Here is a 57,671-nt window from a genome sequence, read left to right as displayed (position 1 = left end):
TTTTACAGGCCAGATTTCTCAGATCCCGCCCATGTTTTCCGCTGTCAAAATCAATGGTAAGCGATTATACGAGCTTGCCAGAGAAGGTAAGACCGTGGAGCGCAAGAGCCGGACCGTAACGATTCATGAAATCGAAATGACGGATTTTGATGCTGAAGGGGATTATACGGAAATTTCTTTTCGAGTATTGTGCTCCAAAGGTACATACATCCGCACGCTTTGCGTGGATATCGGGAGGAAGCTCGGCGTTCCGTCTGTCATGGTTAAGCTGGTACGCACAGTATCGGCGGGAATCACGGAGGAGCAGTGCTTAACCCTGGAGCAAATTGAGCAGTTCATGAAGGATGACACGCTGCACACCCGGCTTATTCCGGTGGATCAAGCGATTGATTATCTGCCGAAGCATACGGTTTCAGAAGAGAAAACGGATGCTGCCCTGCAGGGACAGCGCTTGTCCTCGAGAGCGGTAGAACCACCTGTTGACAGCTCGGAGCCTATTCGCTTGTATGATATAAAGGAAAACTTTCTGGGAATCTATCAGCGGCAAGAGGAGACAGGGGCTATCGTTCCTGTGAAAGTATTTTCCTAAGCATGACTGGATTTAGTGAGTGGAGGTGAGTAATCATGAGGATTGTTTCTTTATCTTATCCTGTATCTTCTGATATCGTACGAGAAGCTGCCGAGCCGAAGGTAGCTGCAATCGGCCAGTTCGACGGCCTTCACCTGGGACATGCCAGCGTGCTTTCGACCGCGGTCAATATTGCGCGGGAGAATGGGGTGCCGGCCGCCCTCATTACCTTTTATCCTCATCCGAAAGACGTGATTGGTAAAGGGAGTTATGAGGGATATCTGACACCTCAGCCTGACAAGCAGCAGCTGCTTGAGGAGATGGGCATCGATATTTTGTACGTTGTCGAGTTCAATAAGGATTTCTCCCAGGTGAGTCCGGAAACATTTGTTGAAGAGATGCTGTTTCCCTTGAATCTTCAAACAGCGGTGGTCGGATTTGATTTCCGTTTCGGCCATAAAGGAGCCGGTGATGCAGTCAAACTTCAGGAACTCGGTGAAGGCCGGATGTCGGTCGTTACGGTACCGCCGTTCCTGATCGACGGCGAGAAGGTAGGAAGTTCATCCATACGGATTGCCTTAAAAACGGGACAGCTGTCGGACGCAAACCGCTGGCTCGGACGGAATTACCACATCCGTGGCACGGTCGTTCATGGGGAGAAGCGGGGAAGAAAGATCGGTTTTCCTACCGCAAACCTGGAATTGACGGATCCCTTCGTGGCGCCTGCATTGGGCGTCTATGCCGTCCGGGCACGCACGGATAAACATCACGACTGGATTCCGGGCGTGATGAACATCGGCGTGAAGCCAACGTTCCATGAAGGGATCACAGAGCCTATATTTGAGGTGCATCTGTTTGATTTTGAAGGGGATCTGTATGATCAGACCATGACGGTCGATATCGTTCAATATATCCGCAAGGAGCATAAATTCGAATCGGTTCAGGAGCTTGTGGAATGGATTCAGCGAGATGCCGTCGAGGCTCGCAAAATATTAGAAGTCAGTGAATAAACGTTTTGGGACAAATTGTTCGCAAACGGATTTTCTTTTTCAGGTAAAGTATGCTATACTCTTAGAGGTCGCCCGAAGATTGGGCGATTTTAACCTTGGCTTGGATGTTCGATCTCACCGTCGGTACCTGGGCCAATGGCGATTATAATGAGGGAGGTGAACAGGATGGCATTAACTCAAGAACGTAAACAACAACTGATTGACGAGCACAAAACTCATGAGTCCGATACTGGATCTCCAGAGGTGCAAATCGCTATCCTAACGGAAAACATTACGAACCTGACTGACCACTTGCGTACACACAAGAAGGATCATCATTCCCGTCGTGGATTGTTGAAAATGGTCGGCCAACGCCGTAAGTTGCTTGCATACTTGAAAAACAAGGATGTTAAACGTTACAGTGCTTTGATCGAGAAGCTTGGATTGCGTCGCTAATCATCCATAAGATGTGCCGAAAACAGCCTGGTTGTCCACTGTCCTTCTTGGAACGACAGCGGCACAGCCGGGCTCTTTTCTAAGTATTGTACAATTTACCGTTTTCGAGCTTCCCCACAAAGTACTGCGTACGCTTCATAGCCTAAACTCCACTTTGTGGGGTTATCTTAATATAGATTCTTTATAGATTGTAGGCGTGGTCTGTTCGCTAAATTTCGCTTAATGGTATAACCAGGGGCAATCTATACGGAGAATGTTCTATACGGTTCGGGTTGTTCCTGTACATAGGTTTGCGATTTCGACCGTTTGGATGGCTCTGGTTAGGAAATGTGGACAGCGTTTTGCAAAAGACATGCTGATGGTAGAAGAAGATTTCAAAAAAATTTATCCCCATGAGGAGGGATTACATGGAAACACGTGTTGAAATGCAGCTTGGCGGAAGACCCCTCGTGTTCGAAACAGGGCGCCTTGCGAAGCAGGCAAATGCGGCTGTGATGGTTCGTTACGGCGAAACGGCAGTCCTGTGTACAGTGACAGCTTCCAGTGAACCGAAGGATTTGGATTTCTTTCCATTGACGGTCAACTACGAGGAGCGTTTGTATGCAGTCGGTAAAATTCCGGGTGGATTCATCAAACGCGAAGGCAGACCAAGCGAGAAAGCGATTCTTGCAAGTCGTCTGACAGACCGTCCGATTCGTCCGTTGTTCCCTGAAGGATTCCGTAATGATGTACAGGTTCTGAATCTCGTGATGAGCGTAGATCAGGATTGCGAGCCGGAAATCGCGGCCATGATCGGTACTTCCGCTGCCTTGAGCATCTCGGATGTGCCTTTTAACGGTCCGATCGGCGGCGTAGCGGTGGGTCGCGTCGATGGCAAATTTGTGGTGAATCCGAATATTGCCGAGCAGGAAGCCAGTGACATCTATCTGGTTGTTGCGGGTACCAAAGATGCGATCATGATGGTTGAAGCCGAAGCGAACGAAGTTCCTGAGGAAGTCATGCTGGAAGCGATCATGTTCGGGCATGAGGAAATCAAGAAAATCGTAGCCAAGATCGAAGAACTCGTAGCCGCTTGCGGTAAAGAGAAAATGGCGGTTAAACTCCATGCGGTCAATGAGACGGTGAATCGTGAAGTGCGTGATTTCGCCGAAGCTCGTCTTGTTGAAGCTGTTCGCGTTGAGGAGAAACATGCTCGCCAGGATGCGATTGACGCTATCAACGATGAAGCATACACCGTATTTGAAGAGAAGTATATCGAGACACCTGAGCTGTTGAAGGATGTTAAAGAAGTCCTTCACGATATCGTGAAGGAAGAAGTTCGACGTTTGATCACGCATGACAAGGTTCGTCCGGACGGTCGTGGTCTGTCTGAGATCCGTCCTATCGATTGCGATACCAGCCTGCTGCCTAGAACGCATGGTTCCGGTCTGTTCACACGTGGACAAACCCAGGCTCTTAGCGTATGTACACTAGGTGCTCTAGGTGATGTACAGATCCTCGATGGAATCGATCTGGAAGAGACCAAGCGTTTCATGCACCATTACAACTTCCCGCCTTTCAGCGTAGGGGAAGCTCGCCCGCTTCGTGCTCCAGGCCGTCGTGAAATAGGTCACGGTGCACTCGGTGAACGTGCATTGTCGAAGGTTATTCCGAATGAAGTGGAATTCCCGTACACGATTCGCCTCGTCTCCGAAGTAATTGAATCGAATGGTTCAACCTCCCAAGCGAGTATTTGTGCAAGCACACTTGCTATGATGGATGCAGGGGTACCGATCAAAGCACCTGTAGCCGGCGTGGCGATGGGCTTGATTAAAGACGGAGATCATGTTTCCATCTTGACAGATATTCAAGGGATGGAAGATCATCTCGGCGACATGGACTTCAAAGTGGCAGGGACACCTGAAGGGGTTACCGCCATTCAAATGGATATCAAAATTGACGGTATCGACCGCGCGATTTTGCAGGAAGCATTGCAGCAGGCAAAAGAAGGACGCATGCATATCCTTGGAAAAATGGCAGAAGCCATTCAAAAGCCAAGAGAGACGTTGTCCCAGTATGCGCCTAAGATTATTACGATGCAGATCAACCCGGACAAAATTCGCGATGTGATCGGTGCCGGCGGCAAGATCATCAACAAAATCATCGAGGAAACCGGCGTGAAGATCGATATCGAGCAAGACGGCCGCGTGTTTATTGCATCTGCCAACGATGAGATGAACAAAAAAGCTCTTTCGATTATCGAAGGCATTGTGCGTGAGGTAGCTGTTGGCGAAATCTATACAGGTACTGTCAAACGGATTGAGAAATTCGGAGCATTTGTTGAAATTCTGCCTAACAAAGACGGGCTTGTTCATATCTCCCAACTCTCGACGGAGCGCGTAGCGAAGGTAGAGGACGTGGTTGCAATCGGTGACGTCATTACCGTGAAGGTTACTGAAATCGACCAGCAGGGACGCATTAACCTGTCTCGTAAAGCGGTTTTGACTGCGGAAACAAACAAGAGCGGATCTTAATCCGCGCTTTGTTTGTTTAACAGCATATAGATAAAAGGAAAAGAGGCAGAACCTATCATTCTGGCTCTTTTTTTAATCTTTTCGGCTCATGGGATTCGGCTTGTCTTGGACAAGCATCTAAAATCTAAAATAGGCTTCACGGCATAAGCCCCACTTTGAGGCACATATTTCCTCTTGAACCTACATAAAATGGGACAAAGCTTCTCAAGGGGAGGGTGGATATGCCCGTGAATGGAAAAAAGATGGCTGTGCTGCTTACCGGTGCCGCACTGGTATCGGCTGTTGCTGTGTTCAGCGGGGCTTGGGGATATGTCTCGGGACTGCAGAATAAACCGGAGGTGCAACTCGTTAGCGGTTCGGAGAAGGCAGTCGACCTGGATTTATTGAGTCAAATCGAAACCGCCGCGGCGAAGTCACGCATTGAGCCGGTGGATGCCAAGGTGGACTCCGTGTGGAAAGCGATTCCCGGTTATAATGGACTTGAAATCGATATCGAAGCTACATACAAAGCAGCATCGTCGAAAAAGCGAAAAGCCGGAGAGGCCATTCCTTACGTATACCGGCAAATTCCGGCCAAAGTAACGCTTAATGATCTTGGAGATCAACCGATCTATCGGGGCAACCCCAACAAGCCGATGGTATCTCTGATGATTAACGTGGCCTGGGGGAATGAATTTCTAGTGCCGATGCTGGACACGCTGGATGCGGAGAAAGTGAAGACGACCTTTTTCCTGGATGGGAGCTGGTTGAAGAAGAACCCGGAGCTTGCAGGCGAAATTCTGAAACGAGGTCATGAGGTGGAGAATCACGCCTATACGCATCCGAATATGAGCCGTCTCAGCAGGGATCGGGCGGAGCTGGAAATCGCGAAGACGCAGGAGCTGCTCAAAGAAAGCCTCGGTGTGGAGAACAAATGGTTTGCGCCGCCATCCGGCGATTTTAATCAGCAGACCGTATCCATCGCCCAGGCAAGGGGATTGAAGACGGTCCTGTGGACGCTCGATACGGTCGATTGGAAGCATCCTGCACCGGATGCTGTCGTTCAGAAAATCTCCACGAAGGTGCAGCCGGGTTTCTTGATTTTGATGCATCCCACCGATTCCTCGTCGCAGGCGTTAAAGGGAATGATTGACGGAATACGGGCCAAAGGGCTGGAAATCGGAACCGTGAGCCAGACGCTTTCTCCTGAGCGAATTATGCCGAAGGGAAGTTGAGCGGCATGGTAAAGTTTGATAGAATGAATGGATGGCATGAGGCTGGTAATCAGCTAAAGTGAGCCTGGATGGAACAGTTAGGGGGGCCCTCGTGAAAAAAATACAATTGTCTAACGGCCTAAGAGTGGTTATGGAGCAAATCCCGACAAGTCGTTCGGTTTCATTCGGTATTTGGGTGAAGACCGGATCCCGCAATGAATCGGAGGACATCAACGGGATAACGCATTTTATAGAGCACATGATGTTCAAAGGGACGGAGCGTTTTGACGCCCGTGCCATTGCTGAAGAATTTGATGCTATCGGCGGCAACGTCAACGCTTTTACGTCCAAGGAATATACGTGTTATTACGCCAAGGTGCTGGATGAGCATTTTCCGATTGCGGTTGATGTGCTGTCCGACATGTTCTTCAACTCAAAGCTGGATGCGGGCGAGTTAGCCAAGGAGAAGAATGTCATTCTGGAAGAGATCGCAATGTATGAGGATACACCGGATGATCTGGTCCATGATCTGATGTCGTTATCGGCGTACGGCGACCATCCGCTGGCATATCCGATTCTCGGCACAAAGGAACGGCTGGAATCGATGGATTCGCAAGCGCTGAGAGCTTACATGGATAAACATTACACCATTGAGAACACCGTAATCGCTCTGGCAGGTAACATCAATGATGATGTGATTGAATTATTGGAGCGTCATTTTGGCGGCTTTGCCAATCACGGCAGCTCCGAGCTTCTGGCCGTGCCCGCCTTTTTGGATGGCGTTCAGTTCCGTAAGAAGAAAACAGAGCAGAATCATATCTGCATGTCGTTTCCCGGCTGCTCCATCGGAGACGAGCTTCAGTATGCAATGGTACTCTTGAATAACGCCATTGGTGGCGGCATGAGTTCACGCTTGTTTCAGGAAATCCGGGAGAAGCGCGGACTGGCTTATTCGGTATACTCATATCATAGTTCGCACGCAGATAACGGAATGTTCACCATTTATGCGGGCACAGCGCCCAAGCAGACAAAGGAAGTCCTTCAACTGACCACGGAAATGCTGCAGGATCTGGCACAGAACGGGATGACGGAGGAAGAGCTGCGCAAAGGGAAAGAACAACTGAAGGGCAGTCTCATTCTGAGTCTGGAGAGCACGAGCAGCCGTATGAATCGCTTGGGTAAGAACGAGTTAATGCTGGGTCGTCATTTCAGTTTGGATGAAATTATTAAGCGGATTGAACAGGTGGACATGAAGGATGTCGACGCGGTTCTTGACCGCATGTTCGGGACTCCATATGCACTAGCGATGGTAGGAACTTCAGATAAAGCACTGAATGTACTTAGGAGGAATGAATTTGTTGCACTACGTTCAAATCAATAGATTGCCAGGTAATGAAGATGTGAAACTTCCCGTAAAAATGTCCGAACTAGCCGCAGGTTTTGATCTGCACGCGGCAGTTGCGGAGCCGGTCGTATTGAACCCGTGCGAACGTAAATTAATTCCGACCGGTTTTGCGATTGCCATGCCGGCCGAACTTGAAGCTCAAATCCGTCCGCGCAGCGGACTGGCCTACAAACATGGTATTACCTGCTTGAATTCTCCAGGTACGATTGATGCTGATTATCGCGGGGAAGTGAAGGTGCTGCTGGTGAATTTGGGACAAGAGCCATTTGCAATTGAGCGTAATGAACGCATTGCCCAGATGGTGTTCAAAACCGTCCCGGCGGTCGAATTCATGGAAGTTGACGAGTTGTCCGATACCGTACGGGGTGCAGGTGGATTCGGTCATACCGGCAAGTAAACTATTATAGATAATTCATGGGTATCATCATCATGGTTTTACCAAGCACACCGCTCCGGCCTAGCCGGGCGGTGTTTTTTGCATTAGCGTCTATGTAAAACGGCTTCGGATCCGACCTTGTCATCTATAGTGTTATTTATTGCGTTAAGGCGGTAGTTTAATTGAAATGCGCTCACCACCCTATAGGCGACGGCATAAGATGGTTTATACATTGGTTAGAAGAAAGGAGCGAGGCCTTCCATGCTGACTGGAGTCCGGACCGTCTTTGTAGGTGGAGACGCAAGGCAAATTGAAGTCATACGAAAATGCGCTGAGATGGATGCCTCCGTCATGATCGCCGGGTTTGAGAAACTGCAGGATTCTTTTCAGGGAGTGACTCGCGAGCCGCTCACGCCAGAGCTGTTATCGAATGCCGATGCTCTGATCCTGCCTGTCGTGGGATGTGATGATGAGGGACGTGTCAGCGCGCTATTCTCAGAGGGGCCATTGCGACTGCAGGAGGAGCATATCGCAGCGATGCCCGGACATGGAGTGATCTATACAGGTATGGCGAAGCCCTATTTGCGCTCGCTATGTGACAAATATAAGATCAAGCTGGTAGAGATTTTGGAGAGGGACGATGTAGCCATCTATAATTCCATTCCGACAGCGGAAGGTGCACTGATGATGGCGATCCAAAACACGGATTTTACGATTCACGGATCAACCAGCATGGTGCTTGGCATGGGACGGACAGGGTTCACCATGGCGCGCAGCCTGCAAGGCCTGGGTGCCAAAATACGGATGGGCGTACGCAAATCGGAGCACTATGCCAGAGCGGAGGAAATGGGCTGGAAGCCCTTCCTGGTAAGGGATCTGAGTTCTTATGTGTCGGATATCGACTTGCTTTTTAACACGATTCCAACTATGATAGTCACAGCACAAATCATCTCAAAAATGCCTCGGGAGGCTGTCATCATCGACCTTGCCTCCGCACCTGGCGGATGCGATTTTCGCTATGCTGAAAAACGGGGTATCAAAGCCATGCTCGCACCCGGACTACCCGGAATCGTGGCTCCTAAAACAGCCGGCATCATTATGGCCAATACGCTGGTGGAGCTGATTTCTGAAGAAATCAAGATTCGGGGGGATGCGTAGATGAATTGGAATGGAATAACAGTGGGTTATGCCCTGACAGGATCGCACTGCACGCTTGAAGAAGTGATGCCGCAGATCCAGCGGTTCAAAGATGGTGGAGCGAATGTGGTGCCGATTGTGTCCAGCACGATCATGACAACCGATACCCGATTCGGCAGATCGGAGAATTGGCAGAAACAGTTGAAAGATATAACCGGGAATGATATTATTTCTACAATTGTGGAGGCGGAACCGCTAGGCCCATCCAAGCTTCTTGATGTTCTGGTTATCGCCCCATGTACGGGAAACACAACCAGCAAGCTGGCCAATGCGATGACTGACAGCCCTGTGTTAATGGCAGCCAAGGCGCAGATGAGAAATTGCAGACCGCTGGTTCTGGCGATTTCAACGAATGATGGCCTTGGGCTGAATGCGGCGAATATCGCGAAGCTGCTTGTAGCGAAAAATATTTATTTTGTTCCTTACGGACAGGATAATCCGCAGCAGAAGCCTAACTCGCTTGTCGCCAAAATGGATTTGATTCCGGAAGCGTGTTATGCGGCACTGGAAGGGAAGCAGCTGCAGCCGATGATCGTTGAATATTCGCATTAACCACGATAAAGCCTTTTGATCAGTAAGGGACATCAGCGCGGACTTAACATGTGGATCGTTTCAGATCATCTTCTGAAGGGTGCAGTATGGAATGCCGTGCTAATCGCAGAAATCATCGTCAACAAACGGAACGGCCAGGCTTTGTAGCCGGCCGTTTCAATCGGTCAGCCCGAAATTTACGTCTCCTGGGCATATATAAACGGAGGAATATTTTATGCGCATCTTAGTTCAAAAATTCGGCGGAACCTCGTTATCTACACCGCAAGCAAGAACCCATGTTATTGGGCACATCCAGCGCGAACTGGCTAATCACTATCAATTGGTCGTGGTCGTCTCGGCTATGGGACGCCGCGGGGAGCCTTACGCTACAGATACCCTTCTGGACTGGATCGATCATAACGGAAACGCGCTTCCAGACAGAGAGCGGGATTTGCTGCTCTGCTGCGGTGAGATTATCTCAGCCACAACGCTATGCAGTCTGCTTCAGCATGAAGGGATAACTGCGACGGTGCTGACGGGTGCCCAAGCCGGATTTCTTACAGACGATCACTTCGGAAATGCACGCATTAAGGACGTAAAACCTGAACGGGTTTTGAAAGAGTTGGAGTCTCACCAAGTTGTTATCGTCACTGGGTTCCAAGGGCAGACCGATTCCGGTGACTTCACGACGCTGGGCAGGGGCGGAAGCGATACTTCGGCCACCGCGCTTGGAGCCTCCCTTCGCGCCGAAATGGTTGATATCTACACGGATGTCAACGGCATTCTTACGGCAGATCCCCGCATCGTCGAGGATGCGAAGGCGCTCAGTTATGTAAGTTATACGGAGATTTGCAATATGGCTCATCAAGGTGCCAAGGTCATTCATCCTAGAGCAGTTGAGATTGCTATGCAATCCCAAATTCCGGTCAGAGTGCGGTCGACCTTCTCGGATAATGAGGGGACACTGGTTACCCAGCCGGAAGGCTTCAGAGATATACAATCCGGAATTGTGGACCGCTTTGTGACGGGAGTTGCTTATGTAAGCAATATTACGCAAATCTCAGTGGAATGCGATCGCACGGAAGGTCTTCAACTGAAGGTTTTCAAATCGATGGCGGAGCATTCCATTAGTGTGGACTTTATTAATGTTACCCCTACAGGGGTCCTTTATACAGTGTTTGACAGCGACTCGGAGAAGGCGATTGAAGTGCTGCAGAGCCTGGATTTGAAACCAAAAAGCTTGTCCGGCTGTGCGAAGGTATCCGTCATAGGCGGCGGCATCAACGGGGTTCCGGGCATCATGGCGAAAATCGTAGAATCCTTAAGCGAGCACGATATTCCGATTCTGCAATCGGCAGATTCGAACACAACGATCTGGGTGCTTGTGAAGAAGGAAGACATGGCTCAAGCGCTGCGCGCATTGCATCACAAATTTGAACTTCACCGATAATACCTTAGAGTCTGTTCGTTAATCGTTTGATAGGAAATACTATATATAAGATTACTTACGAAGGAAGCTTGCCTGTTTGGGAGAGCTTTAAGGAGGAATCATTGTGGATTTCGGAAGATTGATTACGGCTATGGTAACCCCATTTGATCAGAATAACCATATCAATTGGGACGAGACTGCGAGATTGATTGAGTACCTGATTGTCGAACAGAAGTCGGACTCTCTGGTCATTGCAGGAACGACGGGCGAATCCCCAACGCTTAGCGAAGACGAGAAGCTTGAATTGTTTAAGTTCGCAGTGAAGCAGGCAGGTGGGCGAAGCAAGATTATCGCAGGTACTGGCAGCAACGATACGGCACATTCTGCAGAATTGACGAAAAAAGCGGAAAGCTGCGGCGTCGATGGCATTTTGCTTGTCGCTCCGTACTACAATAAGCCGAACCAGGAAGGGCTTTACCAGCATTTTAAGGCGATCGCTGAGGCAACTTCTCTGCCTATCATGCTGTACAATGTGCCTGGACGTACGGGCATCAGCCTAAGCACGGCTACCACCTTGCGTTTGGCTCAATTACCGAACATCGTTGCGACGAAGGAATGTGCTTCGATTGATCAGGTCACCGCCATTGCCGCAGGTGCTCCGGACGGTTTCATCGTTTATTCTGGCGACGATTCCTCAGCACTGCCTGCTCTGGCCGTAGGTGCTTACGGAATCGTAAGCGTGGCCAGCCATATTGCTGGCGCCCGCATGAAGGATATGATCCACGCCTATGTGGAAGGAAACGTGAAAGAAGCCGCCAAGCTGCATCAATCCTTGTTCACCTTGTTCAAAGGCCTGTTTGAATGTCCTGACCCGCTTCCAAACCCGGCGGCGGTTAAATTCGCTCTGCATGAGCGGGGCTATCAGGTCGGCGGTGTTCGTCTGCCGCTCGTTTCTCCTAGTGAGAATGAGGCTGCATTTATCCGCAATATGCTGTCTTCCTTGTAAGCTGCGCACCTACCATACCTAAGCCATTGCCTTCGATGAAGGCAGTGGCTTTCTTCGTTTTAAACCCTTCTGTTTCTGGGTATCCTATGGCTCACGAAGGTGGTTGACTTGTGTTTTCACTTTTTCATCATGTATAATGAATTCAAGTGACTGGGTGCGGTATTTTTTTGAAATTTAATATAACAATGGTACGACGTCCAAAACTATAGGAGGGTTAGATACATTTGTCTAAGAAAATAAGCAACGATAAACTATCGATTTTTGCCTTGGGCGGCGTCGGTGAGATCGGGAAGAACATGTATGTCATTCAATATGCCAATGACATCGTTGTCGTGGATGCGGGATTGAAGTTCCCAGAAGAAGATATGCTTGGGATTGATATTGTTATTCCTGATATTAGCTATTTAACGGAGAATCGCGACAAAGTGAGAGCGATTTTGCTGACTCACGGTCACGAGGACCATATCGGCGGGCTCCCTTACGTATTGAAACACTTGAATGTTCCTGTATACGGAACGAAATTGACGCTCGGATTGGTGGAAAACAAGCTCAGAGAAGCGAATTTGCTGGGTGAGACGAAACGGATTCTGATCCATGCGGATTCGGAAGTACAACTCGGAAACACACTGAAAGCGACCTTCTTCAAGACCAATCACAGTATTCCGGATTCTGTAGGGATCTGTATCGAAACACCGGAAGGCAATGTGGTGCATACGGGTGACTTTAAGTTCGACCATACTCCGGTAAATGACCAATATGCGGATCTGCAGCGTATGGCTGAGATCGGAAGCAAGGGAGTATTGGCTCTTCTGTCAGATAGTACGAACGCAGAGAGACCAGGCTTCACGCCTTCCGAGAAAAATGTGGGCATCGTGCTGGAAGATATTTTCCGCAAAGCCGAGCAGCGGGTTGTTGTTGCAACGTTTGCATCGAATGTTCACCGCATTCAACAGGTTGTCAACGCAGCCGAATCCACGGGCCGCAAAATAACGGTTATCGGAAGAAGCATGGTCAACGTGGTGTCCATTGCCGCTGAGCTTGGATACTTGCACATACCAGAAGGCATGCTGATCGAACCTGAAGAGGTTAACAAAATGGCAGCCGACCGCGTTGTAGTATTGTGTACAGGCAGTCAGGGAGAGCCGATGTCAGCGCTCACACGCATGGCACGTTCCACTCACCGCAAGGTGGACATTCTGCCAGGGGATACGGTCATCATTGCAGCGACACCGGTTCCAGGTAATGAAAAATATGTAGGACGTACGATTGATGAGTTGTTCCGTCTTGGAGCAGACGTGATTTATAGCGGATCCAATTCGGGTGTCCACGTATCGGGTCACGGCAGCCAAGAAGAACTCAAGCTGATGCTGAATCTGATGAAACCGCAATTTTTCATCCCTGTCCATGGCGAATACCGGATGCAGCGCCGTCACGCTCTGCTTGCAGAGTCCGTTGGCGTTGATCCAGATAACATTTTTATTACCGATATCGGTGAAATTGTGGAAATTCAAGGCGGCTCGGCCCGCAAAGCTGGCAAAGTAACCGCTGGCAATGTTCTGATTGACGGGCTTGGCGTTGGTGACGTAGGAAACATCGTATTGCGCGACCGCAAGCTTCTGTCCCAGGATGGAATTCTGGTCGTTGTCGTTACCTTGAGCAAGCAAAATGGTTCCATCGTATCCGGTCCTGATATTATTTCGCGTGGATTCGTATACGTGCGGGAATCCGAAGGGCTTCTGGATGAAGCCAACCGTATCGTTTCCAGCACGCTTCAGAAGCTGATGAGTGAAAACGTGAATGAGTGGGCGTCACTGAAAACCAGCGTAAAAGACGCTTTGGGACGCTTCTTGTATGAACAAACACGTCGCAGACCGATGATCTTGCCGATCATTATGGAAGTCTGATACAAGATAATAAAATAAATCAGGCACACAGTCGCCCCTTTTTCGCAGGTAATAATTGGACGGTTCCCGCGAAAGAGGGGCTTTTTATAGGTTGATCCTTAAACTTCTCCCGAATGATTTCGGCAGAAGTTTTTTTGGTTGCTGCCATTCCGACCTCAAGCTGAATGTATCATATAAGCATAAAATGGTCCCGTCATTTGCCATACTAAGGGTTAGCTATGTGTTGATTGCAGCAGCTAGACATTAAGATAAAGGCAGGGATGCGCGATGGAGAAAGATCAATGGACTACCGGCAACAGAAAAGCAGGATGGACTGGCGAGACGGAAGCGCCTGCGGTCGTCCCCACCGAGGAGGGCAAGAAAGCGGCCGTAACGGAAACGATACAGCAGCTGGGACAGACGGGACTGCCCAACGGCGGGGAATCCAACGTTTTTTGCATGACCATCATTGGACAAATCGAGGGACATATCGTGCTTCCACCGCAAAATAAAACCACGAAGTATGAGCATATGATTCCACAGCTTGTGGCAGCTGAGCAAAATCCGCGGATCGAAGGACTCTTGATCATTCTCAATACCGTTGGCGGCGACGTGGAAGCCGGACTTGCCATTGCCGAGATGATTGCATCGCTCAGCAAACCGACCGTAACGGTAGTCATTGGAGGGGGGCACAGTATCGGCGTCCCGATCGCTGTAGCAGCAGACCACTCGATCATCGCGGAGAGCGCGACGATGACCATTCACCCGATACGCATGAGCGGGTTAGTCATTGGCGTGCCGCAAACCTTTGAATACATGGAGAAAATGCAGGAACGTGTCGTACGCTTTGTGACGAGCCATTCGAGGATAACGGAGGAACTGTTTAAGGATCTGATGTTCAAAACCGGTGAATTGAACAGGGATATCGGTACCGCGGTTTCGGGTACAGACGCCGTTAAATATGGCCTCATGAACGAAGTAGGGGGCATCGGGCAGGCATTAAGCCGGTTGAACAGCATGATTGGAGAACGTAAAACGATAAGTCCTGGAGGGATTACGCAATGATATGGTACAGCGTCATGCCATTGGATCCGACCGGGATGCTGCAAGGGGAACAGGCAGCCGTCACATCCAGGGAAGTTCGGGTTGAAGGAATACTAATGGAAGTTGAACCTACGGCAGAGGATCAGGCGAAAATTGTCCGTTTATTGGATTGCGGGCTTCAAGATTACTTGAATCCACGCTACGCTCCGGGGGCAATGATTCGCTATATTCCGACGGTAGAAAATGAGGCTAAAGGCTGAAAACAGAACATAGGTACGCCACCGAATATTATGCTATAATATGGATTCGGGGGTGACACTTTTGGCAAAGCGGAAAAGAAAGAAGAAGGCAGCCTTTGCAGCCGTATTGAAGTATGAAATTTATGGGATTGTATTGATGACACTATCGGTCATCGCATTATCCGGAGAAGCACCGGTGGGGCGTTCCCTGTCCAAGATGTCGGGATATCTGCTGGGCAAGTATTATTTTATCATCCCCCTAATCGGCATCTATTACGGGTTAATGGTGATGATTCACCGGAAATGGCCCAAACGTTGGAACAGCAGACGCACCGGTGTCCTTCTCTTGGTATTATCGCTTACTTTAATGAGCAGCATTGCAGGTTTGGAGTCGAAGCTGGCCCCGATTGGACAATTGAATGCATCAAATGCGATGAGCCAGATACATAGTGATTTGCAAGGCGAGCTCCTTCATACCGGGGCAGATGATGGACATCATCCCGTCATGGGCAGAGACATCAGCGGCGGTTACGTTGGAGCGTTGCAGTTTGCCTTTCTGTTAATGCTGTTCGGCAGCATCGGGGCAAAGTTGATTGTGATTGTCATGCTAGTGATCAGCTTCATGCTGATTACCAATCTGTCCTATGTTGATTTAATGCGGATGTTCCGCGTGAGGGTTGTTAAGGCCGGAGAACGGATTCAGAAAAAAGTGAACAGCCAGCAGACCAAATCAAGAGCTGCGGCAAAATCAAGCGCGAAGGAACAACGCATGCAGCTGCCGGAAGATCTGGATGAAGATGATGATCTGGATGATATGGAGAGCATAAGGCTGCCGCGCCGCAAAGCGCCGCAATTCTTCCAGCTGTTCGGTAAAGGCAACAAACGGAACGAAGCAGTGGAAGAGGCTGCGGATGAGGCGGCTCCGGTATTTACCGTTGGCAACGGGCATGGTGCTAAGGAGAAAGGGGAGGTCGTCCTGTTCAACAGTCCGGTTCAACCGGAGGAGGGAGCGGATGTGATGACTCCTGCAGCAGAATCCGTGCCTTCATCGCCGATTATTCGTGATTTCTTCGAGCAAGTGAAACAAGAAGGGCGCCTGGATGACGAGTACGACGATCACGAAGCAGTGATACCTTCGGCACAAGAAGACCCTTCGGGGAACACGGCAGCAAGTCCTGAGCCCATGGGCGGCCCTGAGGCGTCGAATGGCGAGTTGAATGGAGCTGCTGCTGCAGGTAATGAGGGGCAGGAGGAAACGGCACCGGCAGTACCTCCGGCTCCGCCGCCTAAGCCGTACAAGCTGCCTCCATTCCGGCTGCTATCCAAACCGAATAACGGCGGTAAGGGTGGAGACCAGAACGATTATATGCAGACAGCGCGCAAGCTGGAGGCGACCCTGGAAAGTTTCGGCGTTCGGGCCAAGGTGCTGGAGGTTGTCCGGGGGCCGTCGGTAACCCGCTATGAAATTCAGCCGGACATCGGGGTTAAGGTCAGCCGGATCGTCAATCTGACCGATGATATTGCACTCGCGCTTGCGGCCAAGGATATTCGGATGGAAGCGCCGATTCCTGGCAAATCAGCCATCGGGATCGAAGTGCCGAACAACGAAGTATCACTGGTTACGATGAGAGAGGTTATGGAGACGCCGACGTTCCAGGAAGCGGAATCGAAGCTGTCGATTGCATTTGGCCGTGATATTTCAGGTCAAACGATTGTCGGTAATTTGGCACGCATGCCCCATCTCCTTGTTGCAGGTGCAACGGGTTCGGGTAAATCCGTATGTATCAACGGCATCATTACCAGCATTTTGTATAAAGCGAAGCCGGATGAGGTTAAGTTCCTGATGGTCGATCCGAAGATGGTCGAGCTCAATGTCTACAACGGAATTCCGCATTTGATGGCACCGGTGGTAACGGATCCGAAGCGGGCATCCTTGGCACTTAAGAAAATCGTCGTAGAGATGGAGAAACGGTATGAGCTGTTCTCCAAATCCGGGACGCGAAATATTGAAGGTTACAACAATCTGATGAAGGATAATCTGCCGGCAGTATTGCCTTATATCGTCGTGATCGTGGACGAGCTGGCCGATTTGATGATGGTTGCAGCCAACGATGTGGAAGACGCGATCACGCGTCTGGCCCAAATGGCCCGTGCCGCCGGGATTCACTTGATCATCGCAACGCAGCGTCCGTCGGTCGACGTTATTACGGGGGTCATTAAAGCGAACATTCCGTCCCGTATTGCCTTTGGCGTATCTTCGCAGGTCGATTCCCGAACGATTCTGGATATGGCGGGAGCAGAGAAACTGCTCGGCCGCGGGGATATGCTGTTTATGCCGATGGGCTCCTCCAAGCCGATCCGGGTGCAGGGAGCCTTCATGAGTGATCATGAAGTCGAGAACATTGTGGATTTTGTCCGGGATCAAGGGCAGGCGGAATATGATGAGTCGTTAGTGCCTGAGATAGAGGAATCATCGAATTCGGATGAAGAAGAATTGGATGAGCTGTATGAGCAGGCGGTGACCATCGTACTGGAAGCGAAGCAAGCGTCCGTATCGCTGCTGCAGCGGAGAATGCGCGTAGGTTATACCCGTGCAGCGCGTCTTATTGATTCCATGGAGGCACGCGGGATTATCGGACCTTACGAGGGAAGCAAACCGCGGGAAGTGCTGATGTCTATGGAGCAATACCAACAACAGCAGAATCGAATCAGTTAAGGGAGTCAATCCCTCAATTTCAGAAAAAGGAAGCGAACAAACCAAAATTTTGGGTTGATCGCTTCCTTTTTTGTTGGTTCACGGGATACTGTGCCTTTTGCGGTATTTGCTTGCCGTCATTTTCATAATTTTCTTAAAGGTTCGATCAAAATGCGTCAGGCTTTCAAAGCCGATCGATTCGGCGATGTCCACGATTTTCAGGTCCGTATCCGTCAGAAGGCGCTGCGCCTCGCGAATGCGGGTGAGGTTCAGATAATTAATAATCGTAAAACCCGTAATTTCTTTGAATATCCGGGACAGGTAGAACGGGCTGATGTAGAAGGTTTCAGATAATTGCTGCAGCGTGATTTTGTCTGCGTAATGAGCGTGAATAAATTTAACAACGTCCGTTATTTTCTGATGGAGCGGGTTCATGGAGGTGTGAGCAGGCAGCGAGGCGGAATGGGTTAACCGAGAGGTTTTGATTAATAACTCCGTAAGCAGTACCTGCAGCATGTATTCGTACGAAGCGGAGCCTTCGCTGATTTCATCGGCCATTTTATTCAAAATTTGCATGATGATTGCTTGCTCTGGAACGGTTAAACGCAGCAGCGGCGTATCCTGATTAAACATGCTGAGCAATCCGGATGCCAGCAAGGGGTGGCCTTTCCCCAGAAAAGAATCGCTAAAATTAATGACGATACGTTCATGCTCCGGATCGCCTTGACCCGAGGTTTTATGAACGTCGAATTTATTGATGAGAATGAGGTCTCCGGCTCGAATGGTGTACAATTTTTCTTTGATAAAATAATTGCGCTCGCCTGAAACCAGATAGTAGATTTCATAGGTTCCATGATAATGGTTATTTCGTTCAAAGGGCTTTGTGCGATGAATGCGATGGTAGTAAAATTCCCCTTCTTCTTCTCCGTAAGTTACGGTATGGGTATCGCTGGATATCATAATCGCCCCCGCTTCGTTTCAATTCCTTTATGATCAGGTCTATTCCAGTTTCCAGTTCTTTAGTTATATTGTAGCAACTTCTATTGACCAAAACAAAGCAAGATATGTTGAATAATCCTTCAATTTCGCAATAAACGTGAAGAATTCCAACTGATGATGCCGTAACATAGTAGGTAAATCTACAGAAACGGGTGGTGTTATCATGAGACCTTTTATGGATGAACATTTTTTGCTCAACAACGAGACTGCGCGTACCTTATACCACGATTATGCAAAAAACATGCCAATCATCGACTACCACTGTCATCTGAGTCCGAAAATGATCTATGACAATCACCGGTTTGAGAACTTGACCGAAGCGTGGATTAACGGCGACCACTATAAATGGCGGGCAATGCGAGCCGCTGGAGTGAAAGAGGCATACATCACGGGCGGCCCGGGTGTGAGCGATTATGACCGCTTCTTGGCTTGGACGCGCACCGTTCCGATGACGATCGGCAATCCGTTATTCCATTGGTCTCATCTGGAGCTGCAAAGACTGTTTGGCATTAAGGATATCATTAATGAACAGAATGCTCCGCAGATATGGGAGGCGGCAAACAAGCGGCTGCAGGAACATGATTTGACAACCAGGGGATTGATCGTTTCAAGCCGTGTGAAAGTGGTCTGTACGACAGATGATCCGACGGATAACCTGGAATATCATATCAAGCTGGCGGAAGAAGGCGATGCCGGATTTCAGATGCTCCCCTCATTCCGTCCGGATAAGGGACTGGAGATTAACCGGAAGACGTTCCTTCCTTGGGTGAAATTGTTGGCGGACCGAAGCCGGATGGAGATTACGGATTATTCGGTATTCCTGAAGGTTCTTGAGCAGCGGGCTGAGTTTTTCCATTCGGTTGGCGGCCGGGTATCCGATCATGCGCTGGATTACGTGCCTTATCAAGAGGTTACGGAGGCGGAAGCAGCTGACATATTCCTGAAAGCGCTTAAAGGGGAGCGGATTTCCCGTCAGGAGGAGGAACAATTCAAAACGTATACGCTGCTTTATCTGGGCCAGGTCTACGCAAAACTCGGCTGGGTCATGCAATTTCATATGAATGCCCAGCGCAACAATAACACCCGGATGTTCCGAGAATTAGGCCCGGATACCGGTTATGATTCGATTCACGATAGTCCAATCGCGGTACCGCTCGTGAAGCTGATGGATCGGCTTGATCAAGAGCAGGCACTTCCGAGAACGATTCTTTATTCGCTTAACCCAAGCGATAATGATATTCTCGCAGCACTGATCGGCAGTTTTCAAGGTGACGGCATTCCAGGTAAAATCCAGTTCGGATCCGCGTGGTGGTTCAACGATACCAAGGACGGTATGGTCGACCAGATGAGCAAACTCGGCAATATGGGGCTGTTAAGCCGATTTGTCGGCATGCTGACCGACTCCAGAAGTTTCTTATCTTATACCCGTCATGAGTATTTCCGGCGGATTTTGTGCAATCTCCTCGGAGAGTGGGTTACACGGGGAGAAGCGCCGGAAGATCTCCCATGGCTCGGGGGAATCGTACAGGATATTTGTTACAACAACGCCGAGAGTTACTTCCGATTTGGCCGGATGGAAGGGAGATAGATCATGGAAGCAAAGACAGACCGTGACCGAGCGCTGAAGTGGATAGGACGGGATTTTTTACAATTACAACAGCAGAACCACTTGGAAATGTTGAACTACCCCGTTAAGGTGCTTCAAATCGGCGAGGGCAACTTTCTTAGGGGGTTCTTCGATTGGATGATCTATGAATGTAACCGGCAGGGGCTGTTTCAAGGGAGCGTTGCCGTCAGTCAGCCAAGACCCGGAGGACGACGCAAGCTGGAGCAGCTTCGAGAGCAGGAAGGGATTTACGGTTTGCTGACCCGAGGTCTGCAGGATGGACGGAAGATTGAAGAAGAACGGTTTATCCCGGTGTTCTCAAAGATCATAGATCCTTATGCGGAGTGGGAGCATTTCTTGAGCGTAGCCGAGCTGGATTCCCTGGAGATCGTAGTCTCCAATACAACGGAAGCTGGTCTCGATTATCAGCGCAGTGACTGGAATCCATCGGAACCGCCGATGTCGTTCCCCGCAAAGCTGACTCTGCTTTTATATCGGCGTTATGAGCGTTATGAAGGCTCGCCGGATAAGGGCCTGTTGATCCTCCCCTGCGAGCTGCTGGAACGAAACGGGGACATCTTACGATCGATTGTGCTGCGGCATGCAGAGGATTGGGAGCTATCGTCGGCTTTTCGGAACTGGGTCAAGGAATGCAACCTGTTTCTGAACTCGCTTGTGGACCGAATCGTAACCGGTTATCCGGAAGAGGCTGAGCGCTATTTTGACAAATGGGGTTATGAAGACCGATTGTTGAACACGGCGGAGCCCTATTATTTCTGGGCTATTGAGGGCGACCCGTCATTGGAGTCCAGGCTGCCCCTGCAGTCAGCGGGTCTGCAGGTAAGGTGGGTACCCGATCTGACCCCGTACCAGGTGAGAAAAGTAAGAATCTTGAATGGAACGCATACCCTTATGGCTTCCATCGGCTTGCTTCACGGATTCACTGAAGTGAAAGAGATCGCAGAAAGCACGGAATGGGGGGAAGAGATTCGCAGCGCAATGCTGCAAGAGATCGTCCCCTTGGTGCCTCTCCCGCGGGAAGAGGTCACGGCATATGCCGAAACCGTATGGGAGCGATTCCGCAATCCCTTTCTTCGGCACAAGCTCCAGGATATTGCTATGAACAGTTTCTCCAAGTTCAAGGTGAGGCTGTTGCCAAGCTTAAAGGAATATGTCAGTTCGCACAACACGCTCCCAAGCCTTATGACTCGGGGATTGGCCTCCTTGATCCGTCTGTACCATGCCAAACCGATCGAGGGGCAGTGGTACGGAATGCGTCTTGATGGTGAAGAGGTGCTGTTAAGAGATGATCCGGACAGCCTGATGACCTTTTACCAAGCGTGGCAAAAGGTAGAAGACGGGGAATGGAGTATACGTCAGCTTGTGGCATCCATTTTTGGCAATCAGACTTTATGGGGCGAGGATTTGAACCGGATATCCAATCTTCATGAAGTTGTAAGCAGTTATATCGAAGAAATGGAGCTGATCGAGACATGAAGGACATCGTCATACTTCACAACAAGGATGATGTCGGTATCGCGCTTCGTCCTTTGTCGGCAGGAGAACATGCCCTCGGGTTTCTGAACGGGAAGGAGCATGCGATCGAGGTAACCGAGAACGTGCCAAAAGGTCACAAGGTGGCTCTTCGATTGATTGAGCCAGGCAGCCATGTTTTAAAATTCGGCTATTCGATCGGACTGGCGAAGGAAGTCATTTTGCCGGGGCGATGGATCCATACTCACAATTTGAAAACCGGACTTTCCAGTGAAGTGGAGTACCAGTATAAACCTAGTGCAAAAGCAGCACCTGAAGATTCGCCGACTGTTATGTTGGAATCTTCAACGTTCCAGGGGTATGTGAGACCGAACGGTGAGGTTGGGATCCGCAACGAAATCTGGATCATCAACACCGTTGGCTGCATTAATAAAACCTGCGAGCTGCTCGCGCGGTTGGCTGGTCAGCAGTTTCAAGGGAGAGGCATTGATGGGGTTTATCATTTCCCGCATCCCTACGGCTGCTCGCAGCTTGGAGATGATCTGGGCCATACCCAGCGCCTGCTCTCGTCCCTGGCCCAGCATGGCAATGCAGCAGGCGTGCTTATTGTCGGGCTCGGCTGCGAGAACAATCAGATCGATCAGATGCAGGCCATCATTGGGGAGCAGGACGGAAAACGGATCAAATATATGCGTGCCCAAGACATGGAGGATGAATTGGAGGAAGGGTTGTCCCTCATCTCGGAGCTCGTGCAATATGCCGAGACTTTCAAACGAACGGAAGTTCCTCTCTCCAAGCTGAAGGTCGGACTGAAATGCGGGGGCTCGGACGGTCTGTCGGGCATTACAGCCAATCCGCTAGCAGGCCGCATTGCGGATACCATTACCGCTTATGATGGCACAGCTCTGCTGACGGAGGTGCCGGAGATGTTCGGAGCGGAAACGATCCTGATGGACCGGGCAGCCGACGAACAGGTGTTTAAGGATATTACGGTGCTGATTAACAATTTTAAGCAATACTTCATCTCGCACGGACAGGAAATCTATGAAAATCCTTCCCCTGGAAATAAAGACGGCGGCATCACAACCCTGGAGGAGAAATCGCTGGGTTGCACTCAAAAAGGGGGAAATGCCACCGTTTCCGATGTACTCCGTTACGGCGTGAGATCAACGAAGCCGGGGTTAAACCTGATCGAAGCGCCAGGCAATGATCTCGTATCGGTTACGGCCTTGGCTGCAGCGGGCGCCCATCTCGTGCTGTTCACGACGGGCAGGGGGACGCCGTTTGGCGGTCCGGTCCCCACCGTCAAAATCTCGACCAATTCCGAACTGGCCGCTCGCAAAAAGCATTGGATTGATTTTAATGCAGGAGCTTTGCTGGAAGGGAAAAACATGGATGAGCTTCATCAGGAACTCATGGATCGTATAATCCAACTAGCTTCTGGCGTTGAACAGACGAGAAATGAACGCAATGGCTTCCGGGAAATATCCATTTTTAAGGATGGCGTCATTTTATAGCGTGAGTTGTTGGAACGATGTTTAGAAAAAGAGGAGGAGCACATATGTCCAATCCTATTCAGCAGCAAGGACCGTTAACCTTATCCCCCTTAGAACTCGGCACCAAGGCTTGCGAATCGATCATGGAAACGTATTCGCCGGAGCAGCTGCCGCCCGTAGGGAGGTGGCATTACCATCAGGGTGTATTTCTGGTTGGCATGTCTCAATTGTGGAAATTTAGCGGTGAGTCAAAGTTTTTGGATTATGTAAAGGGTTATGTCGATCAACTGGTGGACGCTAACGGCAATCTGCTGCTGGAGCGGGGGGAGCTGGATTCCGTTCAAGCGGGCCAACTTCTGATGGAACTGGATGCTGTATGTCCCGAACATCGGTACAGGGCTGCCGCGGATAAACTGCTCCGTCTGATATCTACGCTGAATCGGACCACGGAGGGAGGATACTGGCATAAGGATCGGTACCCTTACCAGATGTGGCTGGACGGCTTGTATATGGGCGGCGTGTTCACGATGAAATATGCGCAGCAGTATAATGAACCGCGTTTATTTGACGAGGTGCTGTTCCAGGAGAGGTTGATGCGCTCCCATACCAAGGATCAGACAACCGGGTTATTTTATCATGCGTGGGACGAGAGCAGAACAATGCCTTGGGCTAATCCGGTTAGCGGGCAATCCCCGGAATTTTGGGGACGCGCCTTAGGCTGGTATGCGCTGTCGCTCGTGGAGTTCCTTGATTTACTGCCTGAGGATCATCCGGCGAGGGAAGAACTGGCTGTCGAGCTCCGGGAATTAAGTGAGGCGCTGGTGCGTTATCAGGATCCGCTTACAGGGTTGTGGTATCAGGTAATAGATAAAGGGGGCCGGGAGGACAATTGGCTGGAAACCTCTTGCTCCAGTCTCTTCATTTATACTTTGGCCAAGGGGGTTCGACTCGGTTATCTGGATTCATCCTTGATCTCCCATGCAAGACATGGATATGACGGTTTGGCTCAATCCGTATATATAGATGGTCAGGGGCGCCTGGTTATGCCCAAAATCTGCATAGGTACAGGTGTCGGCGATTATAAGCACTATGTGGAAAGGCAGCAATGCGAGAATGATCTCCATGGGGTTGGAGCGTTGATCATGGCGTGCGTAGAGCTAGGCAGGACATAATGGATAGATCCGTGGATGATCGTTAAATCGATTCCGAACATCAAAGAGCTGTTCCTTTGAGGAACAGCTCTCTTTGTGCTGCGCTTATGTGCTGTCTTCGGTCTCTCGTCGAACAGGTGCATAGGAAACTGGCAGGCTTGTCATAATAACGGTAGCGAGGCTTGTTAAACCACAAGAGAAAGGTAGAGCGCAGCATGAAAAACTCAAGAATCTGGATTCCGATAAGCATTGCGATTCTGTTGTCTGCCGTTGTCTTCGCTCAGGGAGGCCTGAAAACAGATCATTCGAATCTTCAGGAAGCTTTGCCAACCTTTAGCCAGCAGACCATCCAATTTGGTTCTACTGGTGAAGATGTGTATGAGCTGCAAGGCCGTCTGAAATACCTGGGCTTTTATCATGGGAAAATCGACAGCGTATTTGGCTCCAAAACCCAAGGATCCGTTAAATGGTTCCAATCGGAATTTGGCATGAAGGTGGACGGTATCGTAGGTCCGAAGGTCAAGCTTAAACTGTATAATGCAACCAAGGATTTCCGTCCGACCGCTCCGAAGCTTCATGAAGGTGGGGGCGGAGCAGCGGCCGGTGCTGGCGGCGGTACATCCAACCAGGAAGGCGGCAATAACAACTTAGCCTCTTCGAATACAATGGGACTTTCAGACAACGATTTAAGGATCATGGCGAATGCCGTTTATGGCGAAGCGCGCGGAGAACCGTTCGAAGGCCAGGTTGCCGTAGCGGCGGTTATTCTCAATCGGGTGAAATCTCCAAGCTTCCCTAACTCGCCGCATGGGGTAATATTTGAGCCGAGAGCTTTTACCGCGGTAGCCGACGGTCAAATATGGCTTGAACCGAACGAGCAGGCGAAGAAAGCAGTACAGCAGGCGCTAAATGGCTGGGATCCGACAGGGGGATGTCTGTATTACTTTAATCCGAAAACAGCGACCTCGCCATGGATATGGACCCGCCCTCAAGTCAAAACCATCGGTCAACATATCTTCTGTATGTAAGTCGCAAAACAACAGCAACCGGGGCCTGTCTTCGGTTGCTTCTTCACTTTGCAATGGGTTAGAATGAAAGTTATCTATGAAGTAAATTATGGCAACGACAATCCATGATGTAAGGGGATATGGACCTTGACGAAAACGGAATTTGAACACGGTACGGTCGGAGGAATACGAATTCACGTGTTGCCGACCAACCGATTCAAGACATTTGCGATATCGCTTTACGCCGGAAGTCCGTTAGCAGAAGAAACCGTGACCTCGACCGCGCTTACGCCTTTTGTGCTGCGCAGAGGAACCGTTTCCTACCCTGAAACGCGAGCTTTCCGAGAACAGCTGGAGCGGATGTACGGCGCCGGATTTGGATTTGACGTGTATAAGCGCGGCGATTATCAGATCGTGCACTTTCGCATGGATACGATCAATGACTCTTTTGTTAAAAGTCCGGAGAGCCTGCTGCGCTCTTCATTTGCTTTTTTGGGCGAGGCTTTCACCCAGCCTGTGCTAGAGAATGGCGCATTCCGCAAATCTTATGTACAGACCGAGCGTGACACGGTCCGCAAGAAGCTGGAGTCCATTGTCAATGATAAGATTCGTTACGCCGCAGAGCGCTGCATCGAGGTCATGTGCAAGAACGAACCGTATCGATTACATCCGTTAGGAGAACGGAAGGATCTTGACGGTATTACGCCGGAAGGCTTGTATGAGTCTTATCAGAATTGGCTTAATGAATCTGTTCTGGATCTGTATGTGGTTGGCGATACGAGTTTGGATGAGGTGAAGAAGCTCGTAGAGGAGCATTTTAAACTGAACCGAACCAGAAGTAAGGATTATGTTCCTTCCTCCACACGAACGGTCGCGAGCGAGACGCAGACGGTTGTGGAGAAGCTGGACATTAATCAAGGCAAGCTTAACATGGGTCTGAGAAGCACGATTACTTACGGAGATGATGAGTATGCCGCCGCGCTCATGTATAACGGGATTTTGGGAAGTTACCCGCATTCAAAGCTGTTCGTTAACGTAAGGGAGAAGGAAAGTCTGGCGTATTACGCGTCGTCCCGATATGACGGCCATAAAGGGATTGCTACCATTCAGTCCGGCATCGAAGTTCAAAACTTTGAGAAAGCCGTCCAAATTATTCGCCAGCAGCTTGATGACATGGCCAAGGGTGCCATTACGGATATCGAAATGACCCAAACGAAAGCGATGATTCGCAACGTAGTTAAGGAAATGCAGGATTCGGCCTTTGAGATGATTGCCTATGACTTCAATCGAACGCTGTCGGGCCGGGAACGTACGCCGGATGAGCTGCTGCAGCAGGTGGAAGGCATTACAGTGGATGATGTGAAGCAGGCGGCTGCGGCATTTTCGCTGGATACGATCTATTTCCTGAAAGGTCAAAAGGAGGAATAGCCGGTGGAGAGCATTCATTATGACAACCTGCAGGAAACGCTGTATTACGAAGTGATGGACAACGGGCTGCACGTGTACGTGCTGCCTAAACCCGGCTTCCAGAAAACGTATGCGACCTTCGCAACCAAATACGGTTCGGTGGATAACCATTTCAAGGTCGAAGGCGAGTCCGAAACTCGCGTACCCGATGGCATTGCGCATTTTCTCGAGCATAAAATGTTTGAGGAGCCGGAAGGCGACATTTTTGCCAAGTTTGCCTCGAACGGTGCCTCGGCGAATGCCTTTACAAGCTTTGACCAGACCGTGTATCTCTTCTCTGCCACGGAGAACATCCATGAAAATTTGGAGACACTGATCAATTTCGTGCAAAACCCTTATTTTACGGATCAAAACGTGGAGAAGGAAAAAGGGATTATCGGGCAGGAAATCAACATGTACCAGGACAATCCGGATTGGCGCGTATACTTCGGTCTTATCGAAGCGATGTATAAGGTGCATCCGGTGCATATTGATATTGCCGGTACGGTTGAATCCATCGGGACGATTACGAAGGAAGATCTGTATACGTGCTACAACGCGTTTTATCACCCGAGCAACATGCTGCTGTTCGTGGTGGGTGGGGTAGATCCTGTAGAAACGATGAACCTGATCCGTTCGAATCAAGCCGCGAAATCGTATGAGAAGCAAGGCTCCATTGAGCGTTTATTCGATCCGGAGCCGCAGGGAGTTGAAGAGAAGCGGAGAGAGAGCCGCCTGGCTGTATCGTTGCCGAAATGCCTGTTCGGATTCAAGGAGAAGCAGGTCGGCTTAACGGCCGAGGAGCAGCTTCGACGCGATTTGACAACGAAGCTGATGATGGATCTCCTGTTCGGATCCAGTACTGAACTGTATCAGCAGCTATATGACGAAGATTTGATTTCCGACAGCTTCGGCCATGAGTATAACAGTTCACCCCAGTATGCGTTCTCTGCGGTTGGCGGGGATACGAAGGATCCGGATCAACTGCTGGAGCGCATACGCACTGAGGTGGATAAGCTAAAGGCAACCGGTTTTCAGGTCTCCGACTTTGAACGTGCCCGCAAAAAGAAAATGGGCGGATACTTGCGTATGCTCAATTCCCCGGAAAACATTGCTCATGAATTCACTCGCTATCAATTCCGCGGGGTGGATTTCTTCCAGGTTCTTTCGGTTTATGAATCCATTACCATTGATGATGTAAACCGCCGCCTGCAGGAACATGTCGATTGGGATCAATTGGCCGTATCGATCGTTGTGAGTCCGTAATGAAGCAAGACATGGGAAGAGAACTAAAACCGATCGGGGAAATGACGGTGCTGATCACCGGTGCGAGCAGAGGCATTGGTGCGGCTGTTGCCGAGCGCTTTGCCTCGGTACGCATGAATGTGGTTATTCACTACATGAATTCGCATGAAGCGGCCAATGAAGTTGCCCGTCGCTGTATGGCCTATGGAGCTAAGGTATTAACCGTATCTGCGGACCTTCGCGACAAAGAGCAGATATTGCGCATGAAAGAGAAGCTGCAAAGTCATGATATGGAGCCCGATATCCTGGTAAACAACGCCGGGGTATCCCATTATGGGCTTCTGTCCGACGTGACGGAAGAGGAGTGGGACACTTTGATGTCCATTAACCTGAGAGGGATGTTTCTGTGTTCCCAGGCGTTTATGGGGCGTATGATCTCCCAGCGGTTTGGCAGGATTATCAATGTGTCCTCGATCTGGGGTTTATCGGGTGCCTCCTGCGAGGTATTGTATTCAACAAGCAAGGGCGGCGTTAACGCCTTTACGAAGGCCCTTGCGAAGGAGCTTGCCCCATCAGGCGTGACGGTGAACGCCGTTGCACCCGGCGCGGTGGATACGTCCATGCTGGGGCATCTGGAATCGGATGAGATCCGCATGCTGGAGGATGAAATTCCGGTCGGCAGATTGGCGCAGCCGGATGAGATTTCATCACTGGTGTATTTTCTGGCGCTTCCCGAGTCGGGATACATTACCGGGCAAGTGATCAGCCCAAATGGCGGCTGGGTGACCTGATCGTCGTTCGTGGTGCAATTCACCACTCATAAGGTATTGGTTACGGGGACATATTACTATTGTTACTTTAAATCTGAATTGCCACCACGCAAAAGGAGGATTTAACTCATGTCATCCGTAATCAAAAACTTTGATTCCTGGAAGAAATTCCTGGGCGATCGAGTCGTTCAAGCCGAGAAAGCGGGTATGAGTGAAGACACCATTTCTCAGCTGGCTTATGAGATCGGAGATTTCCTCGATGAGAAGGTTGATCCGCAAAACTCATCCAACCGGGCTCTGAAAGAATTGTGGGATGTAGGTAACGAGGAAGAACGCCACGTTATCGCGCGTCTGATGGTGAAACTGGCCAAGAACAACGCATAACCCTCTTTCAAAAAGCCCCCCGCCAACGGGGGCTTTTTGTCAAGAAAAAAGAATGTAATTTTCATGTCATCGTTAATACTTGCCTTTCATTTTTATTTTATATATCATTAACGTGACCCATTTTTCATTTGACCTGTTTTCGCGTGCAATTTTCGCTGGAATTTGTCGAATATTGATGGAAAAGAAGTGCAAAGAGGTGTCTTTGTGGAATCGAATCAATGGTACATGGAATACAAGATACATAAGAACCGGCCTGGTTTGCTCGGTGATATTGCATCTGTGCTCGGTATGCTTGAAGTGAATATCCTGACAATTAACGGCGTTGAAGGCCAAACTCGCGGAATGCTGCTGGAAACGGATGATGAAGAAAAAATTATCCTGATGGGCAAAATGTTAAACAAAATGAAAAATATTACGGTAACAGCCTTGAGACCCCCGAAACTGGTGGATATTTTGGCTGTCCGACATGGACGATATATTGACCGGGACTCGGATGATCGTAAAACGTTTCGTTTTACGCGTGATGAGCTCGGTTTACTTGTTGATTTTTTGGGTGAATTGTTCAAAAGGGAAGGTAATCAGGTCATCGGTCTTCGCGGAATGCCCCGCGTCGGCAAAACCGAGTCCATTATCGCCGGCAGTGTCTGTGCGATGAAGCGCTGGACGTTTGTCTCCTCTACGCTGCTCCGCCAAACCATTCGCAGTCAACTCTCTGAGGACGAGATGAATTCGAACAACATTTTTATCATTGACGGAATTGTCAGCACGATCCGATCGAATGAGCGCCACTATCAGCTCCTGCAAGATATTATGGGGATGGAGAGCACGAAGGTGATCGAGCATCCGGATATTTTTGTTCGCGAATCCGAATATTCCTATGATGATTTCGACATTATAATCGAATTGCGAAACAATCCGGAAGAGGAAATCGTTTATGATACGTTCACGGGCTCTTATAGTGACGATTTATAATATTTTTATTGATTTTGACCACGAAATTCTAAAGTAGGAGGTGATGGCATGTCCGAACTGGGACAGCAATTGAGGGAGGCGCGTCTACAAAAAGGGATGAGCCTTGATGATGTGCAGGAAATGACAAAAATACGCAAGCGATACTTAGAAGCCATCGAGGCAGGGGATTACAAAGTACTTCCCGGCAGTTTTTACGTGCGGGCATTCATCAAAACCTATGCGGAAGCGGTGGGGATTGACCCGGACGAACTGCTTGAAGGCCATAAACAAGATGTACCTAAATCCGAACCGGAAGCGACCATGGAGCCGGTTATTCAAAAACGTGCCACCAGACCTTCAGCCGAACGGAACATGAAATGGCTGCCTACTCTGCTGATGTGGACATTCCCAATTCTGATCGTTGTTGTCATTTATTTGGTGGCAATTAATTCGAATGAGCCTAAGGATGAACCTCAGGTAAGCAATAATGACCAGACGCAGACGGATCAAGCGCAAAAGCCGGAAGATTCTGGCAATACGGATCCCGCCACGCCAGGTGACGGAGCGCAGGGCGGCGATAACACCACGGACGGGACAGGTAACGAAGGCACAGACGGTGAAGGAACAGACGCGACGGACGGAACAGATGGCACGGACATCGATGAACCAGGGAATACAACGCCTGGAGCAACTACGGTGACGCAGGACCGGACGGAAGGCAAGAACACCGTATTTAAGGTATCAGGCTCGTCTGTGAAGGTTGAAATTGTGGCAACGAGCGACGGAAAGAGCTGGGTAGAAGTGTATCGTGGTTACAATACCTCCGGGGAGAAGCTGGCTTTCCAAATGCTTGAGAATGGTGCTGCACTCAGCTTTGACCTGGATAGCCAGGGACTCTACGTGAAATCGGGGAATTCCGCTGCAACCACCATTACGGTTGGCGGCCAGCCCGTAACAGATGGAAAATCAACGTCGCGTATCCTGCTGGAGCCGGCGGATGGTTCCACAGGGACTACGGACACCAGTACTACTGACTCTACAGGCACCACGGATGTAGAATAATTGTCTCACCTCCAGGCCATCATAACAGCATGCAGCTGCATGCTGTTATTTCGCTTCATGGAAGAGGTGTTGCTTTCGTGACGGTCAACTGGATTATATTCGGATTAGGCGTCATCGTCAGCCTCTTGGGCTATTATTTGATTCCAAGTGACTGGGGATATGGCATATTAGGTTTTGGACTGGCACATATTTTGCTTGGTATATTGAGCATGTTCCGCCGTCCGGTGCGTGATGAGAAAGCTAGCAGTTGAAGGAGCAGACTTCGTTTTCGCCTGTTGTTGGCGATAAGCGGAGTCTTTTTCGTTCCTGATCCACCCGCTGATCCCTTATAGGATTAGACTTGTCTCTATGTTTTACCTATAATAGAAGCATTATCGTTAATGAAAGGAAGGATTCACCATGGCTTCAGAAAATTCATTTGATATCGTATCCAAAATGGATATGCAGGAACTTAGCAATGCGGTTAATCAGGCGGAGCGGGAGATTGAGAACCGTTTTGACTTCAAAGGCAGCAAGAGCAGCTTGAAGCTGGACAAGGACGCACTGGTCATTGCATCCGATGACGAGTATAAACTCAACGCCGTTATTGATATTTTGCAAACCAAGTTGGTGAAACGGGGCTTGTCGCTAAAAAATGTGGAGTACGGCAAGATCGAGCCCGCTTCCATGGGGACCGTTCGCCAGCGTTTGACCTTAAAGCAAGGAATCGATCAGGAAAATTCGAAAAAGATCAATATATTGATCCGTGATTCCAAGCTGAAGGTCAAGAGTCAGATTCAAGGTGACCAAATTCGGGTAACCGGCAAAAACAAGGATGATCTTCAACAGATCATGCAGCTGCTTCGTAAAGCGGATCTTTCTCTGGACCTGCAGTTCACCAATTTTAAATAAACGCCGCCACAGGCTCACGTAGGATTGGATGGACAGGTTGTTTCTTTTGACAGGGCGTGAGCGGAAATATTATACTAAAAAACGATATATAAGGATTAACGTATACATAGATCACTGGGGGATGAATATGACAGACAGCGCTTCACGCTTCAAACCCTTTAGGCTCTTGGGAAGAGCGACCCTATTGAACTACAGATGGATCACAGTCGCGGGGTCTGCGGAAATTTCAAGACAACCCGCTGCAAGGGAGGTTGCCCCATGAATTTACCCAATCGTATCACGTTGGCCCGCATTTGCTTGATCCCTGTCATGATGATTTTTCTGCTGGTGGATTTTGATTTTTATCCGGCTCCTATTGTATGGAATGATTTTGTCCTGCCCTATAACCAATTGATTGCGGCTTTGATATTCATAATTGCTGCAAGCACGGATGGGATTGACGGGTATTTGGCCCGGAAAAACAATATGGTGACAAACCTGGGTAAACTTATGGATCCGCTCGCGGACAAACTGCTGGTCGCAGCCATCCTCATATCGCTTGTGGAGATGGGGAAATGTGAATCATGGATCGCTGTTGTCATTATCAGCAGAGAATTCGCGGTTACTGGCTTGAGACAAATTGCGCTCCTGGAAGGTTCCGTCGTTGCAGCAGGTCAATCAGGAAAAATCAAGACGGTGATTCAGATTGTGGCGATTGTCGCGCTTCTGATCAATAATTTCCCGTTTGTATTCTTGGGAATTCCGTTTGATGTCATTGCAATCTGGGCTGCCGCGATCATTACGATCTATTCGGGAATCGAATATTTTGTCCAGAACAGGCATCTTCTCAAAGGTACCGGGGCATAACGGCAATAGGAGCTATCCTATTGCTTTTTTCTTCCGCAGGGTAATAATTTGTGACGGCGAGTATTGTGAAGAGATACAAGATACAGGAGGATCGACGAATCATGAAAGCAGAAATCATTGCAGTTGGAACCGAACTTCTCCTTGGACAGATTGTGAATACCAATGCACAGTATTTGTCCAGGCAGCTTGCCTCAATGGGAATCGATGTGTACTATCAAACCGTTGTCGGGGATAACATGGAGAGGCTCAAGGAGACGTTGCGGTTGTCCAGCAGCAGAGCCGATATCGTGCTTCTGTCCGGCGGCCTGGGCCCCACACAGGATGACCTGACGAAGGATGCGCTCGCATCCTTTCTGAATCGTTCATTGCATATTGATCGGATGGCTATGGACCGGATTGAACGTTTCTTCCAAGAACGGGGAGCCGTAATGACCGAGAACAATCGGCGCCAGGCCCTGGCTATTGAGGGAGGAACTCCGCTTCCGAACGAAACAGGCCTCGCCGTCGGGAACGCGGTATCCTATGAAGGCACTCATTATATTGTGTTGCCGGGACCGCCGAAAGAACTGATGCCGATGTTTGAGCAGGAGGCCAAGCCTTGGCTCCTGCAGCATGTGCTTACGGGAGAGCTTCCCATCTATTCGAAGATGCTCAAATTCGCAGGCATCGGGGAGTCCGCGCTTGATAAGCGCCTGGAAGACCTGATTACGGCCCAGACCGATCCGACGATTGCATTGTATGCCAAGGAAGGGGAGGTCACTGTCCGTATCTCCACGAAGGCCTCCAGCGAGTCTGAGGCCATGGTCCGGCTGAATGAACTGGAGGCCCGAATCCAGAAGAGAGGCCCTGAGTTTATGTATGCTAACGAGGATGTGCCCATTGAGAAGGTTATCGTGGATATGATGGCAGATCATAGCTGGACGCTGAGCGCCGCGGAGAGCTGCACGGGAGGCCTTGTAGCGGAGACGCTGACCTCCATCCCCGGCAGCGCATCGATGTTCCTTGGCGGGATCGTCTGTTACACCAACCAGATCAAGGAGAAGCTTGTGCATATCCCGCATGCGCTGCTTGAGGGGGATGATGCACCGGGAGCCGTCAGTGCGGAGGTTGCCGAAGCGCTTGCGGATCATGTCCGGATGGTAACCGACAGCGACTTTGGTTTATCGGTAACGGGCGTAGCAGGTCCAGGGTACGCTGAACGCAAGCCTATAGGTCTTGTTTACATCGGATTGTCTCAACGGGGAAAAGAAACAGAAGTGCATGAGCTGCACCTGCAGGGTAACCGTGAGACGATCCGGCTCCGTGCAACGAAGGCGCTGCTCTACCGGCTTTGGCAGCGTCTTGATGCCTCCAAACAGGATTGATTTTGCAGAATAGAGATATCCGCTTTTCAAAAAAAGTAAATAATTTACACCTTGCTTGGTGCCTCTTCTTGAATTAACGAACAGTTCCAAGTATAATGGGAAATACGGAAGAACCGTGGCATATCGAATGATGTTGCCACGGTTCTTGTTCTTTATACATAAGGTATAGAGCATATACCGGAAGGGGCGTTGAATAAAAAAAACGAATGTATGTTCGAAAAAAAGCTTGGCAAACGTGTCAAAACAAGGTATGATATGACTATCAACAGTGAAGGGTTGTGGAACAATTGTCAGATCGTCGTGCTGCGCTGGAAATGGCGCTTCGTCAGATAGAGAAACAGTTCGGAAAAGGTTCCATCATGAAACTGGGTGAATCCACCCACATGCAAGTAGAGATTGTGCCGAGCGGATCGTTGGCATTGGATATAGCTTTAGGAACCGGCGGCTTACCTAGAGGCCGGATTATTGAAGTGTATGGACCGGAATCCTCCGGTAAAACAACAGTAGCCCTCCATGCTATTGCGGAGGTTCAGCGGGCTGGTGGACAGGCTGCATTTATCGATGCCGAGCATGCTCTGGATCCATCTTATGCAAGCAAACTGGGCGTTAATATTGATGAATTGCTGCTCTCCCAACCGGACACGGGTGAGCAGGCGCTGGAAATTGCGGAAGCTCTGGTACGCAGTGGTGCAGTGGATGTCATCGTTATTGACTCGGTTGCTGCGCTTGTACCAAAAGCTGAAATTGAAGGCGACATGGGTGACTCCCACGTGGGTCTGCAAGCTCGTCTGATGTCCCAGGCTCTTCGTAAATTGTCGGGTGCTATTAATAAATCGAAAACGATTGCCATCTTTATCAACCAGCTTCGTGAGAAGGTTGGTGTTATGTTTGGTAACCCTGAGACGACTCCAGGCGGACGTGCTCTGAAGTTCTACTCGACGGTTCGTTTGGATGTGCGTCGAATTGAGAGCATCAAGATGGGGAACGATGTGGTGGGTAACCGCACACGGATTAAGGTTGTTAAGAACAAGGTAGCGCCGCCTTTCAAACAGGCTGAGCTTGATATTATGTACGGTGAAGGCATCTCTAGAGAGGGAAGCCTAATCGATATCGGAACGGACCTCGATATCGTGGATAAGAGTGGTGCATGGTATTCTTATGCAGGTGACCGTCTTGGCCAAGGACGTGAGAATGCGAAGCAATTCTTGAAGGAAAATCCGGAGATCGCTAGTGTTATCGAGAACAAAATCCGTGAAGCGAGCAATCTGACTACGGCTGTTCCTGAGCCTTCCGAGAAGGATAAGGAACAAGAGGAAATAGAAGAGCAAGAGTTGTTTAAAGTAGAGTAGTAAATGGCTGGTTAACGATTATAGTGTTGAGGACTGTCCGGTGTTTGTAACGCCAGACGGTCTTCTTTGCATTTATCCAGACTTGAGAGTCAGTCTTGATTATTTGACTTAGGATGGTGCGGTAGTGAGAGGAGCGACATATGGAAGAAGAGAATAAAGAAATGTCGGAGCAGGCAGAATCATCAGGTATTGGGCATTTTCCGGCTCACGAGGATTTGGTTGTAACGTCAGTTGAAATGCTGAAAAAGCCCAAACACCGATACCAAATCGCGTTTGGTCCGTACCTCATGACCGTTCATGAAGATGTAATGCTGAAATACCGGATGTTCAAGGGAAACGTTTTTCGCAAGGAAGAGTTAGAAGAAATTATCGTGGCCGACGAGCGACAGCGGGCTTACGTAGAGGCGCTGAATCATCTGGCCAGGAAACCAAGAACAGCCAAGGAGATCACCCAGCGTCTGCAGCAAAAAGGTTTCGAGCCGAGCAGCGTGGAGACGACGCTGGAGCGCCTTGAGAAGGACAAGCTGATTGATGATGCATTATACGCCAAGATGTGGACTGAGCAGCGAATGACGAGCCATAAGAAGGGACGGCTGTGGGTCAAGCAGGAGCTGAGACAGAAGGGAATCGGCACGGAGCTGATCTCCGAGGCATTGGGCGAGATCAGTGCAGACGCCGAATTGGAGAGCGCGCTCGCCGTGGGACGGAAAAAATGGCAGCAAACCCATGGGGAGATGCTGGATCGCAAACGAAAAACGGGAGCATATTTAATGCGTAGGGGCTTCGGCGGGGAGCAGGTGCGTCAGGTACTCAAACGTCTGGTCGATGAGGATCAGGAACAGGGTGAGTGGGACGACGGGCTAGAAGATTTCGAATAAAGGGAAATTTGGGCACTTTTTCGTGAAAGAAATGGTTTCATTGGATGAAACTGACGTTTACCCATTGCTTTCCCTTGACAATATCTTTTTATAAATACTAAAATAAATATGAATCTTTTTATCATAAATTAGAATCCTTTTTCCTTCCAAAAAAGTGACTACTTTGTGAAAGATTCTTAAATCGCCAATTCATAGTGAAATGTATTCCGCTGGGTAAGGCGGAATTTGCGTACGTGATACGGCGTTCGCAGTATGGACGGCAGCTTCCACTGCCGGAATATTTTATGTATGAATGAGTAACCTGACAATTGCACATTTCCCAAGGAATGCCTTGGAGGAACCAACGAGGAGGTGATCAGATGCATCCAATTTGGTGGATCATAATCGTTCTCGTTGTAGCCGCTATATTCTTTGGGTTCGGTTATTTTATTCGCAAATCCCTTGCAGAAGCTAAAATTTCCAGTGCCGAGCATGCCGCTTTGCAGATCGTAGAAAGTGCGAAGAAGGAAGCAGAAGCATTGAAGAAAGAAACGGTTCTCGAAGCTAAAGACGAAGTTCATAGAATCAGAGCCGAAGCTGAAAAAGACACTCGTGAACGCCGGAATGAAATTCAACGGCAGGAGCGCAGATTGTTGCAAAAGGAAGAGTCGCTGGATAAAAAAATAGAATCTTTGGAACGTAAAGAAGAACAAGTGGCGAACAAAGAGAAACGAATAGAAGAGACCCAGCAGCAAATCGATGCCATTTACAAGAAACAAACGACAGAACTGGAGCGCATCTCCAACCTGACGATGGAGGATGCCCGCAGCATCATTCTCAGTAATGTTGAGCAGGAAGTTCGTCATGAAACCGCTCAGATGATTAAAGAAATCGAGCAGCAGGCGAAGGAAGAGGCAGATAAGAAATCACGCGAGATCATCACGCTGGCTATTCAACGCTGTGCGGCTGATCACGTCGCTGAGACCACGGTATCTGTAGTCACCTTGCCGAATGAAGAAATGAAGGGCCGGATTATCGGACGTGAAGGCCGAAACATTCGTGCGCTTGAGACCCTTACAGGGATTGACCTTATTATCGATGATACTCCGGAAGCTGTTATTCTCTCCGGTTTTGATCCGATTCGCCGTGAAATTGCCCGTACAGCTTTGGAAAAGCTCGTGGCAGACGGACGGATTCATCCGGCTCGTATCGAAGAAATGGTGGAGAAATCCCGCAAGGAAGTGGACGAACGCATTCGCGAGTATGGAGAACAAGCCACTTTCGAGGTTGGCGTTCACGGTTTGCATCCAGATTTGATCAAAATTCTGGGTCGACTGAAATTCCGTACGAGCTATGGACAAAATGTGTTGAAACACTCCATGGAAGTGGCCTATTTGACTGGCCTGATGGCCGGCGAATTGGGCGAAGACATCGTGCTTGCGAAACGGGCAGGACTGTTGCATGACATCGGTAAAGCGCTGGATCATGAAGTGGAAGGATCGCACGTTGAAATCGGCGTGGAGCTGGCGAAGAAGTATAAGGAACATCCGGTGGTTATCAACAGCATTGCCTCTCATCACGGTGATTGTGAAGCAACTTCGGTTATTGCCATGCTGGTTGGCGCAGCTGACGCATTGTCTGCTGCCAGACCGGGAGCACGCAGAGAGACGCTTGAGACGTATATCCGTCGTCTTGAGAAGCTCGAAGAAATTTCCGAATCCTTTGAAGGCGTTGAGAAATCCTATGCCATTCAAGCAGGACGTGAAGTTCGTGTCATGGTACAGCCTGAGAAAATCGACGATGCCGAAGCATTCCGCTTGGCACGCGACATTACCAAAACGATTGAGAATGAACTGGATTATCCGGGTCATATCAAAGTCACCGTTATCCGGGAAACCCGAGCGGTGGATTACGCAAAATAGAGTTTGGACCTTAAAAAGTGGCCGCAATCCGGCCACTTTTTATCTTTGAAATTTCCGAAAATACAGTTCGGACATTTATGAATCGGGAACGGTCCTGCCCGGAATCAGGACAAGCATCCCTGAAGGAGTGATTGACATCAACGTATTATTCATCGGAGACATTGTCGGCAGTACAGGACGTAAAGCTTTGAAAGCTTCCCTTCCGGAGCTGAAGTCCAAATATAATCCGCATATCATTATTGCCAATGGGGAGAATGCAGCTTCAGGACGCGGCATTACCTCGGCCATAGCCAATGAATTTTTCAATTGGGGCATTCATGGCATCACCTTGGGAAACCACACGTGGGATAACAAGGATATTTTTGAGTTTATCGATGATGAGCCTCGCATGATTCGTCCGGCAAACTTTCCGCCCGGCACACCGGGCCGCGGATACACAATCATCAAAGCGAACGGCAAACAGCTGGCGATTGTGAATTTACAGGGACGAACATTCCTGCCAGCGATCGATTGCCCGTTTCGTGCAGCCGATGACATTGTGGATGAACTTCTCCAGAAGACGAAGTGCATTCTGGTGGACTTCCATGCAGAGGCAACCTCGGAGAAGATTGCTATGGGTTGGCATCTGGAAGGCCGTGCTTCGATGGTGGTCGGAACGCACACGCACGTGCAAAGCAATGACGATACCATACTGCCTGGAGGAACGGCTTACATTACGGATACCGGCATGGTGGGCTCCAAGGAAGGCATCCTCGGCATGCAGCGCGATGCGGTAATGTATAAGTTCAAGACCCAGCTTCCTGCTCGTTTCCAGGTCGACGAAGGCAAATGGCAGTTCCATGCCGTATGCGTGGATATGGATGAGGAAACAGGAAGAGCCCGGAAGATACAGAAAATCCGCATGTATGAAGACGAATGGCGGATGGATTAAAAAAGGCGGAATCCGTTTAATTAAATTAGGAACGGATGGTAAAAAGCAGGAATTTTTTCCCCTCTCACGAATAACATCTAGTAAGCGGAAGCAAACCATCACTCAACATTCCCAGGGGAGGTACTTACCATGGAAGTATTAAAAGTTTCAGCAAAATCCAATCCTAATTCAGTTGCAGGGGCGCTCGCTGGAGTTCTTAGGGAGCGGGGCGGGGCGGAACTGCAAGCGATTGGGGCGGGAGCACTGAACCAGGCCATTAAAGCGGTAGCGATTGCCCGGGGATTTGTAGCACCGAGCGGGGTGGATTTGATTTGTATCCCTGCTTTTACGGATATTGTGATTGATGGCGAAGACCGGACGGCAATTAAATTGATCGTAGAACCTAGATAAATTTGGAATGTTGAGGTATTAGCCTGTTTACTCTCCTTGGTGTAAACAGGCTTTTTGCTGTGACAAGTTTAGAAGGGAGATGAACGGCGCGATGCGGACGGTTGATTTTCACTGTGATGTTTTGAGCAAAATGTGGGAAGATTCCCAAACCTCCTTTGTGGATGACCCGTATTTGGATGTAACGCTGCAGCGCATGGAGGAGGGGGATCTGGCCCTTCAGGTGTTCGCTGTTTTTTTATCGGAGAAATGGGGGAGACCTTCCTTTGAACGGGTGCTGGCACAAATCGATACTTATCGCAGCCGCATTGTTAAACCGGGTCATCTGAAGCCGCTGCTCTGGCGGGAACAAGTCCAAGAGATCGGACAATGGAAGAGTGGACGGTACGGCGTTCTGTCGCTGGAAGGCGTTGACGGGCTGGAGGGGAATCTGTATTACGTCCAGCTCTTATTTGAGATGGGCGTTCGTTTTATGGGGATTACCTGGAATTATGCGAACTGGGCTGCAGATGGAGCACTGGAGCAGCGAAATGGGGGATTCACAGAACGGGGGCGTCAGCTGGTAGAGCTATGCAATTCGACAGGTATTATTCTGGATGTGTCCCATCTGTCCCAAGCTGGCTTCTGGGAGCTCGCGGAGCTGACCAAGCGCCCCCTCATCGCCTCGCATTCGAATGCGTACTCCGTCTGCCAGCATCCCCGGAATTTGAATGATGAACAGATACGGGCATTAATCGCGCTAGACGGGATGATCGGAATCACGTTTGTGCCCTGGTTCATCCGCAGCGGAGTAGAGCGTGTCAAGCCGGAGGACGTATTGCCGCATGTCGAGAAAATTTGTGAACTGGGCGGAGAGAAGCACATCATGTTTGGTTCGGATTTCGACGGCATTGATCAATGGGTTGCCGGACTTGAGCACCCGGGTCGGTATCCGGCTTTTCAAGAGCTGCTGCTTAAACATTATCCTGAATCGATGGTCAAGGGTTGGATGTCGGAGTATGCTCTCCATTTTCTCGAACAGAATTTACCATCATTGTCAGCCCAAGCATAGTAACCTTTCGCATAACGACCGTGATTCGAGGATAACTTTGACAATCCTGTTGCAGATTGCTCGTGAAACGGAAGAAGGCGGCCTGAATCACCCGGGTTGCCTTTTTATTTTTGGGTAATAGAGAGTATAATAGGTGATGGCATGTACAGCATATAGAGAAAAACAAGGAGTGAGACAGATGAGTAAAACTGTACCTGTGGGTGTTTCCGCCCGCCATATTCATTTAACCCAAGAGCATATTGAGGCATTGTTCGGCCCTGGATATCAGCTTACAGAGTTCAAGCCATTGTCCCAACCAGGACAATTCGCAGCCAACGAAACGGTAGCGGTCATTGGAACGAAGGGACAATTCGATAAAGTAAGAATTTTGGGACCTGCACGTCCTGCAACCCAGCTGGAAATTTCCCGCACGGATTCCTTCGCCATCGGTGTGAAAGCACCCGTACGCGAATCCGGAAACATCGCCGGAACCCCGGGCATCACCATTAAAGGCCCGGCAGGTGAAGTTACGGTGGACGAAGGTGTTATCGTAGCTGCTCGTCACATTCACTTCCATACGTCCGATGCGAATCAATGGGGGATTAAAGACAAGGACCTGCTGAAAGTACGCTTAGGCGGCGAACGCGGTCTTGTACTGGAGAACGTCATTGCCCGCGTATCCGATAACTTTGCGCTCGACATGCACATCGATACCGATGAAGCTAACGCTGCTGGCGCCAAAAACGGAGACACTGCTGAAATTATTGATTAATCCATAGCTTCAGTAAACCTTTATGAACATACTGTATGTGTCACGCATGTGCTGCTGTTAAGCGATCACAGCCGGAAGAGCCTGAGTCGATTCACTTCGATGTCAGGCTCTTTTTAAATTTCCCAAGGGTTTAATGTTTCGGGAAGCCAATTTGAAGGAGAAAGATCATCTGTTAAGGTTTAGCCTCAATAACGCCGAGGTGGTAGCTTAGGCAATAAGATCATGATATAATTTAAAACAGTGCCTAATTAAGATATTTTGTCATGTAAACCAAAGATTTTGCGGATCTAAGGAGTGACCAAGCATGTCCAAAGAAAGTAAGGACTACTCCAAGTATTTTGATTTTTCAGGAGCCAAAATTCTCTCGGAAGATGAACACGGGAAGAGAATTCGCATCAATGGCCGGGAAATCAACATCCTTTCGGAGCCTAATCATAGACAGGAAAAACAGCGCGGCAAGCAGAGCGTCGAAGTATTGTATGATACCGAGCTGCCGGAAGAGTTCCGAAGCATCGGAGCTGGCAAGTTTTATATTGTATATACGTACGGATGTCAGATGAATGAACATGATTCCGAAACGATTAAGGGATTGCTTGAGCAGATGGGCTACCGGGCAACCGAGGATCGGAAGCAGGCGGACATCATTTTGCTCAATACATGTGCCATTCGTGAAAACGCGGAGGACAAAGTGTTTGGCGAACTTGGCCACCTGAAGCATTTGAAGACGGAAAAGCCGGATATGCTGCTTGGCGTTTGCGGCTGCATGTCGCAGGAAGAATCGGTTGTTAATCGAATTCTCCAAAAGCATGGCTTCGTGGACTTGATCTTTGGTACGCACAACGTACATCGTCTGCCTCACCTTATTCAGGAAGCGCTCTTCAGCAAGGAAATGGTGGTTGAAGTGTGGTCCAAGGAAGGCGACATTGTTGAGAATCTTCCGAAGAAGAGAGAAGGTCTCCGCGGCTGGGTCAACATTATGTACGGCTGTGATAAATTCTGTACATATTGCATCGTTCCATACACCCGCGGCAAGGAACGCAGCCGGCGTCCGGAGGATGTCATTGCTGAGGTTCGTGAATTGGCCCGGCAGGGGTATAAGGAAATTACGCTGCTCGGTCAGAACGTGAACGCCTACGGCAAGGATTTTGAAGATATCGAGTACCGTTTCGGCGATCTGATGGATGATATTCACAAGATCGATATCCCGCGTATTCGCTTCACGACATCCCATCCAAGGGATTTTGACGATCATCTGATTGAGGTGCTGGCGAAGGGTGGCAACCTGGTTGAGCATATTCATCTGCCGGTACAGTCGGGCAGCTCGGAAGTGCTCAAAAAAATGAGCCGCAAATATACACGCGAGACGTATTTGGAACTGGCCCATAAGATTAAGAAGGCGATTCCCAATGTAGCATTCACCACCGACATCATTGTCGGATTCCCCGGTGAGACTGATGAGCAGTTTGAGGAGACGCTGTCTCTTGTGCGAGAAGTAGGTTATGATGCTGCTTATACGTTCATCTATTCTCCTCGCCAAGGAACGCCGGCAGCGGTGATGGAGGATAATGTACCGATGGAGGTCAAGAGTGAGCGGCTTCAACGTTTGAATGCCGCCATTAGTGACTACAGCCGCCAGAGCAATGACAGGCTGCTTGGCGCTACGGTGGAGGTCCTTGTAGAAGGAGTCAGCAAGAACAATGATTCCATGCTGTCGGGACGCACGCGCACGAATAAACTGGTTCATTTCGAAGGCTCAGCGGATCTCATAGGCAGCTTCGTGAATGTCCGAATTACGGATACGAAGACCTGGTATATCAAGGGGGATATGATCCCGGACACGATTCCTGCCTCGGATGCGGTATAATAGAGAAGCACAGCATTCAAATGCAGCATTGGGCGCGCTAGCAGAACCCGCCGGTGCTGCATATTCCCATATAGATGATGAAGAATTGGAGCGATGAACCTTGGCACATGATCATGTTCGTACGAACACATACGGTATGTCAACTTACAACACGCGTGAATTGATTATACGTGACGATATTTTAGCAAAAGCCGGCGAGCTGGCTGAATTAATATCCACCAGTGAAGAAGTGCAGATGTTTAAGCAGGCAGAAGAGAAGATTCAGAACCACGAACGGGTTCAAAACCTGATTAAAACCATTAAGAAAAAGCAAAAAGAAATCGTAGCCTTTGAAACGTTCCAGAACAAGGACATGGTTGCCAAAATCGAACGGGAGATCGAAGAACTGCAAGAGGAGATTGACGGTATTCCGCTCGTGATGGAGTTCCAGCAAAGTCAAAGCGATATTAATTATCTTCTTCAGCTGGTCGTATCCGTAATTCATGATACCGTTTCGGAAAAAGTGAATGTGGAAACAGGAAAAGATACGCCGCCAAGCAGCTGCGGATAGATAAAACGAGGTGCGGAATGGTTCCGCACCTTTTCTATTCTTGTTACATTTGTTACATTATGCACAGAATGAGAATGAATAGGGCATAGTACACTTATAAAAAGGATGAGGTCAGGAAATCCTTGACATCATCTTTAAATATGTCATAATGAAATTATCAAAATAATAGTTATGGTGATGGAAATGACGGATCGCGAACAGGCGCCAAAGAGCAGTGCCAAGAAATACAGAACACCGGATGGTGTACCCGCCGATATCGTGATGTTTACCTTGACGAAGCGGGAAAGGAAAACCTTCACCAAGACATTGCCCATACGTGAGCTTAAGGTGATGCTGATCAGGCGCAGATCATGGCCATGTGCGGGGATGTGGGCACTCCCCGGCGGATTTTGCCGTGAGAGTGAGTCTATTTACGATGCCGCCAAACGGGAACTGAAGGAAGAGACCGGGGTGGACGGCGGTCATTTGGAGTACTTGGGCGTGTACAGCGCACCGGGACGGGATCCAAGGGGCTGGATTATTAGCCATGCATTCTACGCGCTGGTAGAAGAATGGATGCTGGAGCACCGCCAGGCTGCCGATGATGCGGAAGAGGTGGGTCTGTTTACTGTAGCGGAAGCTCTGGAGGAGTTGGAGCTTGCTTTTGACCACAGGGACATCATTATGGATGCGTACCGCAAGATTCAACAGCAAATGCTGCAAACGACGATTGCGCGTCAGTTTTTACCGGAGCATTTTACACTGAGTGAGTTATACCAGGTCATCCAGACCGTCGTGCCCGAGTTCAACGAGCCGAATTTTATCCGCAAAATCACATCGACCCGCAGCAGGCAGGGGATACTGGAAGAAGCCCGGGATGAGAACGGCAAGCCGCTAAATTCCAATCAATATTCCCAGCGGCCGGCCCAATTGTATCGTTTTACGGATCATGCGCCACTGCTATCGATTTATACGTAGGATGGGATTCACACGCTGTTATTTTATCGATCACATTAATCAGGTTGTAGAGGAGTGTGTCAGATGAAAGCTTTGATCGTGATAGATTTCACGAATGATTTCGTGGATGGCAATCTGCCGGTAGGCGAACCCGCCATCAACATTCAGAACACAATCGCGGAGCTAACCAAATTATACAGCGATCGTGGCGATTTTGTTGTCATGGCCGTGGATCTGCATGAGAGCAATGACGCTTATCACCCCGAAACGAAGCTGTTTCCTCCGCATAACATTCGGGGAACCCGGGGACGGGAATTATACGGTGAACTTCAGCAGGTATATGAGGAACGCAAGGACGCCATCTATTGGATGGACAAAACGAGATACAGCGCATTTTGCGGTACGGATCTGAACCAGAAGCTGCGGGAACGCGGGATTACCGAGGTCGATCTCATCGGAGTGTGCACCGACATCTGCGTGCTGCATACCGCAGTGGATGCTTACAATTACGGATATCGGATTACGGTTTATGAAGATGCCGTCGCAAGCTTTAATCCTGAAGGACACAAGTGGGCTTTAAGTCACTTTCAAGGCAGTCTCGGGGCATCGGTCGTGCGAAGTAAGGAACTTCTTAATCAATAGACAGCTTGAACCACCCGGGAACCTAGATGAACCGGGTAACAGTGGAGGATGATCGTGATGCTGACAGGATTAGCACTACATACGGATAAATACCAGATCAACATGATGTACGCTCACTGGATTAATGGCTCTCATCGTACGCGTGCGGTGTTTGAGGGATATTTCCGCAAGCTGCCATTCGGCAACGGGTACGCGGTTTTTGCCGGTCTTGAGCGGATTGTGCATTATATTGAGTCCTTGCGTTTCTCGGAGGATGATATCGCGTATTTGGCCAAACAGGAAGAGAAGTATAAGCCTGAATTTCTGGAGGAGCTTCGCCGGTTCCGTTTTCAAGGGAATATTCATTCGATGAAAGAGGGCGCACTGGTATTCCCGAATGAACCGCTCATTCGAGTTGAAGGCACCATTTTTGAAACACAGCTGGTTGAAACGGCACTCTTGAACTTCATGAATTTTCAAACCTTGATCGCAACCAAAGCGTCCCGTATCCGTCAGGTTGCCAGCGGCGATACCTTGCTGGAGTTTGGCACAAGACGTGCACAGGAAGCGGATGCGGCGGTTTGGGGCGCGCGTGCTGCGTATCTGGCCGGTTTCCATGCCACATCGAATATGCTGGCTGGCGAGAAGTTCGGAATCCCAACAAAAGGTACGCATGCGCATTCCTGGGTGCAGACCTTCCGGAGTGAGCAGGAGGCCTTTGATATTTTTGCCGAGGTGATGCCGGATCAAGTGACGCTGCTGGTGGATACCTTTGATACGTTAAAGAGCGGGATTCCCCATGCCATTGTAACGGCGAAGAAGCTGGAGGCCCAAGGGAAGCGGATGAATGCTATTCGTCTGGACAGCGGGGATTTGGCCTATCTGTCGATTCAGGCACGGAAGATGCTGGATGAGGCTGGTCTTCATTATGTTGGCATCGTGGCGTCCAATGATTTGGATGAGGGGACGATTCTGGATCTCAAGGCACAGGGAGCTAAAGTGGATACTTGGGGCGTTGGTACCCAATTGATCACGGCAGCCGACCAGCCTGCGCTTGGAGGCGTCTATAAGCTCGTGGAGCGGGAGGTTGACGGCAAGATGGTGCCGACTCTCAAAATCTCGGGCAACCCCGAAAAAGTATCCACACCAGGCAAAAAAGAGGTATACCGCATCATATCCAAGGGAAGTGGCAAAGCGATAGCCGATTACATCTGCTTCCCCGAAGAAGAGATGCCGCCGGAAAACGGGAAACTAAAGCTGTTTAATCCGCTGCATCCTTACATGCGCAAGAATGTAAAGAATTTTGAAGCGGTGTCCATGCTTGAACCGGTGTTCATGAATGGCGAACTGGTGTATAAGCTGCCGAAGCTTGAAGAGATTCGCAGCTATCATGACGCTCAGCTAGATCAATTCTGGCCGGAGTATCTGCGGAAGCTGAATCCGGAAATTTACCGCGTTAATCTGAGTGAAGAGGTCTGGGAAGTGAAACAGCGGATGATGGCCGAGTTCATGGAACAGCATGAAGATTAGGTTATAAAATACAGCAATGAAAAAGACGCTATCCCAATCTTGCCGCTTGGCAGGAGAAGGAGCGTCTTTTTGTACTCGGCTATAGGTCAAGTCGATCCACTATACTTCCGTTGACGTCACGCGCGGTGAGATGCACCTTGTCCTTGTTCTCTAGCATGTCGGGCTGACGTTCGTAATACCACATGTACAAATCTTCACTGACATCAGGCCTCAGTTGTTGGTAGGGTATGGTATGCGCCGGCTGACCATTTACATGAATCTGAATGGGTTCTGTGCTCCTATACAGGCCAAACACGAGTGATGAATCCAGGTTTGTCTCCGAGAATACGGACGGAGAAGCGGGATTCTCGGGAGAAGGGTATAATGTAGATACGGCGGACATATTCCATCCGAACCATCCTTTGGTATAGGTGGATAATTGTAGTCCCAGTTTAGATGTCACCACGAAAGAATAAACCTTCTCAGAGGTTAATTCGGATTGTATGATTTCAGCATGAGAAACGAGCCGGCAAGGCCCCCTGATTGTGTGTGTATACCAAGGAATCCAAAAACCTGGCTAATCGGTTTATGGACGACCGGTAACAGAACGAGTGTCACCAGAGTGAGCAAGAACGAGAAGCGGAAGGATCTACGTTTAGATCCATGATCAAAATGAGTCATCACGTGGATTTCAACTCCTGCTGATGATTTTTTTAAAAAAAGTATTTTTTTCCATAATAACATATTTATGAGATCCAGATTGCTTTACAGCACCTAAACTAACCAAAGGAGTGATACGTGTGGACAACGAAACCGAATTTCAAGCCTACGTGCTGCGTCAAGATGAGCAAGGGGTTCGCGGCAGCGTGGAGAACATGAGTTTGAGGCAGCTGCCCGAAGGTGACGTTATTGTGCGGGTATTATACAGCGGGGTCAACTATAAAGATGGGCTGGCCAGCATACCGGAAGGGAAAATTGTCCGCCGGTACCCGTTCATTCCGGGCATTGATCTGGCAGGAACGGTTGTGCATTCCGCTCATGCTGATTACAAGGAAGGCGATGCCGTTCTCTGTACCGGTTATGAATTAGGGGTATCTCATGAAGGCGGGTTCAGCCAGTACGCACGGGTTAAGGGAGAATGGCTCGTCCCGTTGCCGCAGGGTTTGTCCCCGCGTGATGCGATGGCTATCGGAACCGCAGGTTTTACGGCTGCATTATCGATCGAGGCCTTGATACGGAATGGACTGCGGCAGGAACAGGGGGCCGTGCTAGTTACGGGGGCAACAGGGGGCGTGGGCAGCTTCGCGGTCTCCATCCTCAGTCAGTTAGGCTATAGGGTGACGGCATCCACAGGCAAATCCAGTCAGAGGGACTGGCTCTTAAAGCTGGGAGCCCATGAAGTGATATCTAGGGAAGAGGCTGCGGCAGCCTCCAAGGGGGCCATCTCTGCCGAGCGATGGGCAGCGGTGGTAGATCCGGTAGGAGGAAACCAACTGGGTTCACTTCTGAAAAGCGTAAAATACGGTGGAAGCGTCGCGGTTTCGGGTATGACGGGCGGCGGAGCTTTTGAATCGACGGTGTTTCCGTTTATCCTTAGGGGGATCAATCTTCTCGGAATCGATTCGGTGTACTGCCCTATGGCCTACCGCCGAGCGGTATGGTTGAAGCTGGCCGGTGAATGGAAGCCGGCATCCGTACTTCAAGAAGGAATTACCGAATACGGACTAACCGATCTGCCTGTAGTGCTGAACACCATTCTGAAGGGCGGGGCGGTTGGAAGAAGCGTCATCGCTCTATAATATTACCTTGATTTCGCATACGCATAATGTTCCTCATCCGCAGGCATTCTAAGGGAAGGCAACCTCTGACACCTAAGGAAGGGTGAGTGAACATGAATTATCGCAGAATCGTTACCGCTTTATTGCTTTGTTCCATTCTTGCCATATCGGTCGGTTGTTCCAGGCAGGTGGCCAGGGACGAGGCGCGCTTATATAACATGAGGGCTTACGAGGAAGGTTCCAGGGAGGCCCGGATATCGGGGCGGGGCATGAACGGAAAATTCCTTGAGGATCTCAAGGCCTCATTCAATCAGGTGGGCATGCCGCTGACCAATGAAACCTATGCGGAGGACAATGTAGGCAACATCACGTATCAATACCGAATCAATTATGATGCAAGCCAGTTTATTACCGTGTATGTTTATCAGGATCAAGCGGCCAGGGAAAAAGGGATCAAGGAGATATTCGGCGTTACAGAAGGGGACGCCAATGCGGCAGGCGGGCATAACCTGATCGTAAGTGACAAGGAAACGTCCATCGTATATATGTCGACGGGCGACAAAACGGATAACTATTATGACCAGGTCAAAAAAATAGCGCCCTCCCTGCTTGCCAAACATCAACGACGCGCCAGCAGTTAAAATGTTGAGAAGGCCGGATGCGCATATGCATCCGGCCTTCGGCATGTTAAAACCCGCTTCTATTATGATTTGTGTTTATCGAGCTCATATTTGATGTGCCGCAGCTCGGGCAGCAGAATCCGGTTCATCGCAAGTTTTACGGCTCCGGTCGATCCTGGCATCGAGAAGACGGCCGTGTGGCTTAGCGTGCCGCCGATTGCGCGGCTCAAAATGGCTGCAGACCCAATATCCTCCGTAAAGCTTAGGAAGCGGAAGATCTCGCCAAATCCGGGGAGTTCCTTATCAAGCAGTGAAGATACGGCTTCATAGGTGGTATCCCGGCTCGATATGCCTGTTCCGCCGGTTAATAGAACGACATCAATTTCCGGATTGCTGACCGCGGAATAGATCGTTTCACGGATCGTTTCGTAGTCGTCCTGGACAATGCTGTAAGATACAACGACATGCCCGGCTTCTTCAAGCAAGCCGATCATCAGTTTACCGCTCTTGTCCGTGTCCTTGGTCCGCGTGTCCGAGACCGTAATCACCTTACAGTTCACGGAAGCGGGGGATTGCTGTTTATGCTCTTGCGTTGAATTCATAGAAATGACATCTCCTGTTGTAGTTAATGGTGGTGAGCTTGCAGTAGTCGGATGAAATGTAGTACACTCGCTAGCATAATCATGATGCACGCAAAGGAGTATGGAACGTGGAGCACGTAACACCCATTTATATTTTATCAGGTTTTCTTGGCAGTGGAAAAACGACATTGCTTAGCCGTCTCATTACCTACTTCAAGCAGCAGGGCTTGCAGCCGGCCATTGTCATGAACGAGATCGGCGAGGTCAACATTGAAGGGCTCGTCGCCGATGCAGAGGTACCGACGGCAGAGATGCTAAGCGGCTGTATCTGTTGTACCATTCGATCCGATTTATCATCTGAAATTGCGATGCTAATCCAGCGGGAACAGCCGGATGTCATCATCATTGAAGCGACGGGGATCGCCAATCCGATGGAAATCTTGGACGCAGCGGCGGAAGCTTCTTTATACATGAGAATCGATGTGAAAAAGCTGATCACCGTCGTGGATGCCGCGCATCTGCTGCATTTGAACATAGAGCAGAAGGGGAAAACCTATCGTTTGATGCAGGAGCAGGTTCGCGCCGCCTCAGCGCTGGTCCTCAATAAGATGGACCTGGTGAACGATCAGGACAAGGAGACGATTCAGCAGCTGGTTGAGCGCTGGAATCCGTATGCTCCGATTATCCCTGCGGTACGCTGCGACTTGAATCTTGAAGATCTGCTGCAGAGCGGTCCACATGGACAGAATGAGCATTCGCATGTATATGGCCGAGAGGACAGGGATGTCCATGAGCATATAGACATGCAAGAGCACGCCAGCAGCCATGACCATGCACACAACCATGAGCATGCCCACGACCATGGACATGCCCACGATTCTCATGATCATGTGATGTCCTACACCTACTATTTCAGCCATGCGGTAAACAGTGTGGAATTCGAACGATTCATAGCTGGGCTGCCAAGGGATGTGTACCGGGCTAAAGGCATCCTCACCTTCAACGATACCAACAGCCGATTCTTGTTTCAGTACGCCTTTCGGGAATCCGACTATATGAAAATTACACCGCAGGGTCAAGTACCGGATGTGGTGGTATTTATCGGGGAGCACTTCCAGAAGTCGCTGCTGCGAGAGCAGCTTGAAACACTGGAAGGGAAGACAAGCCGGGCATAAGTCACAGACTTATCTGATCAATTTTTGGGCAATTGTACTGGGGGCTTTTTGGCCCATGTTTGATTCAGAGGGCAGTTCAAAGTTTAATACAAAGGCATAGCGTAATAACTACAAGGAGGATCTACCCAATGTTAAATGAACTCAAATATAAAGAATGTATTGAAGCATGTCTCCAATGTATGAACGCTTGCAATGTATGCTATGTATCCTGTCTGAAAGAATACGAACTGGCCATGCTTCGTGATTGTATAACGCTCGATAGAGAGTGTGCCGATATATGCGCGTTTGCGGCTCAAGCCATGTCACGGAAAAGTCCTTACGTTAAGGAAATTTGCGAGCTGTGCATCAAGGCATGCCTGGCTTGTGCGGAAGAATGCGGGAAGCATGATCACGAGCACTGCAAACAATGTGCCGAGGCGTGCCGGAAATGTGCTGAAGCATGCCGCGAAATGCTAAATCAGATGTAAGTTAACAGGTCTCCATCGTACGATATAACAAAGCCTGATTTCCGAAGCGGGAGATCAGGCTTTTTAGTTGTAAGTTGAGTGTCTTCAGGTTCGGTGAACTGACTTTTCTCCACGAGATCAACTGGAGGAATTTTACTAACTTCGTATTTTCCCCTATGATAGATGTGCGAGGAAGGTAAGTACAATGAATGGTAAAGAATGAGGTTGTAACAATGAATAATTCAGTTGGAAAAAACAATCGGTATGTCCGAAAAATGAATCGTATTGGCATTATCGGGCTGCTTCGCGATTATGGCAGTTTAACGAAAGCGGAAATCGCAGCCAAGATGGACTTGACGTTTACGGCGGTTAACAATCTGGTGGAAGAGCTGATGAAGGAGCGATTGATCATTGAAGCCGGGTTATATGATGACTCCAGCCGCGGCAGGAAGCCCAAGCTCATCTCGTTGAATCCCGCCGATAAGTATTCGGTCGGCGTCCATATTAGCGCAGCCTCCGTGCGGGTAGCGGTCATTAATTTGCAGGGAGACATGTTGTTCACGAAACATTGCTCCTTTGAAGATAACGCCAATCGCGGCAGTGTAGTGAATATTATTATATCCACAATACAAGCTGTACTGGACAAGTCAGGCTTGGAGTCCGAAATTATCGGCATCGGCGTAGGGGCTCCCGGACCGCTTGATCCGTTTCAAGGCAAAATTCTGTCTCCGCCCAACTTACCCGGTCTGCATCAAGTACGTTTAAAGGAACTAATCGAGGAGAATACGGAGCTCCCAACCCATGTAGAGAAGGACGCTAACGTAATGGCACTCGGTGAGCTATGGTATGGAAACGGTCGCCATTTCAACAATCTGGTGTACGTGGATGCGGATATCGGGATTGGGAGCGGCCTGATCATCAACCAGAAAATATATCAGGGTTTCCCCTTTGGAGCCGGTGAGATTGGGCATTGTACGATAGATATCAACGGTCCGCGCTGCACTTGCGGTAATGACGGCTGCCTTGAAGCAATGGCGTCGGGGATTGCCATCGTCCGTAGAGTGTGTGAGGAGATAGGACGTGGGACTGAAAGTTCTCTTTGTTCTTATTTAAATGGTGAGAATCAGAATCTGGATGTAGTCGATGTAATCCATGCCGGGCTGGCTGGAGATCCACTAGCTGCCAATATCCTGCATGAATCGGCATGTTATGTCGGTATATCCCTGGCCAATATGATAAATCTGCTTACACCGGAAACCATCATCCTTGGCGGAGTACTGGCTAATCGTTACCCGGATTTCTACAATCATGTTAATGAAACATCCTTTAACAGAAGCTCGTCCAGCTTCCATAATCAGATGGTGCTGCAGCCTTCAGAGCTTGGAGAACATGCGGGCATCATTGGTGCAGGGACGATTGTGTTTGAAAAATATCTGAATGAAATGAGCGATTAGAGGGAAAAGGACTTCTTCACCTTCATTAATATTAAATAAGGTTTAATAAATTTCTGAATGTTCTTGGCTATGCTCAAGTATTGATTTTGGCAAGGCAAATCCGTGAGTTTAGCAGGGGAGCAAAAACAGCCCGTTTATCCAACGATAAACGGGCTGTTTTTGCTTTTTTAATCTATTTTTGCTGCCGAAGTATATTCATCCTTACCAAAGTCTAGGCATTGCGGACTGTACCGGGCTATCCGGCATTTATTTACGAAGGATCACGGTATGTGCTGGTGGGTCCTCTTCATGGTCCCATGGTTATGGGAAGAAAGTCTAATATTTATTTGATTAACCATTATTAGGTGTTAATTACTTGATTGTAGTGTATGATTTTGGAAAGACACAGGAGATCCGGGTCCTTATAACAACAATTAGATTAAGGAGGGAAGTCCGAATACGAGAGGGCAGGTTCCAAATTTCCCTTAAATACAGCTGCACGAGCTTAAAGGGGAGACATTCATCATGTCCGCTGACCGTAAGTGGTATTTGATTATGTATCAGTTGATTATTAAATTTGAGGTGAGTTGATGTTTCGAAGATCTATTTTCATTTGTATGATGTTAATCTTCTTGCTTGCAGGTTGCCGAGATGAAACAGATAAGGGTGCTTTAAAAATTCCTGACTCTTCGGATTCTGCGCAAAGTAATGAACCAGAAAAGGACCCTTCTAAAATTCAAACCCCATCAGATTCAGATCAAAGTGAACCCAGCTCGGAAATTCAGAGTCCACCGGACTCTAGTCAGACTCCCTTAACTGATGAAGAAATATTAATGAAACCTCCAGGTCGCTTTGCTGGTTCTAACTATAATGAACAGAAAGTTCAAGCAGCTTTGGATGAATTACCAAGTGAAATGACAGCTGATCAATATACGGAAGAACTCCTCCTACTATTGGCTGAAGATTATCGGTCTTATATAACCACTTTCAAAGAATATGACACAGAAGTTAAAGTGGATAATGAGCGACCTAATGGAAACATCACTTTACCCGCAAGTAGGAAATTACACATTTCGATCCTACTTGATGCCAGTGGCAGCATGAAAGCGCAGATCAATGGCAAATCAAAAATGGACTCTGCCAAAGAAGCTATACAGATCTTCGTAGATAAATTACCTGAAAATGCAGAGGTATCTTTGCGGGTATATGGACATAAAGGAACGGGAAGTCAGAAAGATAAACAAGTATCATGTAACAGTACAGAAGAAATATTTCATGGCCAAGGTAACCAGACAGATCAAATGAAAACGGCACTTCAAAGCGTAAAACCAGCTGGATGGACCCCCATTGCAAATGCTCTGAAATCTGTAAAACAAGATATAGATCCTGAGACAACCGATTCGGTCGTATATGTGGTAAGTGATGGAATTGAAACTTGTGGAGGTAATCCAGTTCAGATTGCTAAAGAACTCAACCAATCCAAAGTGAAGACCGTTGTAAATATTATTGGCTTTGATGTGGATAACGAAGGACAGAAATTGCTTCGACAAGTTGCTACATCTGGTGGTGGAGAGTTCACTTCTGTAGATAATGACGAATCACTAAAAAATTATCTCAATAAAGCGTATATCAAATTACTAGGCGAGTGGAAGACGTGGCAAGCAAAAGGAGAAGGACAGGCAAATACACAAAAAGAACAGAAGCAGGGAGCTATCAATAATACAGAAATGGATATGCAAATTCTAGCGAACAAAGAATATTATAATCTGCTAGCAGCCCTTAAGCATCTAGAAACGAAATACGGAAATGCTATCCCGCACGGTGAGATCTGGATGCAGATTACTAATCGTAAGAATTTCGCATGGAATTATGCTCGTGATACAGGGAGACGTTTATATGACGAAGTCACTAAAAGTGGGAATCAGGTTTATGATGATATCAAGAATGAAGGCGATAAGAATATCGAAGATCTGGAGAATAAGCAAAATAATTAGCGACGTAAATATTGTTGGGTTAATCAGAAAAGGGTTATGACCAAGATAAACGTTAAGAAAGAATGATTAACAAGGCGGCCATTAGGCCGCCTTTGCTTATTTTATCTTCCTGCCCGTGACCTACGATGCTTTTTGATAATGGCCTCGTGGCCGGAATAATCGCTGGATTTTCATGTCATGTGAGATAACGGTACCTTTGTTCACAGAGCTTGAAGTCTTGTGCTTTCAGGTAAAATAGCTCTACAATACATACAACACCAGATTTAGTGAACAGGAGTTGAAATGTTTGCAAGAGCTGCTGGAATTGAACGGAGTACACAAGCGTTTCGGCAAATTCGCCGTCTTACATAACATTACCTGGAGCATTTCCCGAGCCGAGTGTGTAGCTATTACAGGAAGCAACGGCGCGGGAAAGAGTACCCTACTGCATGTAATAGCCGGGCTTGCTAACCCATCGGAAGGATCCCGGGTCGAATATGATTCCTCGCTTCGCGTCGGATATGTTCCGGAGCGGTTTCCTGCGCTTCGATTTCGCCCTTCTGAATATTTGCGCCATATGGCCGGCATTCAGGGTATGAACAAGCAAGAAGCCGAGAACCGGATTAATGCGATGCTGGATGTGTTTCAGTTGGAGGACATGAAGATGACATTATGCTCCAAGGGGATGCTGCAAAAAGTAAATATCATGCAGGCGCTGCTTCGTCAGCCCGATCTATTGGTTCTGGATGAGCCTCTGTCGGGATTGGACGAGTCCTCCCAAATGGAGATGATTGGCATTCTAAGTGAAATCAAAAGACAAGGGACAGCGATCGTGATGTCCGTTCACGAGCCGCTGCTTATTGCTTCGCTGGCCGACCGGGTAACGCAGCTCCGCCAGGGGCGGGTCGAACGGGACGGAACGCTGGAAGCCGGTCCGGAGAGAGGACGGATGAGGCTGGAATTCACGCGTGTTACTCAGGATAACATGTTGGAACTGGAACGCCGTACAGGGTTTCACTATTGGATATCGAGAGGTAACCCTGCATCGATGGTCGTGTCGCGGCAGGTCGCGGATGAAATGCTGCTGGATATTTTACAGTCAGGCGGTTCGCTGATACGGCTGGAGCCCTGGAATGGAGAGATGGCAGAGCAAGTGTACTCAACCCCCGGTCAATCCATGGAAGGGGAGGGAGCATAATGGGAGCATTGATTCATTACATGCTAGCCAGTTACACGAGATCCTATCGATATTTCACTCCGATTGCCTTCATGTTGATATCGGTGGTGTTTATCTACTCCTACCGGCCCAACCCGATCATGGACAGTTATGCCGTAACGGCTGCATTTCTGTTTGTGGGCTCAGCTTGGCTTGGTTTGAACTTTCTCAATCATGATCAAGGGCGTCAAACGATGCTCCTGATCGTTCACAGTGGGAAGGCCATACGATATTATGCCGCCCAATATATAACCGTAACGCTTCTATCTGCCCTGTTCAGTTTATTTGCTGTCCTTTATCCGATCGTATTTGGAATGTTTGATAAGCCGATTACATTATCCCAGTTTGTTTTGGGTTATCTGGGACATGCTGCATTGTCCTTGCTCGGGATTTCTCTTTCCGTATTTTTTCAGTTTGGCTTTATGGAGAATCAGGGAAGAGCGACAGGATGGCTGTTAATCGTTATCGTTATTTCCTTAGCCGGACAATCTATCGTTTCTGATGATCTTGCTTATTTGAGAATGATTCCTTATGTGCTGCCACCTGTCTCTGTTATGATTGACATGTTCATTCATGCTGACGATCGTTCCCCGTTCGTGTTATTCATGACGATTGCGTACACGTTCCTATACAGCTTTATTTTGCTGGCTGTTTATCTATGGACGGCCTGTCGTAAGGATGCGGCAACCATAATCCGAAAAGTAGGTTGAAGTAGGAGGAATCTTCCTTTACCATAGGGATATACACAAATAGAAACGGTAAAGACAGCCAATACTAGAGGAGGATACCATGAAACAATCTCGACTGATGGATAGTGACCACTCCAAAGAGCTGTTTGCCTATTTCGGATTAGCGGTGTATTATTCACAGGCGCTTGAGCAGCAGCTCGCGAATCTGTTGATGCTGATCAAGCTTTCCCAAGGGAATGTGCCTTCAGAAGAAGATTTCACCCAATTATATCATCGGAAATTAAGCAGCTCTCTGGGCCAACTGGTACACGAGATCCAGCATTACTTTCCATTCTCCGAAGAAGAAACACTTCAATTAAAAGAAGTCTGGAAGCAGCGAAACTACATCGTTCATGATTATTTCAAAGAACGGATTCATGAGACGTTCAGTCCGGCTGGTCGTTCCCGAATGATTCGGGAGCTGACCGCATTTAAGGACCAGGCCCAAGCGCTGGAGCAAAAGCTGCAGGGCTATTCCCGTGAAATGTATGTGAAGCTTGGCCTGGACAGCGAAAAAAGCGTATAAGTGCGTGTTCAAAAAGGTCGATTTTCAGCACCGAAGCTTATGCTTCCGATGTGCGTTTTTTCAAAACGCTTCAGTTGGATGAAGCTAGGGACGTCAGGAGCGGAGCGTACGTTTTCGCAGAAAACGCCTTCGAAAGCATCTACTGTTTTGGGTACGTGAGCACCTGAAATGTTTCCGCAGGAAACATGCTTCGGAAGCTTCTGCTTAGGCCCGGCTGAATTCAAGATTCGA

55 protein-coding genes (1 of these 55 running past the window's edge) are annotated in these 57,671 nt (G+C 49.0%); 51 read left to right on the top strand and 4 right to left on the bottom strand.

Going from position 1 to position 57,671, the window contains the following annotated elements:
• The 15 genes from truB to ABEW73_RS09815 all read left to right on the top strand — a co-directional run.
• Positions 1 to 589, top strand: the 3' portion of a protein-coding gene (truB, locus tag ABEW73_RS09885) for a tRNA pseudouridine(55) synthase TruB (protein ID WP_430164806.1). 323 nt of this gene lie to the left of the window's left edge; the window shows 589 of its 912 coding nt (coding positions 324-912); its start codon lies off the left edge, out of view; the stop codon is at positions 587 to 589.
• A gap of 35 nt (positions 590 to 624) precedes the next feature.
• The gene (locus ABEW73_RS09880; RefSeq protein ID WP_430164803.1) at positions 625 to 1,578 is read left to right on the top strand and encodes a bifunctional riboflavin kinase/FAD synthetase; all 954 of its coding nucleotides are present in this window, start codon (positions 625 to 627) and stop codon (positions 1,576 to 1,578) included.
• 165 nt (positions 1,579 to 1,743) lie between these two features.
• The gene (gene rpsO, locus ABEW73_RS09875; protein WP_006211281.1) at positions 1,744 to 2,013 is read left to right on the top strand and encodes a 30S ribosomal protein S15; all 270 of its coding nucleotides are present in this window, start codon (positions 1,744 to 1,746) and stop codon (positions 2,011 to 2,013) included.
• A gap of 407 nt (positions 2,014 to 2,420) precedes the next feature.
• Entirely contained in the window at positions 2,421 to 4,526 is a 2,106-nt protein-coding gene (pnp, locus tag ABEW73_RS09870) for a polyribonucleotide nucleotidyltransferase (RefSeq protein WP_430164800.1), read from the top strand.
• Positions 4,527 to 4,747: 221 nt separating this feature from the next.
• Complete coding sequence (locus ABEW73_RS09865; protein ID WP_430164797.1) at positions 4,748 to 5,740, top strand: polysaccharide deacetylase family protein; 993 nt, start codon at positions 4,748 to 4,750, stop codon at positions 5,738 to 5,740.
• A 91-nt stretch (positions 5,741 to 5,831) separates the two neighbouring features.
• On the top strand, positions 5,832 to 7,100 hold the full coding sequence (locus ABEW73_RS09860; RefSeq protein ID WP_430164794.1) for a M16 family metallopeptidase: 1,269 nt from the start codon (positions 5,832 to 5,834) through the stop codon (positions 7,098 to 7,100).
• A complete protein-coding gene (dut, locus tag ABEW73_RS09855) occupies positions 7,075 to 7,521 on the top strand; it encodes a dUTP diphosphatase (RefSeq protein WP_430164791.1) in 447 nt (148 codons plus the stop codon). Before ABEW73_RS09860 ends, dut begins: the two co-directional genes overlap by 26 nt.
• A gap of 240 nt (positions 7,522 to 7,761) precedes the next feature.
• Positions 7,762 to 8,658: a dipicolinate synthase subunit DpsA gene (dpsA, locus tag ABEW73_RS09850; RefSeq protein ID WP_098746977.1), complete on the top strand. Its 897-nt coding sequence runs from the start codon at positions 7,762 to 7,764 to the stop codon at positions 8,656 to 8,658.
• A complete protein-coding gene (locus ABEW73_RS09845) occupies positions 8,659 to 9,249 on the top strand; it encodes a dipicolinate synthase subunit B (protein ID WP_430164787.1) in 591 nt (196 codons plus the stop codon). It abuts the gene before it with no gap.
• Between the two features lie 214 nt (positions 9,250 to 9,463).
• A complete protein-coding gene (gene dapG / locus ABEW73_RS09840; RefSeq protein WP_430164784.1) occupies positions 9,464 to 10,678 on the top strand; it encodes an aspartate kinase in 1,215 nt (404 codons plus the stop codon).
• A gap of 103 nt (positions 10,679 to 10,781) precedes the next feature.
• Positions 10,782 to 11,663 (top strand): 4-hydroxy-tetrahydrodipicolinate synthase, encoded by an 882-nt coding sequence (dapA, locus tag ABEW73_RS09835; RefSeq protein WP_430164781.1) that lies wholly within the window; start codon positions 10,782 to 10,784, stop codon positions 11,661 to 11,663.
• Between the two features lie 224 nt (positions 11,664 to 11,887).
• Complete coding sequence (locus ABEW73_RS09830) at positions 11,888 to 13,567, top strand: ribonuclease J (protein ID WP_430164778.1); 1,680 nt, start codon at positions 11,888 to 11,890, stop codon at positions 13,565 to 13,567.
• 267 nt (positions 13,568 to 13,834) lie between these two features.
• Positions 13,835 to 14,611 (top strand): ClpP family protease, encoded by a 777-nt coding sequence (locus ABEW73_RS09825; protein WP_430164775.1) that lies wholly within the window; start codon positions 13,835 to 13,837, stop codon positions 14,609 to 14,611.
• Positions 14,608 to 14,850, top strand: a complete 243-nt coding sequence (locus tag ABEW73_RS09820; RefSeq protein ID WP_430164772.1) for a YlzJ-like family protein — start codon at positions 14,608 to 14,610, stop codon at positions 14,848 to 14,850. Before ABEW73_RS09825 ends, ABEW73_RS09820 begins: the two co-directional genes overlap by 4 nt.
• Before the next feature lie 61 nt (positions 14,851 to 14,911).
• Complete coding sequence (locus tag ABEW73_RS09815) at positions 14,912 to 17,545, top strand: DNA translocase FtsK 4TM domain-containing protein (RefSeq protein WP_430164770.1); 2,634 nt, start codon at positions 14,912 to 14,914, stop codon at positions 17,543 to 17,545.
• 78 nt (positions 17,546 to 17,623) lie between these two features.
• Here ABEW73_RS09815 and ABEW73_RS09810 read toward each other — a convergent pair whose 3' ends face one another.
• Positions 17,624 to 18,484, bottom strand: coding sequence for an AraC family transcriptional regulator (locus ABEW73_RS09810; protein WP_430164767.1), 861 nt, complete (start codon positions 18,482 to 18,484; stop codon positions 17,624 to 17,626).
• A gap of 202 nt (positions 18,485 to 18,686) precedes the next feature.
• On the opposite strand from ABEW73_RS09810, the gene uxaC reads away from it, so the two are divergent.
• From uxaC to ABEW73_RS09675, 27 genes are all read left to right on the top strand, one after another.
• Entirely contained in the window at positions 18,687 to 20,111 is a 1,425-nt protein-coding gene (gene uxaC, locus ABEW73_RS09805) for a glucuronate isomerase (RefSeq protein WP_430164764.1), read from the top strand.
• Between the two features lie 3 nt (positions 20,112 to 20,114).
• Entirely contained in the window at positions 20,115 to 21,626 is a 1,512-nt protein-coding gene (locus ABEW73_RS09800; RefSeq protein WP_430164761.1) for a tagaturonate reductase, read from the top strand.
• Positions 21,623 to 23,140: a UxaA family hydrolase gene (locus tag ABEW73_RS09795; protein ID WP_430164758.1), complete on the top strand. Its 1,518-nt coding sequence runs from the start codon at positions 21,623 to 21,625 to the stop codon at positions 23,138 to 23,140. The genes ABEW73_RS09800 and ABEW73_RS09795 overlap by 4 nt, the downstream gene beginning before the upstream one ends.
• Before the next feature lie 44 nt (positions 23,141 to 23,184).
• Positions 23,185 to 24,291: a glycoside hydrolase family 88/105 protein gene (locus ABEW73_RS09790; protein ID WP_430164755.1), complete on the top strand. Its 1,107-nt coding sequence runs from the start codon at positions 23,185 to 23,187 to the stop codon at positions 24,289 to 24,291.
• 194 nt (positions 24,292 to 24,485) lie between these two features.
• On the top strand, positions 24,486 to 25,298 hold the full coding sequence (gene sleB, locus ABEW73_RS09785) for a spore cortex-lytic enzyme (RefSeq protein WP_430164752.1): 813 nt from the start codon (positions 24,486 to 24,488) through the stop codon (positions 25,296 to 25,298).
• A gap of 126 nt (positions 25,299 to 25,424) precedes the next feature.
• Entirely contained in the window at positions 25,425 to 26,705 is a 1,281-nt protein-coding gene (gene yfmF / locus ABEW73_RS09780; RefSeq protein WP_430164749.1) for an EF-P 5-aminopentanol modification-associated protein YfmF, read from the top strand.
• Between the two features lie 3 nt (positions 26,706 to 26,708).
• Positions 26,709 to 27,989 (top strand): EF-P 5-aminopentanol modification-associated protein YfmH, encoded by a 1,281-nt coding sequence (yfmH, locus tag ABEW73_RS09775; protein WP_430164747.1) that lies wholly within the window; start codon positions 26,709 to 26,711, stop codon positions 27,987 to 27,989.
• Positions 27,989 to 28,759: an elongation factor P 5-aminopentanone reductase gene (gene ymfI, locus ABEW73_RS09770; RefSeq protein ID WP_071220144.1), complete on the top strand. Its 771-nt coding sequence runs from the start codon at positions 27,989 to 27,991 to the stop codon at positions 28,757 to 28,759. The genes yfmH and ymfI overlap by 1 nt, the downstream gene beginning before the upstream one ends.
• 108 nt (positions 28,760 to 28,867) lie before the next feature.
• Positions 28,868 to 29,122 (top strand): DUF3243 domain-containing protein, encoded by a 255-nt coding sequence (locus tag ABEW73_RS09765; RefSeq protein WP_076324934.1) that lies wholly within the window; start codon positions 28,868 to 28,870, stop codon positions 29,120 to 29,122.
• Between the two features lie 204 nt (positions 29,123 to 29,326).
• The gene (locus tag ABEW73_RS09760) at positions 29,327 to 30,094 is read left to right on the top strand and encodes a DUF3388 domain-containing protein (protein ID WP_326094768.1); all 768 of its coding nucleotides are present in this window, start codon (positions 29,327 to 29,329) and stop codon (positions 30,092 to 30,094) included.
• Positions 30,095 to 30,142: 48 nt separating this feature from the next.
• Positions 30,143 to 31,135, top strand: a complete 993-nt coding sequence (locus ABEW73_RS09755; RefSeq protein WP_430164744.1) for a RodZ domain-containing protein — start codon at positions 30,143 to 30,145, stop codon at positions 31,133 to 31,135.
• A 77-nt stretch (positions 31,136 to 31,212) separates the two neighbouring features.
• Positions 31,213 to 31,386, top strand: coding sequence for a hypothetical protein (locus ABEW73_RS09750; protein ID WP_430164741.1), 174 nt, complete (start codon positions 31,213 to 31,215; stop codon positions 31,384 to 31,386).
• Positions 31,387 to 31,534: 148 nt separating this feature from the next.
• Positions 31,535 to 32,026: a YajQ family cyclic di-GMP-binding protein gene (locus ABEW73_RS09745; RefSeq protein WP_430164739.1), complete on the top strand. Its 492-nt coding sequence runs from the start codon at positions 31,535 to 31,537 to the stop codon at positions 32,024 to 32,026.
• Positions 32,027 to 32,284: 258 nt separating this feature from the next.
• On the top strand, positions 32,285 to 32,872 hold the full coding sequence (gene pgsA, locus ABEW73_RS09740; protein WP_430164736.1) for a CDP-diacylglycerol--glycerol-3-phosphate 3-phosphatidyltransferase: 588 nt from the start codon (positions 32,285 to 32,287) through the stop codon (positions 32,870 to 32,872).
• Between the two features lie 101 nt (positions 32,873 to 32,973).
• Positions 32,974 to 34,236, top strand: a complete 1,263-nt coding sequence (locus tag ABEW73_RS09735; protein WP_430164733.1) for a competence/damage-inducible protein A — start codon at positions 32,974 to 32,976, stop codon at positions 34,234 to 34,236.
• Positions 34,237 to 34,523: 287 nt separating this feature from the next.
• On the top strand, positions 34,524 to 35,585 hold the full coding sequence (gene recA, locus ABEW73_RS09730; RefSeq protein ID WP_076324928.1) for a recombinase RecA: 1,062 nt from the start codon (positions 34,524 to 34,526) through the stop codon (positions 35,583 to 35,585).
• 140 nt (positions 35,586 to 35,725) lie between these two features.
• Complete coding sequence (locus tag ABEW73_RS09725) at positions 35,726 to 36,463, top strand: regulatory protein RecX (protein WP_430164731.1); 738 nt, start codon at positions 35,726 to 35,728, stop codon at positions 36,461 to 36,463.
• A gap of 359 nt (positions 36,464 to 36,822) precedes the next feature.
• The gene (rny, locus tag ABEW73_RS09720; protein ID WP_430164728.1) at positions 36,823 to 38,364 is read left to right on the top strand and encodes a ribonuclease Y; all 1,542 of its coding nucleotides are present in this window, start codon (positions 36,823 to 36,825) and stop codon (positions 38,362 to 38,364) included.
• Positions 38,365 to 38,491: 127 nt separating this feature from the next.
• Entirely contained in the window at positions 38,492 to 39,295 is an 804-nt protein-coding gene (locus tag ABEW73_RS09715; protein WP_076324925.1) for a TIGR00282 family metallophosphoesterase, read from the top strand.
• Between the two features lie 129 nt (positions 39,296 to 39,424).
• The gene (locus ABEW73_RS09710) at positions 39,425 to 39,685 is read left to right on the top strand and encodes a stage V sporulation protein S (protein ID WP_006211249.1); all 261 of its coding nucleotides are present in this window, start codon (positions 39,425 to 39,427) and stop codon (positions 39,683 to 39,685) included.
• A 91-nt stretch (positions 39,686 to 39,776) separates the two neighbouring features.
• Complete coding sequence (locus ABEW73_RS09705; protein WP_430164726.1) at positions 39,777 to 40,733, top strand: dipeptidase; 957 nt, start codon at positions 39,777 to 39,779, stop codon at positions 40,731 to 40,733.
• Positions 40,734 to 40,911: 178 nt separating this feature from the next.
• A complete protein-coding gene (gene pduL / locus ABEW73_RS09700; protein WP_430164723.1) occupies positions 40,912 to 41,484 on the top strand; it encodes a phosphate propanoyltransferase in 573 nt (190 codons plus the stop codon).
• Positions 41,485 to 41,788: 304 nt separating this feature from the next.
• Entirely contained in the window at positions 41,789 to 43,348 is a 1,560-nt protein-coding gene (miaB, locus tag ABEW73_RS09695; RefSeq protein ID WP_430164720.1) for a tRNA (N6-isopentenyl adenosine(37)-C2)-methylthiotransferase MiaB, read from the top strand.
• A gap of 100 nt (positions 43,349 to 43,448) precedes the next feature.
• Entirely contained in the window at positions 43,449 to 43,898 is a 450-nt protein-coding gene (locus ABEW73_RS09690) for a RicAFT regulatory complex protein RicA family protein (RefSeq protein WP_071220156.1), read from the top strand.
• Positions 43,899 to 44,069: 171 nt separating this feature from the next.
• On the top strand, positions 44,070 to 44,855 hold the full coding sequence (locus ABEW73_RS09685) for an NUDIX hydrolase (RefSeq protein WP_071220157.1): 786 nt from the start codon (positions 44,070 to 44,072) through the stop codon (positions 44,853 to 44,855).
• Between the two features lie 63 nt (positions 44,856 to 44,918).
• Positions 44,919 to 45,476 carry a cysteine hydrolase family protein gene (locus ABEW73_RS09680; protein WP_430164717.1) on the top strand — a complete coding sequence of 186 codons (558 nt, stop codon included), beginning with the start codon at positions 44,919 to 44,921 and terminating at the stop codon, positions 45,474 to 45,476.
• A 57-nt stretch (positions 45,477 to 45,533) separates the two neighbouring features.
• Positions 45,534 to 46,985 carry a nicotinate phosphoribosyltransferase gene (locus ABEW73_RS09675; protein WP_430164715.1) on the top strand — a complete coding sequence of 484 codons (1,452 nt, stop codon included), beginning with the start codon at positions 45,534 to 45,536 and terminating at the stop codon, positions 46,983 to 46,985.
• Positions 46,986 to 47,064: 79 nt separating this feature from the next.
• On the opposite strand, the gene ABEW73_RS09670 is transcribed toward ABEW73_RS09675, so the two are convergent.
• Entirely contained in the window at positions 47,065 to 47,430 is a 366-nt protein-coding gene (locus ABEW73_RS09670) for a hypothetical protein (RefSeq protein WP_430164712.1), read from the bottom strand.
• 334 nt (positions 47,431 to 47,764) lie between these two features.
• On the opposite strand from ABEW73_RS09670, the gene ABEW73_RS09665 reads away from it, so the two are divergent.
• Positions 47,765 to 48,763, top strand: coding sequence for an NADPH:quinone oxidoreductase family protein (locus tag ABEW73_RS09665; RefSeq protein ID WP_430164709.1), 999 nt, complete (start codon positions 47,765 to 47,767; stop codon positions 48,761 to 48,763).
• A 92-nt stretch (positions 48,764 to 48,855) separates the two neighbouring features.
• Positions 48,856 to 49,383, top strand: coding sequence for a hypothetical protein (locus tag ABEW73_RS09660; RefSeq protein ID WP_430164706.1), 528 nt, complete (start codon positions 48,856 to 48,858; stop codon positions 49,381 to 49,383).
• Positions 49,384 to 49,445: 62 nt separating this feature from the next.
• On the opposite strand, the gene ABEW73_RS09655 is transcribed toward ABEW73_RS09660, so the two are convergent.
• Positions 49,446 to 49,964, bottom strand: a complete 519-nt coding sequence (locus ABEW73_RS09655) for a MogA/MoaB family molybdenum cofactor biosynthesis protein (RefSeq protein ID WP_098746915.1) — start codon at positions 49,962 to 49,964, stop codon at positions 49,446 to 49,448.
• A gap of 107 nt (positions 49,965 to 50,071) precedes the next feature.
• On the opposite strand from ABEW73_RS09655, the gene ABEW73_RS09650 reads away from it, so the two are divergent.
• The 7 genes from ABEW73_RS09650 to ABEW73_RS09620 all read left to right on the top strand — a co-directional run bounded on the left by ABEW73_RS09650 (position 50,072) and on the right by ABEW73_RS09620 (position 57,440).
• Positions 50,072 to 51,118 (top strand): CobW family GTP-binding protein, encoded by a 1,047-nt coding sequence (locus tag ABEW73_RS09650; protein ID WP_430164701.1) that lies wholly within the window; start codon positions 50,072 to 50,074, stop codon positions 51,116 to 51,118.
• 128 nt (positions 51,119 to 51,246) lie between these two features.
• On the top strand, positions 51,247 to 51,585 hold the full coding sequence (locus ABEW73_RS09645) for a four-helix bundle copper-binding protein (RefSeq protein WP_430164698.1): 339 nt from the start codon (positions 51,247 to 51,249) through the stop codon (positions 51,583 to 51,585).
• Between the two features lie 212 nt (positions 51,586 to 51,797).
• Positions 51,798 to 53,018, top strand: a complete 1,221-nt coding sequence (locus tag ABEW73_RS09640; RefSeq protein WP_430164695.1) for an ROK family protein — start codon at positions 51,798 to 51,800, stop codon at positions 53,016 to 53,018.
• 569 nt (positions 53,019 to 53,587) lie between these two features.
• Positions 53,588 to 54,991, top strand: coding sequence for a VWA domain-containing protein (locus ABEW73_RS09635; RefSeq protein ID WP_430164692.1), 1,404 nt, complete (start codon positions 53,588 to 53,590; stop codon positions 54,989 to 54,991).
• Between the two features lie 286 nt (positions 54,992 to 55,277).
• On the top strand, positions 55,278 to 56,168 hold the full coding sequence (locus ABEW73_RS09630; protein ID WP_430164690.1) for an ABC transporter ATP-binding protein: 891 nt from the start codon (positions 55,278 to 55,280) through the stop codon (positions 56,166 to 56,168).
• A complete protein-coding gene (locus ABEW73_RS09625) occupies positions 56,168 to 56,896 on the top strand; it encodes a hypothetical protein (RefSeq protein ID WP_430164688.1) in 729 nt (242 codons plus the stop codon). Before ABEW73_RS09630 ends, ABEW73_RS09625 begins: the two co-directional genes overlap by 1 nt.
• 79 nt (positions 56,897 to 56,975) lie before the next feature.
• Positions 56,976 to 57,440, top strand: a complete 465-nt coding sequence (locus ABEW73_RS09620) for a hypothetical protein (RefSeq protein ID WP_076324908.1) — start codon at positions 56,976 to 56,978, stop codon at positions 57,438 to 57,440.
• 8 nt (positions 57,441 to 57,448) lie between these two features.
• On the opposite strand, the gene ABEW73_RS09615 is transcribed toward ABEW73_RS09620, so the two are convergent.
• The coding region (locus ABEW73_RS09615; RefSeq protein WP_430206381.1) for a hypothetical protein at positions 57,449 to 57,671 on the bottom strand (223 nt) is incomplete at its 5' end.

Origin of the sequence: Paenibacillus lautus, from assembly GCF_050482385.1 — a bacterium.
Classification (GTDB): domain Bacteria; phylum Bacillota; class Bacilli; order Paenibacillales; family Paenibacillaceae; genus Paenibacillus_AQ; species Paenibacillus_AQ lautus_B.
The sequence above is the reverse complement of the archived record's forward strand: the minus strand, read 5'-3'. Positions and strand labels throughout refer to the sequence as shown.

Coding starts and splice junctions, on each gene's coding strand:
- ABEW73_RS09655 (WP_098746915.1), bottom strand. CDS start 49,964: ATGAATTCAACGCAAGAGCATAAACAGCAATCCCCCGCTTCCGTGAAC.
- ABEW73_RS09660 (WP_430164706.1), top strand. CDS start 48,856: ATGAATTATCGCAGAATCGTTACCGCTTTATTGCTTTGTTCCATTCTT.
- ABEW73_RS09680 (WP_430164717.1), top strand. CDS start 44,919: ATGAAAGCTTTGATCGTGATAGATTTCACGAATGATTTCGTGGATGGC.
- sleB (WP_430164752.1), top strand. CDS start 24,486: ATGAAAAACTCAAGAATCTGGATTCCGATAAGCATTGCGATTCTGTTG.
- ABEW73_RS09880 (WP_430164803.1), top strand. CDS start 625: ATGAGGATTGTTTCTTTATCTTATCCTGTATCTTCTGATATCGTACGA.
- ABEW73_RS09635 (WP_430164692.1), top strand. CDS start 53,588: ATGTTTCGAAGATCTATTTTCATTTGTATGATGTTAATCTTCTTGCTT.
- ABEW73_RS09645 (WP_430164698.1), top strand. CDS start 51,247: ATGTTAAATGAACTCAAATATAAAGAATGTATTGAAGCATGTCTCCAA.
- ABEW73_RS09865 (WP_430164797.1), top strand. CDS start 4,748: ATGCCCGTGAATGGAAAAAAGATGGCTGTGCTGCTTACCGGTGCCGCA.
- dpsA (WP_098746977.1), top strand. CDS start 7,762: ATGCTGACTGGAGTCCGGACCGTCTTTGTAGGTGGAGACGCAAGGCAA.
- ABEW73_RS09825 (WP_430164775.1), top strand. CDS start 13,835: ATGGAGAAAGATCAATGGACTACCGGCAACAGAAAAGCAGGATGGACT.
- ABEW73_RS09625 (WP_430164688.1), top strand. CDS start 56,168: ATGGGAGCATTGATTCATTACATGCTAGCCAGTTACACGAGATCCTAT.
- miaB (WP_430164720.1), top strand. CDS start 41,789: ATGTCCAAAGAAAGTAAGGACTACTCCAAGTATTTTGATTTTTCAGGA.
- ABEW73_RS09795 (WP_430164758.1), top strand. CDS start 21,623: ATGAAGGACATCGTCATACTTCACAACAAGGATGATGTCGGTATCGCG.
- rny (WP_430164728.1), top strand. CDS start 36,823: ATGCATCCAATTTGGTGGATCATAATCGTTCTCGTTGTAGCCGCTATA.
- pnp (WP_430164800.1), top strand. CDS start 2,421: ATGGAAACACGTGTTGAAATGCAGCTTGGCGGAAGACCCCTCGTGTTC.
- ABEW73_RS09710 (WP_006211249.1), top strand. CDS start 39,425: ATGGAAGTATTAAAAGTTTCAGCAAAATCCAATCCTAATTCAGTTGCA.
- ABEW73_RS09810 (WP_430164767.1), bottom strand. CDS start 18,484: ATGATATCCAGCGATACCCATACCGTAACTTACGGAGAAGAAGAAGGG.
- ABEW73_RS09685 (WP_071220157.1), top strand. CDS start 44,070: ATGGTGATGGAAATGACGGATCGCGAACAGGCGCCAAAGAGCAGTGCC.
- uxaC (WP_430164764.1), top strand. CDS start 18,687: ATGAGACCTTTTATGGATGAACATTTTTTGCTCAACAACGAGACTGCG.
- pgsA (WP_430164736.1), top strand. CDS start 32,285: ATGAATTTACCCAATCGTATCACGTTGGCCCGCATTTGCTTGATCCCT.
- ABEW73_RS09820 (WP_430164772.1), top strand. CDS start 14,608: ATGATATGGTACAGCGTCATGCCATTGGATCCGACCGGGATGCTGCAA.
- ABEW73_RS09735 (WP_430164733.1), top strand. CDS start 32,974: ATGAAAGCAGAAATCATTGCAGTTGGAACCGAACTTCTCCTTGGACAG.
- dapG (WP_430164784.1), top strand. CDS start 9,464: ATGCGCATCTTAGTTCAAAAATTCGGCGGAACCTCGTTATCTACACCG.
- ABEW73_RS09790 (WP_430164755.1), top strand. CDS start 23,185: ATGTCCAATCCTATTCAGCAGCAAGGACCGTTAACCTTATCCCCCTTA.
- ABEW73_RS09705 (WP_430164726.1), top strand. CDS start 39,777: ATGCGGACGGTTGATTTTCACTGTGATGTTTTGAGCAAAATGTGGGAA.
- ABEW73_RS09845 (WP_430164787.1), top strand. CDS start 8,659: ATGAATTGGAATGGAATAACAGTGGGTTATGCCCTGACAGGATCGCAC.
- ymfI (WP_071220144.1), top strand. CDS start 27,989: ATGAAGCAAGACATGGGAAGAGAACTAAAACCGATCGGGGAAATGACG.
- ABEW73_RS09675 (WP_430164715.1), top strand. CDS start 45,534: ATGCTGACAGGATTAGCACTACATACGGATAAATACCAGATCAACATG.
- ABEW73_RS09640 (WP_430164695.1), top strand. CDS start 51,798: ATGAATAATTCAGTTGGAAAAAACAATCGGTATGTCCGAAAAATGAAT.
- ABEW73_RS09800 (WP_430164761.1), top strand. CDS start 20,115: ATGGAAGCAAAGACAGACCGTGACCGAGCGCTGAAGTGGATAGGACGG.
- ABEW73_RS09755 (WP_430164744.1), top strand. CDS start 30,143: ATGTCCGAACTGGGACAGCAATTGAGGGAGGCGCGTCTACAAAAAGGG.
- pduL (WP_430164723.1), top strand. CDS start 40,912: ATGAGTAAAACTGTACCTGTGGGTGTTTCCGCCCGCCATATTCATTTA.
- rpsO (WP_006211281.1), top strand. CDS start 1,744: ATGGCATTAACTCAAGAACGTAAACAACAACTGATTGACGAGCACAAA.
- ABEW73_RS09765 (WP_076324934.1), top strand. CDS start 28,868: ATGTCATCCGTAATCAAAAACTTTGATTCCTGGAAGAAATTCCTGGGC.
- ABEW73_RS09620 (WP_076324908.1), top strand. CDS start 56,976: ATGAAACAATCTCGACTGATGGATAGTGACCACTCCAAAGAGCTGTTT.
- ABEW73_RS09725 (WP_430164731.1), top strand. CDS start 35,726: ATGGAAGAAGAGAATAAAGAAATGTCGGAGCAGGCAGAATCATCAGGT.
- ABEW73_RS09745 (WP_430164739.1), top strand. CDS start 31,535: ATGGCTTCAGAAAATTCATTTGATATCGTATCCAAAATGGATATGCAG.